The sequence below is a fragment of the Peribacillus psychrosaccharolyticus ATCC 23296 genome (genome assembly GCF_000305495.1).
Lineage (GTDB): Bacteria > Bacillota > Bacilli > Bacillales > DSM-1321 > Peribacillus > Peribacillus psychrosaccharolyticus.
Genome location: NZ_AJTN02000265.1, coordinates 1 through 57,671, shown reverse-complemented (window position 1 = coordinate 57,671; position 57,671 = coordinate 1). Strand labels below are relative to the sequence as shown.

Annotated in this window: 59 protein-coding genes, 10 tRNA genes, 1 rRNA gene and 1 riboswitch (1 of these 71 running past the window's edge); of the genes, 15 read left to right on the top strand and 55 right to left on the bottom strand. The window is 39.3% G+C overall.

What is annotated here, in order from left to right; all coding sequences use genetic code 11:
• From WYK_RS23035 to WYK_RS23005, 7 genes are all read right to left on the bottom strand, one after another.
• On the bottom strand, positions 1 to 447 hold the 5' end (the start) of the coding sequence (locus WYK_RS23035; protein ID WP_051387876.1) for a peptidylprolyl isomerase. The gene continues 465 nt to the left of window position 1, outside the view; only the first 447 of its 912 coding nucleotides appear in the window; it begins with the start codon at positions 445 to 447; its stop codon lies off the left edge, out of view.
• Positions 448 to 581: 134 nt separating this feature from the next.
• Positions 582 to 1,655 (bottom strand): ABC transporter substrate-binding protein, encoded by a 1,074-nt coding sequence (locus WYK_RS23030; protein ID WP_040376762.1) that lies wholly within the window; start codon positions 1,653 to 1,655, stop codon positions 582 to 584.
• On the bottom strand, positions 1,652 to 2,455 hold the full coding sequence (locus WYK_RS23025) for an ABC transporter permease (RefSeq protein ID WP_040376760.1): 804 nt from the start codon (positions 2,453 to 2,455) through the stop codon (positions 1,652 to 1,654). The genes WYK_RS23030 and WYK_RS23025 overlap by 4 nt, the downstream gene beginning before the upstream one ends.
• A 1-nt stretch (position 2,456) precedes the next feature.
• Entirely contained in the window at positions 2,457 to 3,260 is an 804-nt protein-coding gene (locus tag WYK_RS23020; RefSeq protein WP_040376758.1) for an ABC transporter permease, read from the bottom strand.
• Entirely contained in the window at positions 3,250 to 4,359 is a 1,110-nt protein-coding gene (locus tag WYK_RS23015; RefSeq protein ID WP_040376757.1) for an ABC transporter ATP-binding protein, read from the bottom strand. The genes WYK_RS23020 and WYK_RS23015 overlap by 11 nt, the downstream gene beginning before the upstream one ends.
• Before the next feature lie 66 nt (positions 4,360 to 4,425).
• Entirely contained in the window at positions 4,426 to 4,968 is a 543-nt protein-coding gene (locus WYK_RS23010; protein ID WP_040376756.1) for a helix-turn-helix domain-containing protein, read from the bottom strand.
• A 197-nt stretch (positions 4,969 to 5,165) separates the two neighbouring features.
• A complete protein-coding gene (locus WYK_RS23005) occupies positions 5,166 to 6,233 on the bottom strand; it encodes a nitric oxide synthase oxygenase (protein ID WP_040376755.1) in 1,068 nt (355 codons plus the stop codon).
• Between the two features lie 214 nt (positions 6,234 to 6,447).
• On the opposite strand from WYK_RS23005, the gene WYK_RS23000 reads away from it, so the two are divergent.
• Positions 6,448 to 7,077 carry a nitroreductase family protein gene (locus tag WYK_RS23000; protein ID WP_040376753.1) on the top strand — a complete coding sequence of 210 codons (630 nt, stop codon included), beginning with the start codon at positions 6,448 to 6,450 and terminating at the stop codon, positions 7,075 to 7,077.
• A gap of 52 nt (positions 7,078 to 7,129) precedes the next feature.
• On the opposite strand, the gene WYK_RS22995 is transcribed toward WYK_RS23000, so the two are convergent.
• The 4 genes from WYK_RS22995 to WYK_RS22980 form a co-directional block, all read right to left on the bottom strand.
• The gene (locus tag WYK_RS22995; protein ID WP_051387873.1) at positions 7,130 to 7,591 is read right to left on the bottom strand and encodes a histidine phosphatase family protein; all 462 of its coding nucleotides are present in this window, start codon (positions 7,589 to 7,591) and stop codon (positions 7,130 to 7,132) included.
• A 193-nt stretch (positions 7,592 to 7,784) separates the two neighbouring features.
• Complete coding sequence (locus tag WYK_RS22990) at positions 7,785 to 8,570, bottom strand: ABC transporter ATP-binding protein (protein ID WP_040376751.1); 786 nt, start codon at positions 8,568 to 8,570, stop codon at positions 7,785 to 7,787.
• A 15-nt stretch (positions 8,571 to 8,585) separates the two neighbouring features.
• The gene (locus WYK_RS22985) at positions 8,586 to 9,596 is read right to left on the bottom strand and encodes a FecCD family ABC transporter permease (RefSeq protein WP_040376750.1); all 1,011 of its coding nucleotides are present in this window, start codon (positions 9,594 to 9,596) and stop codon (positions 8,586 to 8,588) included.
• Positions 9,593 to 10,627 (bottom strand): FecCD family ABC transporter permease, encoded by a 1,035-nt coding sequence (locus WYK_RS22980; protein ID WP_235782590.1) that lies wholly within the window; start codon positions 10,625 to 10,627, stop codon positions 9,593 to 9,595. Before WYK_RS22980 ends, WYK_RS22985 begins: the two co-directional genes overlap by 4 nt.
• Before the next feature lie 195 nt (positions 10,628 to 10,822).
• On the opposite strand from WYK_RS22980, the gene WYK_RS22975 reads away from it, so the two are divergent.
• Positions 10,823 to 11,773, top strand: a complete 951-nt coding sequence (locus WYK_RS22975; RefSeq protein WP_235782589.1) for an ABC transporter substrate-binding protein — start codon at positions 10,823 to 10,825, stop codon at positions 11,771 to 11,773.
• 50 nt (positions 11,774 to 11,823) lie between these two features.
• Here WYK_RS22975 and WYK_RS22970 read toward each other — a convergent pair whose 3' ends face one another.
• Positions 11,824 to 13,212: a protoporphyrinogen oxidase gene (locus tag WYK_RS22970; protein WP_040376748.1), complete on the bottom strand. Its 1,389-nt coding sequence runs from the start codon at positions 13,210 to 13,212 to the stop codon at positions 11,824 to 11,826.
• 240 nt (positions 13,213 to 13,452) lie between these two features.
• Here WYK_RS22970 and WYK_RS22965 point away from each other — a divergent pair, with 240 nt between their 5' ends.
• Together WYK_RS22965 and WYK_RS22960 are read left to right on the top strand one after the other, a co-directional pair.
• The gene (locus WYK_RS22965; protein WP_040376746.1) at positions 13,453 to 14,970 is read left to right on the top strand and encodes an ATP-binding protein; all 1,518 of its coding nucleotides are present in this window, start codon (positions 13,453 to 13,455) and stop codon (positions 14,968 to 14,970) included.
• 36 nt (positions 14,971 to 15,006) lie between these two features.
• Entirely contained in the window at positions 15,007 to 15,642 is a 636-nt protein-coding gene (locus tag WYK_RS22960) for an RraA family protein (RefSeq protein WP_051387871.1), read from the top strand.
• A gap of 41 nt (positions 15,643 to 15,683) precedes the next feature.
• On the opposite strand, the gene WYK_RS22955 is transcribed toward WYK_RS22960, so the two are convergent.
• The 3 genes from WYK_RS22955 to WYK_RS22945 all read right to left on the bottom strand — a co-directional run bounded on the left by WYK_RS22955 (position 15,684) and on the right by WYK_RS22945 (position 19,931).
• Positions 15,684 to 17,726: a Na+/H+ antiporter gene (locus tag WYK_RS22955; protein WP_040376745.1), complete on the bottom strand. Its 2,043-nt coding sequence runs from the start codon at positions 17,724 to 17,726 to the stop codon at positions 15,684 to 15,686.
• A 206-nt stretch (positions 17,727 to 17,932) separates the two neighbouring features.
• Positions 17,933 to 18,901, bottom strand: a complete 969-nt coding sequence (gene trhO, locus WYK_RS22950; RefSeq protein WP_040376743.1) for an oxygen-dependent tRNA uridine(34) hydroxylase TrhO — start codon at positions 18,899 to 18,901, stop codon at positions 17,933 to 17,935.
• A 145-nt stretch (positions 18,902 to 19,046) separates the two neighbouring features.
• Positions 19,047 to 19,931, bottom strand: coding sequence for a diacylglycerol/lipid kinase family protein (locus WYK_RS22945; RefSeq protein ID WP_040376742.1), 885 nt, complete (start codon positions 19,929 to 19,931; stop codon positions 19,047 to 19,049).
• Between the two features lie 388 nt (positions 19,932 to 20,319).
• Between WYK_RS22945 and WYK_RS22940 the strand changes: the two genes are divergently transcribed.
• From WYK_RS22940 to yhfH (WYK_RS24340), 8 genes are all read left to right on the top strand, one after another.
• Positions 20,320 to 20,763 carry a C40 family peptidase gene (locus tag WYK_RS22940; protein WP_040376740.1) on the top strand — a complete coding sequence of 148 codons (444 nt, stop codon included), beginning with the start codon at positions 20,320 to 20,322 and terminating at the stop codon, positions 20,761 to 20,763.
• A gap of 161 nt (positions 20,764 to 20,924) precedes the next feature.
• Entirely contained in the window at positions 20,925 to 21,446 is a 522-nt protein-coding gene (locus WYK_RS22935) for a copper resistance CopC family protein (protein ID WP_040376738.1), read from the top strand.
• A gap of 37 nt (positions 21,447 to 21,483) precedes the next feature.
• Positions 21,484 to 22,107, top strand: coding sequence for a copper resistance D family protein (locus tag WYK_RS22930; RefSeq protein WP_040376737.1), 624 nt, complete (start codon positions 21,484 to 21,486; stop codon positions 22,105 to 22,107).
• Positions 22,108 to 22,154: 47 nt separating this feature from the next.
• Complete coding sequence (locus WYK_RS22925; protein WP_040376735.1) at positions 22,155 to 22,529, top strand: FixH family protein; 375 nt, start codon at positions 22,155 to 22,157, stop codon at positions 22,527 to 22,529.
• Between the two features lie 19 nt (positions 22,530 to 22,548).
• Positions 22,549 to 23,235 (top strand): YcnI family copper-binding membrane protein, encoded by a 687-nt coding sequence (locus WYK_RS22920; RefSeq protein WP_051387869.1) that lies wholly within the window; start codon positions 22,549 to 22,551, stop codon positions 23,233 to 23,235.
• Between the two features lie 181 nt (positions 23,236 to 23,416).
• Positions 23,417 to 23,554, top strand: coding sequence for a protein YhfH (gene yhfH, locus WYK_RS24350; protein WP_081705021.1), 138 nt, complete (start codon positions 23,417 to 23,419; stop codon positions 23,552 to 23,554).
• A gap of 24 nt (positions 23,555 to 23,578) precedes the next feature.
• Complete coding sequence (gene yhfH, locus WYK_RS24345; RefSeq protein ID WP_081705020.1) at positions 23,579 to 23,716, top strand: protein YhfH; 138 nt, start codon at positions 23,579 to 23,581, stop codon at positions 23,714 to 23,716.
• A gap of 29 nt (positions 23,717 to 23,745) precedes the next feature.
• Positions 23,746 to 23,883: a protein YhfH gene (yhfH, locus tag WYK_RS24340; protein WP_081705019.1), complete on the top strand. Its 138-nt coding sequence runs from the start codon at positions 23,746 to 23,748 to the stop codon at positions 23,881 to 23,883.
• 27 nt (positions 23,884 to 23,910) lie between these two features.
• Here yhfH (WYK_RS24340) and WYK_RS22915 read toward each other — a convergent pair whose 3' ends face one another.
• The 13 genes from WYK_RS22915 to WYK_RS22855 form a co-directional block, all read right to left on the bottom strand.
• Positions 23,911 to 25,242 (bottom strand): LLM class flavin-dependent oxidoreductase, encoded by a 1,332-nt coding sequence (locus WYK_RS22915; RefSeq protein ID WP_040376734.1) that lies wholly within the window; start codon positions 25,240 to 25,242, stop codon positions 23,911 to 23,913.
• 6 nt (positions 25,243 to 25,248) lie between these two features.
• Positions 25,249 to 26,028: an aliphatic sulfonate ABC transporter permease SsuC gene (gene ssuC, locus WYK_RS22910; RefSeq protein WP_174391546.1), complete on the bottom strand. Its 780-nt coding sequence runs from the start codon at positions 26,026 to 26,028 to the stop codon at positions 25,249 to 25,251.
• 22 nt (positions 26,029 to 26,050) lie between these two features.
• On the bottom strand, positions 26,051 to 27,004 hold the full coding sequence (locus tag WYK_RS22905; RefSeq protein ID WP_040376732.1) for an aliphatic sulfonate ABC transporter substrate-binding protein: 954 nt from the start codon (positions 27,002 to 27,004) through the stop codon (positions 26,051 to 26,053).
• Positions 27,005 to 27,027: 23 nt separating this feature from the next.
• A complete protein-coding gene (locus WYK_RS22900) occupies positions 27,028 to 28,149 on the bottom strand; it encodes an LLM class flavin-dependent oxidoreductase (protein ID WP_040376731.1) in 1,122 nt (373 codons plus the stop codon).
• A 23-nt stretch (positions 28,150 to 28,172) separates the two neighbouring features.
• Positions 28,173 to 28,949 (bottom strand): ATP-binding cassette domain-containing protein, encoded by a 777-nt coding sequence (locus WYK_RS22895; protein ID WP_040376729.1) that lies wholly within the window; start codon positions 28,947 to 28,949, stop codon positions 28,173 to 28,175.
• A 12-nt stretch (positions 28,950 to 28,961) separates the two neighbouring features.
• Complete coding sequence (locus WYK_RS22890) at positions 28,962 to 29,324, bottom strand: hypothetical protein (protein ID WP_040376728.1); 363 nt, start codon at positions 29,322 to 29,324, stop codon at positions 28,962 to 28,964.
• 148 nt (positions 29,325 to 29,472) lie between these two features.
• Positions 29,473 to 30,369 (bottom strand): LysR family transcriptional regulator, encoded by an 897-nt coding sequence (locus WYK_RS22885; RefSeq protein ID WP_040376727.1) that lies wholly within the window; start codon positions 30,367 to 30,369, stop codon positions 29,473 to 29,475.
• Positions 30,370 to 30,393: 24 nt separating this feature from the next.
• Positions 30,394 to 31,707 (bottom strand): O-acetylhomoserine aminocarboxypropyltransferase/cysteine synthase family protein, encoded by a 1,314-nt coding sequence (locus WYK_RS22880; protein ID WP_040376726.1) that lies wholly within the window; start codon positions 31,705 to 31,707, stop codon positions 30,394 to 30,396.
• A 95-nt stretch (positions 31,708 to 31,802) separates the two neighbouring features.
• Positions 31,803 to 31,910, bottom strand: a riboswitch (SAM riboswitch).
• 104 nt (positions 31,911 to 32,014) lie between these two features.
• Complete coding sequence (locus WYK_RS22875) at positions 32,015 to 33,298, bottom strand: Nramp family divalent metal transporter (protein WP_051387868.1); 1,284 nt, start codon at positions 33,296 to 33,298, stop codon at positions 32,015 to 32,017.
• Between the two features lie 194 nt (positions 33,299 to 33,492).
• Positions 33,493 to 34,536, bottom strand: coding sequence for an SEC-C metal-binding domain-containing protein (locus WYK_RS22870; protein WP_040376725.1), 1,044 nt, complete (start codon positions 34,534 to 34,536; stop codon positions 33,493 to 33,495).
• A 450-nt stretch (positions 34,537 to 34,986) separates the two neighbouring features.
• Positions 34,987 to 35,277, bottom strand: a complete 291-nt coding sequence (locus WYK_RS22865; RefSeq protein WP_040376724.1) for a HesB/IscA family protein — start codon at positions 35,275 to 35,277, stop codon at positions 34,987 to 34,989.
• Between the two features lie 242 nt (positions 35,278 to 35,519).
• Positions 35,520 to 36,113, bottom strand: a complete 594-nt coding sequence (locus WYK_RS22860; RefSeq protein ID WP_040376723.1) for a histidine phosphatase family protein — start codon at positions 36,111 to 36,113, stop codon at positions 35,520 to 35,522.
• Positions 36,114 to 36,141: 28 nt separating this feature from the next.
• Positions 36,142 to 36,888, bottom strand: a complete 747-nt coding sequence (locus WYK_RS22855) for a class I SAM-dependent DNA methyltransferase (protein WP_040376722.1) — start codon at positions 36,886 to 36,888, stop codon at positions 36,142 to 36,144.
• Between the two features lie 126 nt (positions 36,889 to 37,014).
• Between WYK_RS22855 and WYK_RS22850 the strand changes: the two genes are divergently transcribed.
• Positions 37,015 to 38,316: a polysaccharide deacetylase family protein gene (locus WYK_RS22850; protein WP_040376721.1), complete on the top strand. Its 1,302-nt coding sequence runs from the start codon at positions 37,015 to 37,017 to the stop codon at positions 38,314 to 38,316.
• A gap of 86 nt (positions 38,317 to 38,402) precedes the next feature.
• On the opposite strand, the gene WYK_RS22845 is transcribed toward WYK_RS22850, so the two are convergent.
• Both WYK_RS22845 and WYK_RS22840 read right to left on the bottom strand, forming a co-directional pair.
• Positions 38,403 to 38,735, bottom strand: a complete 333-nt coding sequence (locus WYK_RS22845; protein ID WP_040376720.1) for a zinc ribbon domain-containing protein YjdM — start codon at positions 38,733 to 38,735, stop codon at positions 38,403 to 38,405.
• A 216-nt stretch (positions 38,736 to 38,951) separates the two neighbouring features.
• On the bottom strand, positions 38,952 to 39,362 hold the full coding sequence (locus WYK_RS22840; protein ID WP_040376719.1) for a carboxypeptidase regulatory-like domain-containing protein: 411 nt from the start codon (positions 39,360 to 39,362) through the stop codon (positions 38,952 to 38,954).
• Positions 39,363 to 39,592: 230 nt separating this feature from the next.
• Here WYK_RS22840 and WYK_RS22835 point away from each other — a divergent pair, with 230 nt between their 5' ends.
• A complete protein-coding gene (locus tag WYK_RS22835; RefSeq protein WP_040376718.1) occupies positions 39,593 to 40,354 on the top strand; it encodes a glucose 1-dehydrogenase in 762 nt (253 codons plus the stop codon).
• 293 nt (positions 40,355 to 40,647) lie between these two features.
• Here the strand turns inward: WYK_RS22835 and WYK_RS22830 are convergent, their stop codons facing one another.
• The 13 genes from WYK_RS22830 to sigW all read right to left on the bottom strand — a co-directional run bounded on the left by WYK_RS22830 (position 40,648) and on the right by sigW (position 54,965).
• Entirely contained in the window at positions 40,648 to 40,974 is a 327-nt protein-coding gene (locus tag WYK_RS22830; RefSeq protein ID WP_040376717.1) for an antibiotic biosynthesis monooxygenase family protein, read from the bottom strand.
• 58 nt (positions 40,975 to 41,032) lie between these two features.
• Positions 41,033 to 42,076, bottom strand: coding sequence for a siderophore ABC transporter substrate-binding protein (locus WYK_RS22825; protein WP_040376716.1), 1,044 nt, complete (start codon positions 42,074 to 42,076; stop codon positions 41,033 to 41,035).
• Positions 42,077 to 42,197: 121 nt separating this feature from the next.
• A complete protein-coding gene (locus tag WYK_RS22820) occupies positions 42,198 to 42,962 on the bottom strand; it encodes an iron ABC transporter ATP-binding protein (RefSeq protein ID WP_040376715.1) in 765 nt (254 codons plus the stop codon).
• Complete coding sequence (locus WYK_RS22815) at positions 42,959 to 43,930, bottom strand: iron chelate uptake ABC transporter family permease subunit (protein ID WP_040376714.1); 972 nt, start codon at positions 43,928 to 43,930, stop codon at positions 42,959 to 42,961. Before WYK_RS22815 ends, WYK_RS22820 begins: the two co-directional genes overlap by 4 nt.
• Positions 43,920 to 44,873 carry an ABC transporter permease gene (locus WYK_RS22810; RefSeq protein ID WP_040376713.1) on the bottom strand — a complete coding sequence of 318 codons (954 nt, stop codon included), beginning with the start codon at positions 44,871 to 44,873 and terminating at the stop codon, positions 43,920 to 43,922. The genes WYK_RS22815 and WYK_RS22810 overlap by 11 nt, the downstream gene beginning before the upstream one ends.
• 245 nt (positions 44,874 to 45,118) lie before the next feature.
• Entirely contained in the window at positions 45,119 to 46,519 is a 1,401-nt protein-coding gene (locus WYK_RS22805; protein ID WP_040376712.1) for an MDR family MFS transporter, read from the bottom strand.
• Positions 46,520 to 47,007: 488 nt separating this feature from the next.
• Positions 47,008 to 47,517 (bottom strand): YfiT family bacillithiol transferase, encoded by a 510-nt coding sequence (locus WYK_RS22800; protein ID WP_040376711.1) that lies wholly within the window; start codon positions 47,515 to 47,517, stop codon positions 47,008 to 47,010.
• Positions 47,518 to 47,689: 172 nt separating this feature from the next.
• Positions 47,690 to 49,492 (bottom strand): glutamine--fructose-6-phosphate transaminase (isomerizing), encoded by a 1,803-nt coding sequence (gene glmS, locus WYK_RS22795; protein WP_040376710.1) that lies wholly within the window; start codon positions 49,490 to 49,492, stop codon positions 47,690 to 47,692.
• Positions 49,493 to 49,950: 458 nt separating this feature from the next.
• Positions 49,951 to 51,300, bottom strand: a complete 1,350-nt coding sequence (gene glmM, locus WYK_RS22790) for a phosphoglucosamine mutase (protein ID WP_040376709.1) — start codon at positions 51,298 to 51,300, stop codon at positions 49,951 to 49,953.
• Positions 51,301 to 51,339: 39 nt separating this feature from the next.
• Complete coding sequence (locus tag WYK_RS22785) at positions 51,340 to 52,743, bottom strand: CdaR family protein (RefSeq protein ID WP_040376708.1); 1,404 nt, start codon at positions 52,741 to 52,743, stop codon at positions 51,340 to 51,342.
• Complete coding sequence (gene cdaA, locus WYK_RS22780; RefSeq protein WP_040376707.1) at positions 52,736 to 53,569, bottom strand: diadenylate cyclase CdaA; 834 nt, start codon at positions 53,567 to 53,569, stop codon at positions 52,736 to 52,738. Before cdaA ends, WYK_RS22785 begins: the two co-directional genes overlap by 8 nt.
• 195 nt (positions 53,570 to 53,764) lie before the next feature.
• Positions 53,765 to 54,382 carry an anti-sigma factor family protein gene (locus tag WYK_RS22775; RefSeq protein WP_040376706.1) on the bottom strand — a complete coding sequence of 206 codons (618 nt, stop codon included), beginning with the start codon at positions 54,380 to 54,382 and terminating at the stop codon, positions 53,765 to 53,767.
• 19 nt (positions 54,383 to 54,401) lie between these two features.
• Entirely contained in the window at positions 54,402 to 54,965 is a 564-nt protein-coding gene (sigW, locus tag WYK_RS22770; protein WP_040376705.1) for an RNA polymerase sigma factor SigW, read from the bottom strand.
• 169 nt (positions 54,966 to 55,134) lie between these two features.
• On the opposite strand from sigW, the gene WYK_RS24335 reads away from it, so the two are divergent.
• Positions 55,135 to 55,293, top strand: a complete 159-nt coding sequence (locus tag WYK_RS24335) for an aspartyl-phosphate phosphatase Spo0E family protein (RefSeq protein WP_081705018.1) — start codon at positions 55,135 to 55,137, stop codon at positions 55,291 to 55,293.
• A gap of 56 nt (positions 55,294 to 55,349) precedes the next feature.
• Here the strand turns inward: WYK_RS24335 and rocF are convergent, their stop codons facing one another.
• The 12 genes from rocF to rrf form a co-directional block, all read right to left on the bottom strand.
• On the bottom strand, positions 55,350 to 56,246 hold the full coding sequence (rocF, locus tag WYK_RS22765) for an arginase (protein ID WP_040376773.1): 897 nt from the start codon (positions 56,244 to 56,246) through the stop codon (positions 55,350 to 55,352).
• A gap of 122 nt (positions 56,247 to 56,368) precedes the next feature.
• Positions 56,369 to 56,441, bottom strand: a tRNA-Ala gene (locus WYK_RS22760).
• 26 nt (positions 56,442 to 56,467) lie between these two features.
• Positions 56,468 to 56,542, bottom strand: a tRNA-Gly gene (locus WYK_RS22755).
• 8 nt (positions 56,543 to 56,550) lie between these two features.
• Positions 56,551 to 56,623, bottom strand: a tRNA-Lys gene (locus tag WYK_RS22750).
• 90 nt (positions 56,624 to 56,713) lie between these two features.
• Positions 56,714 to 56,788: transfer RNA gene (locus WYK_RS22745), tRNA-Gln, on the bottom strand.
• Positions 56,789 to 56,879: 91 nt separating this feature from the next.
• Positions 56,880 to 56,963: transfer RNA gene (locus tag WYK_RS22740), tRNA-Tyr, on the bottom strand.
• Between the two features lie 10 nt (positions 56,964 to 56,973).
• A tRNA-Thr gene (locus WYK_RS22735) sits at positions 56,974 to 57,046 on the bottom strand.
• A 17-nt stretch (positions 57,047 to 57,063) separates the two neighbouring features.
• Positions 57,064 to 57,139 (bottom strand) — tRNA-Val (locus WYK_RS22730).
• A gap of 10 nt (positions 57,140 to 57,149) precedes the next feature.
• Positions 57,150 to 57,224, bottom strand: a tRNA-Glu gene (locus WYK_RS22725).
• 36 nt (positions 57,225 to 57,260) lie between these two features.
• Positions 57,261 to 57,333, bottom strand: a tRNA-Thr gene (locus WYK_RS22720).
• Between the two features lies 1 nt (position 57,334).
• Positions 57,335 to 57,409: transfer RNA gene (locus WYK_RS22715), tRNA-Asn, on the bottom strand.
• A 53-nt stretch (positions 57,410 to 57,462) separates the two neighbouring features.
• A 5S ribosomal RNA gene (rrf, locus tag WYK_RS22710) occupies positions 57,463 to 57,578 on the bottom strand.
• Positions 57,579 to 57,671 lie beyond the last annotated feature (93 nt).

Here is a 57,671-nt window from a genome sequence, read left to right as displayed (position 1 = left end):
GTAGGTGTTTATTTCCTCGTCTGATATCTTTATTCGCGGTTCAAGTAATTTGACCGTTTGCAGGTATTTTACGATGTCTTTTTCAAGAGTACTCTTAGTCGCACCTGTAGTCGCTAATTGCTGTTCAAATGTCTCTTCGTCACCATAGGATTCAATTAACGTTTTCATTTCTTTATCGATTTCCTTATCCGTTATCTTAATATCTTCCTTCTTAGCTTCCAAATCAACGATTTTATCGGAAATCATGGTACTTAATGCAGATGCACCATATTGACTAACTAAATTCTCATATAATTCGTCTTTCGTTATTTCTTCCCCATCAATTGTAGCTACTGCTTTTCCTTTTGCACTGCTTGTAAAAGTGATTAACAAAAAGATTAAGGCTCCTACTACAAGGATACCCGCAATCCATACATATGTACTTGGCTTTTTCCAACTGTCCTTCATTAATTTATTCACGTCCCTTTTTTCAATTAACCTAATCTTACTCCCTAATTATGAATAAACTATGAACAGGTAATGAAAGAACCATGAAGTATGTTCACAAAAAAGCACCGTCCAAGATAAGGACGGTGTTTTACTCATTTCGTATGCATTTTAAAGCGTAAGAATAACTCATTATAGTAAGCAAGATTTTTTTTGCCTAAGTTCTCATATACCTCAAGTCTCTCAGTTAGATCTGGCGCAGGATAAAATCGTTCATCATTCACAATTTCTTCAGGCAAGTAGTTCAGTGCCTCTTTATTAGGTGTTGCATAGCTGACATATTCCGTATTCTGAGCGGCAACTTCTGCATCCAGCATAAAGTCAATAAATTGATGAGCTGCTTCAACATTCTTGGCCGTTTTCGGAATAACCATATTATCAAACCATAAATTCGATCCCTCTTTTGGGACCACAAATTCGAGATCTTCGTTTTCTGCCATGATTTCAGAAGCTACCCCGGACCACACTAGACCGATCGATGCTTCTTCATTTTCAAGCAGCATTCTGCTTTCATCACCCACAATTGCTTTTACATTGGGCATTAATGAGTCGAGTTTTTTCTTTGCTTCATTCAGATGATCATGATTCAAATCATTCAACGAATAGCCTAAGCTATTAAGCCCCATTCCCATTACTTCCCTTGCACCGTCAACTAGAAGGATTTCATTTTTTAAACGCGGATCCCATAAATCCGACCAGCTGGTAATTTCGATATCACCAAGCATTTTCGAATTATAGACAATCCCGACGGTTCCCCAAAAATAAGGAATTGAATACTTATTTTTCGGATCAAACGGAAGGTCCATAAATCGTTCGTCAATATTGTTTAGATTTGACAATTTTTTATGATCAAGCGGAAGAAGTAAATCTTCTTGAATCATTTTATCAATCATATATTCAGAAGGAACAGCTATATCATAAGCGGTTCCTCCCTGTTCAATTTTGGTCATCATCGCTTCGTTTGAATCAAAGGTTTCATAGACTACTGTAATGCCCGCTTCCTTTTCAAATTGCTTAATTAAATCGGCGTCAATATAATCTCCCCAATTATAAATAGTCAACTTGTTCTTGCTTGAATAGCCCTGAGACGAATTTAAGCTTGAAATCACAAATAAAAGCACAATAGATACGATTAGAATAGGTACGAATGCTTGGAGAAGCTTCTTCATTTTTTGCCCCCCATTCCGCTTTTACTATATTGTTTTGTAATAAAGTAATAGCCAATAACCAGAAAGATCGTAGCTATAAAGATTAAGGTTGATAAAGCATTAATATTCAAGGAAACTCCACGACGAGCTAATGAATAAATTTCTACAGACAATGTTGAAAAGCCATTCCCCGTAACAAAGAACGTCACGGCAAAATCATCTAACGAATAAGTTAATGCCATAAAAAATCCTGCAAAAATACCAGGAGTAATATATGGAATGATAACCTTTGTTAGCACATTCCAGCGGCTTGCTCCTAAATCGTAAGCTGCATCCAGCAGAGTTGGGCTCATTTCCATAAGTTTTGGCAGTACCATCAGGACAACAATCGGCACACTGAAAGCGATATGCGATAGTAAAACTGAATAGAAACCAAGCTTAACGCCAGCCATAGTGAATAATATTAAAAATGAAGCACCAATGATTACATCAGGACTGACAATTAACACACTGTTTAAAGAAAGCAGGGTGTTTTTAGACCGTCTCCCTTTAACTGATTTAATGGCTATGGCCCCTAACACTCCAATAATTGTAGAAATAAGTGCGGATAGCAAAGCAACAACTACCGTATTCAAAACAATAATCAGTAAGCGTGTATCAGAGAACAGCTCTCTATACCAGTCAAGCGTAAAACTCTCGAAGTTGTACATAGTACCGCCGCTGTTAAACGAATAAAACACTAAAAAGAAAATCGGTGCGTACAAGATGAGAAACACAAGGACAAGGAAAAATGCTGACAACGGAGTTAATTTCTTTTTCAACTTACATACCCCGCTTTCTGCTGCCAGTTAAGGCAACAAACACAAACATAATAATAATTAAGAAAACAGCAATGGTGGAACCCATTCCCCAGTCTTGGGTAACAAGGAACTGTTGTTCAATGGCTGTTCCCAGCGTAATGACCCGATTACCTGATATTAATCTTGTCAGCATGAACAAAGACAATGCTGGGATAAAGACAACCTGACAGCCTGAGCGAACACCATCCAATGTTAAAGGAAAAATAACTCTACGGAAGGTTGTCCAAGCAGAAGCTCCAAGATCGTTGGCTGCATCTAGTAAAGTTGGACTCATTTCATCCAATGCATTAAAGATTGGTAAAATCATAAACGGAATAAAGATATATACCGATACAAAAATAAAACTAAAATCAGTAAACAAAATTTGCTTTGAGCCAATCCCAAGTACTTCAAGTAAGCTGTTCGCTGTACCATATGTACCGAAAATACCAAGAAAAGCATAGGCTTTTAGCAGAAGGTTTATCCAAGAAGGAACAATGATTAAAAGCAGCCATAACTGCTTGTTTTTTGTTTTAGTCAACAAGAAAGCTGTTGGATACGAAATCAATAATGTAAAGGCTGTAATTAAAAACGCATACCAAAAGGAGCTTAATGTCATTTTTAAATAAACGGGTGTGAAGAAGTTTATATAGTTTGTAAGTGATAAATTACCCTCAATGTCAAAAAACGAATAATAAAGCACGAGCACAATAGGTGCAACAACGAAAATTAGAATCCAAAGAGCATAAGGGATGGCGTAAAGATTGCGTGACAGTTTACTCTTCATTCCCGACACCATCTCCATAGGCTTCAAGTCGTTTATCGAATTCTTCTTCCGTTTCGCCAAAACGCATAACGTGAATGGCTTCTGAATCAAAGTACAATCCGATTTCGTCTCCTACGGTTGCCTTTTTAGTTGAATGAACAAGCCACTCATTTCCATCTTTATCATAACTGCTGATTTCATAATGAACCCCTCGGAACAGCTGAGAATCTACTCTAACTTGCAGTTTACCGCGTTCACGGGTAGTGATTTCCAAATCTTCTGGACGAATAACAACTTCCACCGGTTCATCTGGGTTAAGACCCTGATCGACACAGTCAAATTGTTTTCCGACAAACTCGACAAGATGGTCAGCCAGCATTTTACCTTTTACAATATTTGATTCACCAATAAAATCAGCAACAAAACGATTAATTGGCTCATCATAAATATCCGTCGGTGTTCCGCTTTGCTGAATTTTACCGCGATTAATAACAAAGATCTCATCTGACATAGCTAGTGCTTCTTCTTGGTCATGGGTAACAAATATAAAGGTAATACCCAGTCGCTGCTGTAATTCACGCAGTTCATACTGCATTTCGGTACGCAGCTTTAAATCAAGCGCAGATAGTGGTTCATCTAGAAGAATAACTTCTGGCTCATTAATGATGGCACGAGCGATAGCTACACGCTGACGCTGTCCGCCGGACATTTCACGAATCTCTCTATTCTCATATCCCTCAAGGTTTACAAATGCCAGCGCTTCATGAACTTTTTTAGCTACTTCTTCTTTTTTAGTTTTTTTAATGCGCAGTCCAAACGCCACATTTTCAAAAACGTTTAAGTGCGGAAACAAGGCGTAATCCTGAAAGACTGTATTAACTTGACGCTTATTCGCAGGCACGTTATTAATCACATTTCCATTAAAATAGATTTCTCCCTGCGTAGCCTCAGTGAATCCAGCGATTAACCGCAGTATGGTTGTTTTTCCACAGCCTGATGGCCCAAGCAGTGTATAGAACTTGCCGCGTTCAATTTCGAAGCTGACATCATTCAACACAGGTATATCTTGATCGTACTGTTTTGTTACACCTTCAAATCGAATAATAACTTGGTCTGACATTGCGACCTCTCCCTTTTACAGTGTGAAACCTTCGCTTCCTCACTATTTAATGTTCCCAAATACCTTTCAAAGGTATGAATCTGTTACCACCAGCAATAATTCCGAAAGACCTTCATGATCGTTCACTATTTGATGCTCTTCTGATGCATGAAAGTAGATAGACTCTCCTGCTTTTGCTTGGTAAAAATGTCTTCCAAGCCGAACTAGAATTCGTCCTTTTAACACATACCCAAATGTTTCAGAAAGTGAAGGTTCAAATGTTTTATGTTCTCCCTTTTCATTCAGTGTCAGTCGAATAGGTTCCATCTCTTTTTCATTAGATTCCGGAACCAGCCACTGAATTTGGTATCCGCGTTCTTCGTCTTGATAAAAGGTTTGCTCTGCCTCGTCATACACCACTTTTTGTTTTCGTTCTTCCTCATCGAAAAACTGTTTCGGTGTACAGCCAAGAACTTCTATTATGGTAAAAAAGGTTTCTATAGACGGTGAACTGAGGTCCCGTTCAATTTGAGATATATATCCTTTACTTAAATCGGTTCGTTCACCTAGTTCTTCTTGAGTTAGACCCTTTTTTAAACGTAAGTTTTTAATTTTTCGACCAATATTCATACTATTACCTTCATTCAGTTTAAGTATAGTAAACTTACAAGCAATAAAGTTCACTATTGGTAAACTTTAAGTTTAATTTTAACCAAGCTAATTATACAGGTTTTATAATAAACTGCAATATCTTTTTTCAAGAAAGATTTTCTTCCATTTTATATGAATTACACGACTCAAAAACCCCCTTTTAAAAGGGGGCCACTTTACTCATAAGGTAGTTTTTGATAGGTATATACAGGTTGAACCCGCTTATTATCATAGGATTTATGAAAAATGTGTGTAGCTGCCGGTGAGACCGGGGGAATTAACCATGTCCAATCTCCTGTAACGTCTCTATCAGCTGTTGCTTCTTGTTTTTCAAACAGCTTAAATTGCTGCGCTGCAGTATGATGATCGACAATACTAACTCCTGCTTCTTTATAGGAATATAGTACGGCTTGATTCAATTCAACAAGAGCACGATCTTTCCATAGTGAGGAATTCTTTTGAATATCAAGTCCCATTCTCTTTGCTACTGCTGGAAGCATGTTATAGCGGTCTTCATCTGCTAGATTACGTGCTCCAATCTCTGTTCCCATATACCAGCCGTTAAAAGGTGCCGCAGCATAAGAGATCCCCCCTATTTCAAGAGCCATACTCGAAATAATTGGAACCGCATACCATTTCAAATGTAGTTCTTCAAACCAATCAAATTCTGGATGACGCAATGGGACCTCAATAATTATTTCATTTGGTAAGTTAAAGAACTCCGGTGGATTACCGTTCATTTCAATGACAAGTGGAAGCAGGTCGTAGGAACCGCCTTCTCCTTTCCAGCCAAGCTTTTTACATATTTTCGTAAAATGGATTGAATCCGGATCACCAATCGTACCTTCTTCCGATTCATAACCAGCATAACGAATCAACTGATGATTCCAAATCCTTACCTGTTTTTCATTGAAGATGGATATCACTGGTTTAATTCTGCCCTGATTCGTTGCAAAACGAATATGAGTAAATAGAGCTTCTTTTACCTCTTCAATGGTCGTTAACTCTCTTTGGTCAAAAACATGCAAAGACTCCCAAAATAATCTGCCGATACAGCGGTTGCTGTTACGCCAAGCCATTCTCGCCCCATGTTTCAATTCCTCAAACGTATGCTTGTACTCACCGGTTTTTTCTATTAAAAGGCGAACTTCGTTCATACGCCGGTTTATTTCAGTTTCTGTTTTATTCATTTCTATGTAACTGGTACGAATAAATAATTCCGCTTCATGAAGCAGCTCCTGCATATTCTTTGCCTCCTTCGTGACCTAGACTTAGCTGCACAACTAAACTCATTTTCAGTTTTCTCTTCCTAATTTACCATATTCCTAACCCAGCCCCTAAGAACGTGCCTAACGAATCACGCTAATACGCACCAATCTTTTTTCTTGACCAAACGAGCATTTAAGGAGTATTCTGTAAACCTACTTACTTAAAGTAAGTGAATAAGGAGGAAATAACATGACTATGCCCACAGATCAAACCTTATCAACCATTATTAAAGAACGTCATTCTGTAAGAAAATATGATCCATCTTATAAAATTTCAAAAGAAGAATTAGAAGAGATGTTGAATGAAGCCATTCTTGCTCCATCTTCAAGTAATCTTCAGCCTTGGCGCTTCCTTGTTATTGCTGATCAGGAAGTAAAAAAAGAGTTACGCCCAATAGCCAACAACCAAGAAGCCGTTGAAACCTCTTCTGCTGTTATTGCTGTGCTTGGTGATACAGAAATGTTCAAAAATGTTGATAAAATCTATAGCATGAATGTTGATGCTGGTTTCATGGATGAAGGTACACGCGATCGTATTGTTCAAAATACATTGAACTCATACCCTCTTGCTCCCAAAACAGCTTTAGAGAGTATTGCTTCCTTCGATGCTGGCCTTATCTCCATGCAGCTGATGCTCATTGCCCGTTCAAGGGGATATGACACCGTGACAATGGGTGGCTTTAATAAACAGCAATTTAGCGAAAAATTCAAGGTGGAAGATCGTTATGTTCCGATTGTATTGATTGCGATTGGCCAGTCAGCAGGACCCTCTTTCCAATCTTCTCGCCTGCCATTGAACGAAATAGCTAAATTCATCTAACCACAAACACCCCTGCAATAAGCAGGGGTGTTATTTTAGTGTTCACATTCTTTTAATTTCGATCAAATCCTTTTCTCATGATTAAGGTCATGATATTCCCGTGAGTACCAATTACAATCTTTTTCCCCTTATACTGTTCAAGTAAGTGGTGAATTCCATCTATGCCTCTCTGTCTCGCAGTTAGGTTGGACTCACCCCCGCCCCAGTAGAAGAACTCGTTAGACCAGACCTTTCTAAGAGCATTTTCAAAGTTCTCCAGAGGTTCTTCTGAAAGCTTTCTTTCCCGAAAAGCAGGCTGCAGCTCAATATCTTTCCTGATATGGTGTGCGATTCCCTCTACGGTTTGGATCGCTCGTTTATAGGGACTAGATACAACAATATCAATCTGCTCCTTGTTCATTGCATCGCTGACCTTTCTTGCATCCTTTATCCCTTGTTCCGACAGCGGCCGATTCACTTCATCTGGGCTATATACAGAATGAGCATGTCTAACTAAATAAATTGTCGTTACCATGAGGCATCCCCCTGTACTTCTCTTAATCAATCGATTGATTAAAGTCAATATAAGCTTGATCTAGAGCCATTTATGACGTCTATAATCTCTAGTAAACCCAAATACTCACGCAGATAATGCTGACCAATTTTTTATTAATCAATCGATTGATTAAATATAATTAAGCCTGTCCCTTCAAGCTTCCGCCGCACGTTTATTTAATTAAATCATAAGAAATCATTGCAGGTTTTCCAGTACGCGGATCCGTTATAATCTCTGTATCAATATTAAAGACTTGTTTAAGTACATCTGCATTCATCACTTGTTCAGCTGTTCCCTCTTTGATAACTTTCCCTTGCTTCAGAGCAACTAGATGGTCTGCGAATCGTGCAGCGTGATTTAAATCATGAATAACCATGACGATTGTTCGTCCCTCTTCTTCATTCAGCTTTTCTAATAACTTTAGAACCTCAAGCTGATGAGCAGGATCCAAATAGGTTGTAGGTTCATCAAGCATCAGTAAATTTGTTTCTTGAGCGATAGCCATTGCAATCCAAGCCCTTTGACGCTGTCCGCCTGACAGCGTATCTACTGGCTGGTGCTGAATGGAACTCAATCCTGTTACATTAAGGGCCCACTCAATCATTTCACAATCATGTGTCGTTAATCGTGAAAACCCTGACTGATAAGGGGTACGGCCATAAGAAATCAGCTCATATATTGACAGTCCTTCTGGAGCGTCAGGAGATTGTGGTAATATAGCCATTTTCTTTGCTATTTCTTTGGAAGACGTTTTATGAATCAGTTTTCCGTCTAAATAAACTGCCCCGGAATGGCTTGGTTGAAGCCTTGCCATCGTTTTAAGAATCGTGGATTTCCCACAGCCATTCGGACCGATAATCGCAGTAATCTCTCCTGGTGAAAACTTGAGATTTAGACGGTCGACGATTACTTCGTTATCATAAGCAATCGTTAACTCCTCGGCAAATAAGTTTGTCATTATGACTCTCCAATCTTATTTTGTTTTCAACAATAAATAGATAAAATAGGGTGTGCTGATAATAGAAACAACAATCCCTGCTGGAATCTCGACAGGTGCTAATACATTTCTACCAACGGTCTCCGCAATCAGCAAAATAACCGCACCGATCAATACAGCTGCTGGAATCAGTGTTAGATGCTTCGGACCAGTTAGCCTTCGTGCAATATGAGGAGCGATTAACCCTAAGAAAGCAATCCCTCCGCCTGCCGAAACGCCAAGACCTGCAAGGGCAACGGCAAGAATAAGTAAATAGAGACGTTCCCTGTTTGTCCGAATGCCAAGACCATTGGCTACCTGAGTACCCAAATTTAATACGTTTAGGGTATGGGCCTTGTAAAGAGCATAAGGAATAAGAATTAAAAACCAAGGCAATAAAGCATAAACATATGTCCATTGGTTCGCCCATAAATCGCCTGATAACCAAACCATTGCTTTCGTGAAATCAAGCGGATCTAGTCTTAATTGCAGTGCCACCAATATGGCGCTTAAACCTGCATTTATCCCGACTCCCACTAAAACTAAGCGAATCGATTGAAAGCCGCCCTTCCAAGCGATTGCCACGATCAGCCCTGCGGTCAACAGAGCACCTAAGAATGCGCACAGCGGCAAAATAAACGTATGAGCGATGGATAAACTACCGGTTGATGTTTTAAAAAAAGTTATATATAAGACTACAGCCAGACCAGCTCCTGAGTTAATCCCTAGAATTCCAGGGTCTGCTAACTCATTACGGGTAATGCCCTGCAAAATGGTTCCAGAAACCGCCATAAACGCACCAACGAGTACGGCTAAGATCACTGTAGGCATACGAAGATCAAATAAGACCAACTTTTGTTTAGGCGTGCCATTTCCTAGAAACGTTCGCAAGACTTCTCCTGGTGAAATAGAAATAATGCCAAAGTTTAAACTTGCTAGTGCGGCTAGTATGAGAAGAACGACTAGCAGTGATATCTTCCAGATAATATGTTTAGGCACCCGATTCATGATGACCGACTCCCTTCGTTTCTCACTAAGTATAAGAAAAACGGGACACCAATTGCCGCAGTTACGATGCCTACCGTCGTTTCATAGGGAGGATTAATTAATCGAGCACCAACGTCCGCTGTAACAAGCAGTACACTACCGAGTAAAGCAGATACAGGAAGGAGCAATCGATAGTCCGAGCCAACCAGCATCCGGCTGATATGTGGAACAACTAGTCCAATAAAACCAATCGCTCCAGAAACAGCAACTGAACTGCCGGTCAACAACAGCACGGCTAGAACGCCAAGAATCCTTACAATATGGAGATTAATTCCGAGTCCTTTCGTAACATCTACTCCCAATCCGAGCAAAGTAAGCGACCTTGCAAGTAAGGCGACAATGACTACGCCAACCACTCCGGCTGCACTTAGTATTTCCAATGAACTCCAGGTGATATAGGCAAGCCCGCCTGCATACCAGAAACTCATATCCTTGGCTACATTAAAATAGAGTCCTAGGCTTGATGTAAGCGAACTAAGAAACATACCAATTGCTATTCCGGCTAAAGCTAATTTAACAGGAGTAATCCCACCCTTTGCACGGGCGGTAAGCGAGAAAATAAACAGTACAGTTAATCCCGCTCCAGCCATTGCAGCAGCCGTAGTCCCTGCTAGTGAAAGCTTGGGGAAAAAAGCGAGCGTGAGGACAAGAGCAAACGCGGCACCATGTGACACTCCTAGCAAAGACGGCTCTGCCAGCGGGTTTCGGGTTAAAGCTTGCATAATTGCCCCTGATAAGGCAAGAAATGCACCAATTAGAGCTGCCCCTAGTGCTCGTGGAAATCGAATATCCATCACAATTTGATGAGCTGTTATATCTGGATTATAAGTAAAAATGGCTTGAATAATTGTTTCGATTTGAAAAGTTTTAGTACCAAGCCTTAGGGATAAAGCCATTGCTGCGATTAAACCAATCATACCAAGTAATAAAATCCACAAAGTTTTGCGTGCTTTACTACTCGGTCTTACACTTTTTTTGCCTGTAATTTTCAAAGTTCTTCAACCTTCCTGCCATTCGTTCAAAAAAATGAGAACGATTATCAATAAAACTAGTATAAAAGGAACTGAGAGATGTTGCAATGAACTAGAGAACAGATCCTATATTAGGAAAATTCAGCTAGTCCTATTGACATATCAATTGATAATGATTATCATTTAGGTAAAGGTTACTAATAAGGAGGAATTATTTTGACTAAAAAGCATTCATATAAAGCTCTAATGGGCGCGTTTCTGTGTCTATTATTACTTTTAACAGCTTGTGGTAAGGACGACGAAAAATCAGAAAAGAAATCAGAAAGTGAGCCAAAAAAAGAAATTACACTTACTGATGCAATGGGTGAGGTAAAGATTCCTGCAGATCCAAAGCGTATTCTTGCTTCCAATCTTGAGGACTCATTAGTTGCACTAGATGTAACGCCTGCCGCACAATGGGCAATCGGAACATCTGTACATGATTATTTACAGCCATATTTGAAGGATGTCCCAACCATCGAATGGAATATGCCGCTTGAACAAACCATTAATGCTGACCCTGAGTTAATTATCTTTAGCTCCCCTTCCGCGATTGAAGAAGGAAAATATGAAGAATATAAAAAGATCGCCCCTACTTATGTGTTTAAAGATGAAGATGCTGCAGACTGGCGCAAGCAGCTGCAAATAATGGGACAAATCGTTGATAAAGAAGATAAAGCTAAAGAAGTCCTTGCAGATTATGATAAAAAAGCTGAGCAAGCAGCAAAAGAACTTAAAACGTCTATTGGTGATGAATCTGTTGCTGTCATTTGGGTCATTGCTAAACAATACTATTTATTAGAAAGCAACCGCTACGCTGGTAATGTGCTGTACAATGATCTTGGTATTACCCAGCCGAAGATGATTCAAGACCTACCTCCTGCTGAAGCAAGCTGGAATCCAATCGCTTTAGAAGCACTGACTGAACTTGATGCTGACCATATCTTCCTAGCTAGTCTTCCAGGTGAAGATGGACTACAAGCATTGAAGGACAGCTCAGTATGGAAAGGCCTTCCTGCCGTAAAGAATAATCAGGTTTATGATATGGAAGATCCAAGCAACTGGACGATTAATGGGAAAATTGCTAGTGATGTGACCATTGATAACGTACTTAAAGCATTAAAATAAGAAGCTCCGGACTAAAGGCCGCATTACTCATTGAGCAATGCGGCCTTTGTTTATCTTAACTCATCAATAATTCTTTCTGCAGTCTTCTTCCCATTTGCAATACAATCAGGAATACCTACTCCGTAATACGAACAGCCTGCAAGAAAAATCCCTGGGAAAGCTTGATCCAATCTCTGTTCAAGTTTCTCTACAGACTGATGATGTTTAAGGGAATAATTCGGCATATTATCTTGCCACTTTGTTACTTGGCTTGAAACGGGCTCCGATGTAATTCCAAGACTTCGTTCGATATCTGAGAGCGCAACCTTCACTAATTCCTGCTCACTTAGATTCTTTAACTCCTCATAGGCAGGACTGGAACTTTTATAAAATAGTCGGACTAACAGCATATTGTTTTCAGAGGTATGAGACCACTTTCGACTTGTCCACGTACAAGCATTACAAGTGAGGTCACTTTCTTCAGAGGTAATATAACCTGTACCATCCGCGGGAAGTAAAGAATCAGGAATCGTAAAGCCCATATAAATACTTATAAGAGAGCTTGCCTTCAGCTGTTCAAACTCTTTAGCAAGTTCTTCATCCTGCAGTAATTTGTGTGCCGCTGAATGAGGCGTGCTTAGAATCAGATAATCGGTTACTAAATCTTCCTTATCACTGAAAGAAATTCGGTACCGGCCGTCTTCTTTACTAATTTTTTCTGCTTTTGTATTCTTCCATACTTCTGCATACTCTAATTTTTCTTCCAGATTATGGATAATCGTTTCCAGGCCGTTCTTAAAGGAAAGGAATTTCTTATTTCCAGATCCTTGAACCTGCTTTCTATTTTCTTCGATTCCCCTGATAATACTGCCATATTCATCTTTATAATCTAGGAGGTAAGGAAGTGTTGACGCGATCGTTAAGTCTTGTAGCTTACCAGAATAGACACCTGAAAGAACTGGGGCAATTTGTTTTTCAACTAGTTCCTTGCCAAGAAAAGCTTCAAGGAACGCGCCAATTGAATCATCCTTCGTGAAAGAATCATTTACTAGATAGAAGTCTTTAAGGGCCTCTACCTTTGCTTCAGCAGATACTAACTCACTTTTCGCCAGCGATTCTAGACTAGATGGTATCCCAAATACTGCATCGGCTGGAATTTGTTTAAGCACTCCTTCTGTATGGATAAACGACGTGCCTGTAGCATTATAAACGACTTCTTTACCTAAATTTAATTCTGCAAGAAAAGGAGCTACATTTTGTTTACGCGCAACAATTGAATCTGCTCCTGCTTCCATAATAAATTCACCGCTTTTGATGGTTTTAATTTTTCCACCTAACTGTTCGTCCGCTTCTATTAACACTAATTTCATATCAAGGTCTTTTTCTTTTACAGCTTTATCTAAGTAATACATGGCAGATAACCCAGTAATACCTCCGCCAATAACAACAACTGTTTTCACTCATGCCACCTCATTTATTTACTGCTTCTCTATTCACTCAATATATAAATTGTACCATAATGAATCACCTTAATGAATTGGTCGTAATACGAATCGTCACGTGTTAATCATTTGTTAACAAAAACGACAAATTCATAATAACGAACATTTTTAGGTAAATATTTCCTCAAAAAAGAGGTTTTTCTCTCTCCGTGTCTAATCCTAAGGTATATCATCCTATAAGCGAGGAGGAGCTCTGGCATGAACGATCAATTAGAGTACATCGGAAAAAAAATACAAGAGAAAAGCACAGAATTAGCATGGAGAACATGTGAGTTTTCTAAAGCAGATCATGTCTACAGCCTGAACTATACACGGTCAGAGAGCATTCATTCGATGCAGACAAGAACGTTTTACCTCCTTGGCAGCTATTTAGTATCATGTGATGAAGACACGAAGAAAACCTTACTCAGCTTTGCCGATATTTTTGCCCAGAAAGCTATTATCCGACTGTCTACTCTTGATCAAGTAATGCGCTTCGTTTATCTCTCTAGGACCATTATTTTTGATTTTCTAGAAGAGGAATTAAAACAAGGTCTCATTCAAACGGATACCGTCTTCCAAACGATGAAAATTATCGACCCTATATGTCTAAGTATTTCCAACACTTTTATCAATCATTATAACGATAAACTTTCGTCTACCAAGTTTGCTCTTGATGAATCAAATGAAGATTTAAGAATTACGCTTAAAGAGCTGACTGAATTAAAAAATGCATTAAACGAGGCAACTATTTTTTCCATTTGTGATCTACACCATCAATTTACATATGTAAATGATAAATTTTGCACTGCCTCTCAGTATTCAAAAGAAGAATTACTTGGGCAGCCTCACTCAATATTAGATTCCGCATTCCATCCCTCATTTTTTTTCGAGCAAATTGATAAAATACTTCTAAATGGACACGTTTGGAAGGGAGAAGTATTAAAGCAAGCCAAAGATGGCAGTCACTATTGGGTCGATACGACCATTGTGCCGCTTCTTGACCAATCAGGCACACCCTATCAGTTCATTTCGATTCAATACGATATTACCGAAAAAAAACGGGCGGAAGAAATGCTGCAAAAAACGGAAAAGCTTTCGATGGTTGGTGAGCTCGCTGCAGGTATCGCTCATGAAATTCGCAATCCTCTAACCACAATAAAAGGATTTGTCCAGTTGATGGGGGAATCGAAACAAGAAGATTATTTCACAGAAACCATATTGGGCGAAATTGAACGGATCAATTTTATTGTTAATGAATTTATGGTGTTTGCTAAACCTCATGATGTTCTCTTCAGTGAATGTAATCTGAGTGTACTGCTGCAAGATTTGATTAGTTTTCTCAAACCAGAGGCGCTTTTAAAAAACGTTACCATTTCTCAACACTTGCCGAAAGAGCATGTCACCATTTCTGGAGAGAAACATCAGCTTAAACAAGTCTTTTTAAATCTCATTAAAAACGCCATTGAGGCTTTACCGAACGGCGGAAATGTAACCTTAACCATGGAAACGACAAGGGAAGAAGTGATCATCTCTATTATCGATAATGGAATTGGCCTTTCATCAGACCAGCTTCAAAGAATAGGAGAACCATTTTTCACAACAAAAGCCAGTGGAAATGGACTTGGGCTCATGGTCAGCTACAAAATTATCCAAAACCATTCTGGACACATAACTGTAAAAAGTGAACCTAACAAAGGTACTACATTTAGTGTCAAATTTTCACGAGTTACCTAACCGAACCTGCTGAATAAAAAAGGAGTGAAAGTGGAAATGATCGATTTATTTAAGGATTTGTCAACCACCTGCCTTTCTGATGCAATGGAAGGAATGAATAATTTAGATTCTGCAATTAAACCCTTAAAGACTACCTACCGCTTTGCAGGCAGAGCAGTTACGATAAAAGTGCCTGTAGGTGATAATCTCTCTGTATTAGAAGGAATCCGTAAAGCTAAGCATGGAGATGTATTAATAATCGATGCCAAAGGAGATACTTACCGAGCAATAGCCGGTGATTTTGTGATTGGCATGATGCAAACAAAGGGAATCGCAGCTCTTGTGGTTGATGGAGTCATTCGTGATGTTATGCCGGTTAAAGCACTTGATTTCCCAGTATTCTGTAAAGGAACCACGGTGGCAGCTGGTGGTAAAGCAGGAGTTGGTGAAGTCAATATTCCTATTTCCTGCGGTGGAACAGCAGTAAACCCAGGAGACATTATTGTTGGGGATGCTGATGGCGTAGTGGTCATCCCCCAGGCACTAAGTGAAGTGATCCTGAAAAAAGCGCTTGAAAAGAAAAAAAGTGACGAAATCCGAGAAGAGAAAGTTTCTGGAAACCACGAAGAAATCAATAAATACTTAGACAACATGCTTCAGAATAATCTCCGTGGCCTGCCAACTAAAGAATAATGAAAAAACGTGCTAAAGGATTACTCCCCTAGCACGATTTTTTAAGATTGGTACGTTTTTTCTTCAATTAGAAATGCCTCTCGGAGGTTAATTTGCTGGCGAATTTTTTGAGCGAGTTCCCGTGTAAGTTTACCTTGCTCGTACATAGCTTGTACCTCGTCTCGTTCAGCTTGAAATGCCTTATAATGCAGCTCTTTTTCAAGCTTAAGCAATTTATCATTTGAACTTTTCAACATGTTCTCACGGTTCAGCTTCGAAATTAACCTGCGATATTCTCTAATCACGAGTAATGATGGTCCTCTATTTATTGGAGTCATATCAGCTTTAATCGCAGCAATGGCTGCCTTTGCTGTTTGTATCTTTAAATTACGTACCGCCACAACGGTTTGTATCGAAAGCTTGACCCTTTTTTCATTCTCCGGTGAAATGGATTTGAGCATTTTAAATGATGTTCGTTTCATAAAGACAACAGAGGTCATTAATCGGTACTTCATTTTATTGGTAACAGCTACTTCCATCCGATGGATAAACTGTTGTCCGATATAGGCGGTTTCACGATCCACCTTTTCTTCCTTAATTAATTCATTAATGCACCGCTTTTCCGCTACTAAGGCTTTGAACCGAATCTTTTCTTCCATATATTGATTATTAGCTGTATCCTCTGGGAGTTCCGGCAATTTCAGTCGTTCAATCAACTGCGTATATTTAGCTATGACAGCTAGTGATGCAGCCCTATTTTCCTCATTCAGTTCCGCTTCAATGCTTTGAATAGCAGCTTCCTTTACATGAATGATGGCTTTCCTTTCGAGCTCATCTTTATCTTCTTTTATCGATGGCTCTTCAGATTTAGATAGAATTGGTAAGCAAATACTCGCTACAATCAGTGTTAGTAAGATGACCCCTGCAGCAATAAAAATAAATAATGACCGTTCTGGAAAAGGACTACCATCATTCAAAACGTAAGGGATAGAAAAAGCACCTGCTAAAGTAACCGCTCCTCTTACCCCTGATACAGTTGTAATGAGTGCTGTCCTTTGTTTGAGCTTAAACAATTCCATTTTTCTCATCTTCCCTCCCAGCCACCACGATAGATTGAGCCAGATATATCGAAGAGCAAGAAGCGCACCCGTAATAATGACAATGTACCAAATAACTTGAGAATTATTGAATTCTGGATTTGAGAAAATGGTTTTGGACACACTTGGTAATTGTAAACCCAACAAAACAAAGACTAGGCCATTTAAAATATAGAGGATAACGGACCAAGTACTTGTCGACACAATTTTGAGCTTCATTGTCGGTGATTCTTCTCGGTCCCTTTCTATTGCATGTACAATACCAGCAGCCACTACGGCTAAGATCCCAGAAACACCAAAATGTTCAGCAATCAAAAAGATGATAAATGGAGTTAATAGTTGGATAAGCATATGGATTGTGACATCTTCCATCCCCCAACGCCTAATCAACATGCGCAGTCTAATTATGATATAAGAGAGAATAACACCTGCAATCATACCGCCTAAGGCAATCAAGACAAAACTGATCGTTGCTTGTCCTAACGAGAATACACCCGTTACAGTTGCCGCTACTGCAAACTTAAAAGCAACGAGTCCGGAGGCATCATTCATCAGCCCTTCCCCTTCAAGGAGATGCTTAATTCCTGAAGGCAATTTAGATCGACTGGAAATAGCACTCACTGCCACCACATCTGTTGGTGAGAGAATCGCCGCAAGTGCAAATGCAGCAGGCAATGGAATCGAGGGAATTAACCAATGTATTAAATAACCAATAACAAAAACGGTTACGAACACTAAACCTAATGCAAGCAATAAAATCGGCTTACGTAATTCCCAAAGAGCACTTCTCGGAACATTTTTCCCATCATGGAATAATAAAGGTGCAATAAATAAGACGAGAAAAAGCTCTGTTTCCATAGGCACATGAAAACCCAATGGTAGTAAAGCCAACAGTGCTCCAAGGGCTATTTGGATTAAAGGTACTGGAATAAAAGGGATAAAGTGATTAACCATATTAGAAATCCCAATTAATAACAACAAAACAAGGACAATAAGAAACATTTCCATACACGTAAGATCCTCCGATATATTTTACAAAGTTATCTGTTAGGGTACCATAATATCTTCTTCCCCATTACATTTCTATTGAGAGGATGATTAATAAGAGGAAGTATGTACTGATATTAATGGATTCTCTTCTCCCGTTTCCTTCAACTGCCAAAAAATTAGTATAAAAAACATCTTGAGCAGGCTGCTCAAGATGTGTTAATTATTTATTCAGCAGTAACGGTTTCTTCAATAACTTTGAGTCTTTCTGCTACTTCTGCTTCGGACAGATTTTGTTCTTTGACATATAAGTTCCGAGGGGTTACTCGACACTCATGTGTACAACCACGTAAGTACTTATGTTCACTTTCTTCCGTCGCAATAATTTGCTTATTACATTCTGGATTTGCACAATTTACATAGCGTTCACAAGGTTCCCCTGTGAAATAATCACGGGCAACAATCACATGCTCTTTACGATTGACAGGAACGGTAATACGCTCGTCAAAAACATAAAGCTGTCCATCCCAAAGCTCGCCTTGAACTTCAGAATCTTTCCCGTAAGTAGCAATCCCGCCATGCAGCTGTGATACATCTTCAAACCCTTCTTTAACAAGCCAGCCTGAAAACTTCTCACAACGAATACCGCCTGTACAATAAGTTAGGATTTTCTTTCCTTCAAGCATTTCCTTATTTTCACGAACCCATTCTGGAAGTTCACGGAAGGATTTAATATCCGGCTTAATTGAATTACGGAAATGTCCTACTTCATATTCATAATCATTTCTAGCATCTAGAATGACTGTGTCGTCATCTTGCATTTTTTCATAAAATTCTTTCGGGCTTAAATAACGGCCAGTTAGTTCGTTCGGATTAATATCATCCTCTAAACGAAGAGTAACAAGCTCATTACGTGGACGAACATGCATTTTCTTAAACGCATGATGGTCAGCCTCATCTATTTTGAATACCATTTCACTAAATTTTGGATCAGCGTTCATCATTTCCATGTACATATCCGTTTGTTCTATGGTACCCGAAACAGTACCATTAATCCCTTCAGCTGCTACAAGGATACGGCCTTTAAGTCCAATTTCCTTACAATAAGCTAGATGCTTTTTGGCAAACACCTCAGGATTTTCAATTGGTACATACATATAGTACAGCAACACTCTGTACGGCTTACTTTCAGACATTCTTGTTACCACCTATCAAGTTATATTTGCAAGATATAGTATAGGGATGGTGATCCTGTTCTCTTACAGTCATTTATTATACCAAATTTCGAAGAGAAATAGCAGGGGTTTTTCTGTAAACTCCAATTATGCTCATGCATGAATTCTACTTTGGAACAATAACATTTAGATGCTGGTTAAGAATTCGGGCTCTAAAAGGGAGTGGTACCCCTTCATCACCATCAATATTTACAGCTAGTTCTTCATCAGAACTAACGTCTAATAAGGAAGTCTGAAAATATTCTACTTGGTCATGCTTTTTTAGTTCGCCCCAAAGCAGACTCGGAATAATTTTCATAATATTAGGAAGCGAGAGATCCTTGATTATGAGTACATGTATCTTTCCATCATTTATCTGTGCATCAGGTGCTACTGCATTAAATCCGCCTACTGAATTCGTTAAAGCAGCCACCATTAGATAGGCTTCTCCCTGCCATTTCCCCAAATCGTGGTTTACCGTTAGCTTAAAAGGCGTCTTCTTAACAAGTGCTTTGCCGCCCTCTATTAAATAAGCCAATGGCCCGAGAAGCGTCTTTTGCTTGACGCTCACATTATAAGTTGCTTCAGCTACTGCCCCCACAGCTAAAACATTCATAAAAAACCGGTTGTTTATTTTCCCGATATCAGCTGCCTTCGTACGTTGTGATGACAACACGCTCGCTGCTTCTTCCGGATCAAGGGGAATAGAAAGCGCTCTGGCAAAATCATTGACAGTCCCAAGCGGAATTAGCCCAAATACCGGACGATGATGCTGTTCTGCTAATCCGTTTATGGTTTCACTGACCGTTCCATCTCCCCCCATAGAAATAACAGCATCATATTGTTGGTCACACGCATCATGAGCAAAAGTAACAGCATCCCCTTCTTGTTTTGTTTCCCGTACATACACTTCATCGTAGACTTCTTTCAGATTAGAAATCGCCCTTGGCAGGAGGTCTCTTGCTTTTTCCTTACCAGCAGACGGATTACAGATTATCATCGCTTTTGTCATCTTATCCTCCAGAGATTTCCGGCATTCTTTCCTATTTAAAAGATACCTCGGTTTCCCTTGTACTAAACCCCCTCCTTATGAGTTAGAATTTATTTCTCCACCAAGGAAAAAGGCACAGGTCTCGGACTCACCGTATGTTTTAAAATCATGAAGTACAACCATGGATCACTCAACTTTTAACAGTAAAAAAATTTAGGAACGGTTTTAGACCTGAATCTTCTATCTTTAAAATAATAAAGATAGATATTTTAATAGTTTAAAACCCTTATATATCAAGGTTCCAGTTAGTACCTATTTTTTGTAATAATATTGTAATCTTCCTGTTACTAATATGTTACCCCTTTTGGTTTATAGTAGGTTTAGCATTCACATCAGGGGGAATAAATATATGTTAAAGAAAATGATCGCTGCCTTGTCTATTGCCGCTATTTTCAGCTTTATTGCACCATCTATGAGTGAGGCTGCTACTTATCATAAACAAGCCATTTCAACAGCTAAGAAAAATATAGGCGTTAAATATACATACGGAGGCCTTTCACCAAAAGGCTTTGATTGTTCAGGACTAGTCAAATATTCATATAAAAAAGCCGGCAAAACATTACCTCGTACTGCAGCGGATATGTACAAAAAGGGTAAAAAAGTAAGCAAGAGCAAACTAACAACAGGTGATTTGCTATTCTTTGCACCAAATAAAGCAACTAGACCTACACATGTAGCCATCTATATGGGCTCTAGCAAAATGATTCACGCCGCTTCTTCTAAAGGCGTATCCATTGCAAGCACAAACAATAGTTATTGGAAACCAAAATATATTGGTGCAAAACGCATCTAACGATAGAGATAAAGAAAGGAGCCTCCTAGCAGGCTCTTTTTTTTGATTTAAAATGATCAGTCTTTTTTCACTGTTATTTCACAATTATTGTTTATACTAGTTAATAGTTAACTATCTACTGTCCAAACCTATCCTATTTGCTCACTAAGGGGGCTTGAATTATGAAACGGATGATTTGGCTGATGGTCTGTTTAATCGGCCTGATGTCACTACCGGAAATGACGTCTGCCCATGCCTATCTTAAACAGTCAAATCCTTCAGTAAATACAGAGCTTGAAACATCACCCAAGAATATCAGCTTAGTATTCAGTGAACCGATACAACCAGCTTTTCATCATATTGAAATTTTCGGTGAGGATGGAAATGCTGAATTACATGAAAGCTTTATTCCAGAGGACGATGAAACAAAGCTGATTGCTAAGTTGAAACAAGACCTTGGTAAAGGTACCTATACTATAAAATGGCGTGTGATTTCTAGTGACGGACACCCAATTGAAGGCACCATCCCCTTCACAATTGGCCAAGAGGCAGTTACTAAAGCTGCTGCAGAAGATCATTCTTCTGTTTATTTTCCTGGACTTGATAAAATACTTATACAAGGCATGCAATATCTTAGTTTTTCTTTACTAATTGGTTTTTATTTTCCATTTATGGCTGTTTCCTCGAAAAAAAACGTTCTATAGCTCTCAATTTTCGGGCATTATTTGGATAGCTTTTACGTTGCTGGCACTTAGTATATTGCTTAGCCTCCCGCTTCAGACAACTACTGATGCTGCCGTAGGCTGGAACAGTGTGTTCAAGGTTTCCTTATTAAAACAAACCGTCTTTCATACAACCTTCGGAACGATTTGGATGATAGAAATGGCTTTACTTGTCATTCTTTTTAGTAGTCTTCTACTAACTAAAAAAGTATTCCCTGCTGCCTATGGATCATTTCTACTTATTGCTGCATTAATGCTATGCAAGGCATCTATCGGTCATACAGCTGCAGTCAATAACCAAGTGCTCGCTGTGATTATGGATTTTTTCCATTTGTTAGGGATGTCCTTATGGCTGGGCAATTTATTGGCCTTGGTGCTTCTGCTGCCAGGAGAATCTAAAAAAGAAAAAGACAACTCAATCTATTGGCAAACCATACAGCGTTTTTCAACGTTTGCCATTGTTTTTGTCCTTATACTGCTAGTTACTGGTATCTATGCAAGTGTTCAGCATGTTTCCTCCATACAGTCATTAGTAAACACACTGTATGGAAAGGTACTCATTGGTAAAGTACTGTTAATGCTGATTATGATTGGAATGGGAGCTTACCATTTCTTTAGAGGTAAATTTAAAGAAAAAAATTAGGACCAAGTGTCCTGATTGAATTTTCAATAGGCCTGATTATTATTATCTTGGCAGCACTTCTGACAAACCTGCCACCTGCCGATTCTCATGAAATAGATAACTCACAAGTAATAACCATAGAAAACTACCAGGTTTCCCTTGAACTAACGCCATCTCAAACAGGCTTAAACGAATTGATGGTCCAAGTGTCAGAGAAAAATGGGACTATACCTGATATTGAACAAATCACTGGCACCCTTGTGTCATTGGATATGAACATGGGTGAAGGGAATGTAGTGCTTAAGAAAAAAGAGTCTGGAACCTATACCGCCGCACCTATTATCTCTATGGACGGTTCTTGGAAACTTTCCATTCATGTGCTAACCAAAGAATATGAATCCGTTGATGCAGACTTCCCCATCACAATCAGCAAGCCAAAATAAACACTAGGAGATAACAAGAATGAAAAAAATAGTCAGCACTTTTTCAAAAGTGATCATTGCCTCATTTACAGGAATGTTTTTATTTGCAGGAGCAGCAAGTGCCCACGTTTCCATTCAGCCAGCTGTATCAACACCTTCCGCCTGGGAAACTTACACCTTAAAGGTACCGGTTGAAAAAGACGTTCCAACGACCAAAGTCGTTGTAAAAATACCCGATGGTGTAACGTTCGTCAATTACCAGAAAGTGCCAGAATGGAAGGTAACGCTGGATAAAGGTCCATCAAACAATGTCCAAACAGTTTCTTGGACCGCAACAGGTGAAGGAATCCTAGCTGGGCAATTTCAACAATTTACATTCGTAGCGAAAAATCCAGAGAGTGAAACTGATATTGCCTGGGATGCTTTTCAGTATTACAAAGATGGCAGCATTGTTGAGTGGAATGGAAAAGAAGGTTCGGCAACACCTCACTCAGTAACAAAGGTAAGTACGGCCAGTACGGCGCCCGAACAACAGGATAGTCACCATGAACACGATGCTGTAGAAACAGAACAGGCGGCACCTGACAAAGGGACAGGGACAGACTCAAACAAAGCCGGTGAGGAAGATACTAATCCTCCAAGCCAGACTGCCCCTCTCATCCTTTCCATTGCCTCGTTGATTCTTTCTATTGCCGCCATTATTCTTGCCATTCGGAAGAAAAAATAAAAAGTAAAAAACAAAAAGGGCTTGCCTCACGGCAAGTCCTTTTACATACTTATAAATTATCTGATTTTTTTAATTTTTTTCTTATAAAAACCTATACATTTCCAAATAACGGGTATATACTGTATTATAACAAGAAACATAAATTATAAACTGTACTATAAAAAAGGGAGGGAAACTTACCATGCAAACTAAAAACCCAATGGAATTTTTCAGAAACTTACCGTCTAAACAATGTCCGGAATGCGGTGATGTGGTCCATGAACAAGCCGAATCCTACCTAATGGAATGTGACCGTTGCTTAGCAAAAAAAGAAGATTAATCGTCTATCGAGGAGGAAACTACTATGCAAACAATTAAACCTATGGAGTTCTTCAGAAATCTTCCGCCTAAACAATGTCCCGAATGTGGTATTGAAATTAGTGAGCAAGCTGAATCTTACTTAATGGAATGCGATCACTGTTTGTCTAAACGCGAAGATTGAAACGAACCCATACTAAGGAGGAATAAAAAATGCAAATCATTAAACCTAAAGAATTCTTTAGAAACCTGCCGTCCAAACAATGCCCCGAATGCGGAACTCATATCAATGAACAGGTTGAATCCTATCTAATGGAATGTGATCACTGTTTATCTAAACGAGACGAATAAAAAACAACCCCTGGTTTCAGGGGTTGTTTAATGTTGCACATATTTTTTTGAATAGCTTGATTCTGGCTTAGATAACCCTAAATATTCACGCAGTGTCGACCCCTGGTAATCTTTCCTGAATACTCCTCGTTCCTGAAGTATCGGTACGACCAGATCAACGAAGTCCTCTAATGCATCCGGGAAGGTAGGCATCATTAAGTTAAAGCCATCCGCTCCCCCTTTGTCTATCCACTCTTCCAATTGGTCAGCAATTTGCTCAGGATTCCCAAAGATGATTCGATGACCTCTTGATCCTGCTACCTTTTGATATAACTGCCTAATAGTTAGTTTTTCTCTTCTTGCTAAATCAATAATCAATTGTCTGCGGCTTTGGTTGCCATTTGTTTCAGGAATATATTCTGGAAGCCTATCATCAAGAGAATAATTGGAAAAATCAAGTCCCCCTAAATAATCACTCAAAAAGGCGAGACCTATTTCTGGAACAATCAACTCCTGCAGCTGTTGATACTTTTCTCTGGCTTCTTTTTCCGTACGCCCTACAATTGGAGATACTCCAGGCATTATTTTAATTTGATCTGGCAATCTCCCATATTCTATTGCTTTATTTTTTACCATTGCATAAAAGGCTTGAGCTTCTTCAAGTGTTTGCTGTGCCGTAAAAATCACATCCGCAGTTTTGGCAGCAAGGGAAGTTCCCGCATCTGAAGATCCAGCTTGGATAATGACCGGTCTCCCCTGGGGTGAACGAGAGGAATTCAGCGGCCCTTCGACTGAAAAATAGTTCCCCTTATGGTTTAAAGCATGCAATTTTTCATTATCAAAATAAACACCTGTTTCTTTATTACGGACAAGGGCATCTTCCTCCCAAGAGTCCCATAAACCCTTTACGACTTCAACAAATTCAAAGGCTTTATCATAGCGAACCGAATGATCCAAATGGTTATCTCGATTAAAATTACCAGCCTCTGATTCATAATAAGATGTCACTACATTCCAAGCAGTCCGGCCATCATTCAAATGGTCAAGCGAGGAAAATTTCCTTGCAATGTGGAAAGGCTCATTATAGGTTGTTGAAGCCGTCGCAGCTAGACCAATTTGGGTTGTCACTGCCGACAAATAGCCAAGTAAAGTAAACGGTTCGAATCGGACCAATTCTGCTGGATGTGATAATCCGTTAAACGACAATCCATCACTTAAAAACAGCATATCAAACTTGCCTCTTTCAGCGATGCTTGCTAAATTTTGAAAAAACCGAATGTCTTCACTGCCGTCTGCAGGGACATTCTTATGCCGCCAAGATGCAATATGATGACCCGTTCCCATTAGAAACAATCCTAAACTCATTTGTTTCCCCATCATCAATCCTCATTTCTTTTGATAGACCGGATTCCATTTTAATAAAAGTTGTTCAAGCAGTTTTGCCAGAGAATCCGCGAGTTTACCAAGCAAGGCATATAGTATGATTGCCAGAACAACAATGTCCAATTGCATGAACTCCCTTGCATTCATCGCCATATATCCGATTCCTGAACTCGCAGCTACCGTCTCAGCGACTATCAGTGTTAGCCACATCATACCTAAAGCGTAGCGAAGCCCGACCAGAATTGAAGAAAGAGCCCCAGGGAACACAATATTCGTAAACAATTTCCACTTTGACAACCCATACACCTTGCCCATTTCAATTAAGTCACTATCAACCGAACGTATTCCATGATACGTATTAATATAGATTGGAAAAAAGACACCGATAATAACCAAGAATATTTTTGCCTCCTCACCCACTCCAAACCATAAAATCACAATTGGGATTAAAGCTAGATGAGGAATGTTTCGCAGCATTTGAATGGTTGAATCTAAGTACTTTTCAGCATTCTTTGAAATACCATTCACTAAGCCGAATAGTAAGCCTAAACCACCGCCGATTAGAAAACCGCTGAAGGCACGCGTAAAACTAACACCAATATGGGTGAATAACTCGCCACTTTGAACTAAAACAATTCCAGCTTTTATTACATCTACTGGTGAGGGCAGCACCTTCCCTGAAATCCAGCCAAATTGGGAGAACAATTGCCAAAAGGTTAGCAGCAAAATGGGGATGAACCAAGGAGCGGCTTGATCATAAACCTTTCTCTTTCTAATGTTCATCAAGAATCACCTCTTCGAATGATTATTTGCTTTTCGGCTCCCAGACATGATCCTTTATAGTAACTGCCTTATTAATAAGCCCAATATCGAGCAAATCATCAGCTTCTGCTTGAAGATCATTTATCGCTTCATCCTCAATAAATGAAACATCTGACTTTTTCCGTCCAAGCACTTTGCTCCAAATATCCTTAGCAATATTCGTTTCCTTTTGTAATAGGTCAGCTGCTTCAGCTGGATCTTCATCGATTGATCCTCCAACCTTTGAGACATTCTTAACATACGATTCAACTATTTCAGGGTGTTCATCCGCAAACTTCGAGGTACTAAAGTAGAAAGATCGAAAAGGAACAATTCCCTCAGCATCCCGCAAGACAATATTCCCTTTACTCTCAGCTACCGTCATATAAGGATCCCATACGACCCAAGCATCTACATCCCCCTTTTCAAAGGCTATGCTTGCATCAGGAGGATTCAAAAAAACCGGTTCTACATCATCAATGGTTAAACCTACTGATTTAAGAGCCTGGGTAAGCAAATACTGAGAAATAGATGCTTTATTAAAGGCAATTTTCTTTCCCTTTAGTTCTTCAAGAGACTTAATCCCAGATTCTTTACTTACCAGAATCCCCTCAGCATTTGTGGCAGATGCTTCACCAGCAATGTACACAAAATCCATCCCCTTAGAAAGCGCCATTATCGACGGTGCATCTCCACCATTAGCTATGTCGATGCTTCCAGCATTCAGTGCTTCTAAAATAGAGCTCGCAGTACTGAATTCAGACCATTTTATTGAATAGCCGCCTTCTCCAAGCTCCTTTTCCAATACTTTCTTTGCTTTAAGCGTCAGTGTAGTTCCATTTTTTTGATAGCCTATGTTGATGTCTTCCTTTTTACCTGCCCCTCCATTGTCTCCGCAGGCAGTTAGTAAGAAGAGCATCAAAAACAAGGGAAGTACACGTATTTTCTTACCATTCATTCTTAAGCCTCCCAGTCTAACATTCATTTATAAATCACTTGTTTGGCGAGCTTAGCTTTTACTCTTGGAATAACAGAAGCTCCTATTTGTTTAATTGTTTCTAAATGTGGAAATCCCCTGAGCAGTACCTTATCAAAACCGAGCTCCACAAATTCAACCACGCGATCCGCTACTTGTTCAGGTGTACCAACAAGGGCAATTGAATTTCCTGATAATACTTGTGTTAACCCTGCCCATAAATTAGGCCCAATTCGGAAATTATTCTCTTTGCCGTTTTCCATCAATTGATGTAGCCGCTTCACCCCATCCGAATCACCTTTAGCGGTAAGCTCGCCTTTCTTTTCTAGAAGATTAGCTCCTGATTTACTAAGAAGTCGATTCGCGTTATCCCATGCTTCTTCCTCTGTATCACCGAGAACAACTTGAAAGGATACGCTGTAACTTAATTCACGATTTTTATCTGCTGCTCTTTTTTTCATTTCGTCGATTCGCAGCTTTATATTCTCGAGCGTTTCCCCCCACATCATGTAAACGTCTGAAACATCAGCGGCAACTTCCTTTCCAACTTCAGATGCACCACCAAAATAAATAGCCGGAACAGAAGCAGGTTTCGGAAATAGTTCCGCATTCTTCAACGTATAAAACTCTCCTTCATAATCGAAAGTCTCTCCCTCGAATAATTTCTTTAGAACAGTGATGAACTCATGTGTTCGACGATATCGAGTATCGTGGTCTAAAAAGTCACCGTCTTTTGCTAGTTCGACCGGCGAACCGCCTGTCACAATATTAATAAGCGCCCGACCATTCGACCAATAATCAATCGTGGCAAATTGCTTTGCAAAGGTCGCAGGAGCAGTGAAACCAGGACGAACGGCAAATAAAAATTTTAAGGTTTCCGTATAGCTTGTGAGCATAGCTGCAACTGTCACTGAATCAAGGCATCCCGTCCCAGTCGGCAACAAAAGGGATGAAAAACCACCTTCTTCTGCTGCCTGTGCAATAGCTTTAATATAGTCCAGTGTCGGGAGACGTTCCGCACTTTCATCCGTTCCTGTCCAGCTCTCCACCGGCTTAGAGTTTGGGTTAGGAACACCTACGAACTCACCATCTCCTGAAGTTGGAGCCATTGTAATAAATTCGACCATTATTCATTCCTCCTCAACTATTTTTATGAAACGCTCGCAGCTGCTTTCAATTTAGTACGTTTGGATTCCTGTTTTCCAAGGACTTGATTCAGCACTTTACTCTCTAATTCATTAAAGATAGGATTTTCCCTGCTGCGCGGCCGCTCTAACGGTATCTGAAGATCCAGTTTGATTTCACCTTCCTCGATCAGGATCACTCGATCAGCCAGCATAATGGCTTCACTGACATCATGGGTGACCAAAAGAACGGTAAAGGATTGCTGCTGCCATAGTTTCTCGATAAGCGCCTGCATCTCGATTCTTGTCAAAGCATCAAGTGCCCCAAGAGGCTCATCAAGTAATAATAGTTGAGGCTGTGCGGCGAGTGCCCTGGCAAGAGCCACCCTTTGCTTTTGCCCGCCTGAAAGGACAGATGGCCATTCACCTTCGCGATCCTGCAGGCTGACTTGTTCAAGCGCCCATGCAGCGCGATTCTTCCAGTCATTCTTTAAGCCGATGCCAATCCCCACATTTTCAAGGACTGATTTCCATGGCAGCAGACGAGCATCTTGGAACATTACACGTGCTTTCCTATTCAAGCCGACAATCGGCTTTTTATCCTGTATAATCTCACCCTCCGTTGCCTCTTCAAGCCCGGCTAAGTGTCGGAGTAAAGTACTTTTACCACAACCGCTTTTTCCTACTATCGCTACAAATTCCCCTTGGCGTATCTTCAAATTAACTCCTCGAAGTACCTGGAGACTGCCAAATGATTTCTTCAAGTGATTAATACCTAACTCCACACCACTACTCATGTTCATCACCTCTTCATTTCATTTGCTCGGAACAACAACTTCAGCAGGTAGCTCTTTTTGGGTACGAACACTCTGTGTTTTAACAAGCTCTTGAAATTCTTTAAAGGGTAACTCTCTTTCAAGTTGAAAAAATAGCACCTGATCATACTGGGCCTTTTGATAAGACAATTCACAGAATGTCTGTGGCGGCGATGCGAATACGGTTGCTCCTTTTTCTTCAGCAAAACGTAAAGCTGCACCGCGTCTGCCTTCCTTTAGGTCTGCTGCTGGATTAGGATAATCCTTGAATTGATTTGCTTCTGTGTCGAATATACGAATAGAACTTCCTTCAATGATTGGCAAGATGATTTCATTTTCATCAATAACAGCAGCTACTAGCATGCATAATCCTCCTCTTCTACCTATCCACATGTTTTAATCCTGACTAAAACGGTGTGATTAGTAAGTAAAACCACTATATCGCAGTTCAGAGTATTTGCATAATTGAAAAAATTGAAGAGAAGATTCAAGATTATTGAAGTGTAGTTAACTAATAACTAATCGTTTTATGATTGGAGAGATTATCTCGAATAAGTTCTAGTAGATATTCCACGGATCCATGGTTGAATCGTTCTGCTCTGCGAACAATGCCGACTGTTAACCCTCTCTCGAAATCAGAGATTGGTCGGATAACCAGGCCGGATGGCGGCGGGGTGACGGTAACTAGAGGTACTACAGCAATTCCAAATCCTGCTTGAACATAATATTTTGCAGCTAGCATATTACTTACTTCCATTTCATACCGGGGATTAATTCCTGCTTCAAGCATCTGTCGTTCAAGATTATTTCGAAAAGGACAAAAGCTGCTCGTTGCTATTAGTGACTCGTTCTGTAAATCCCTTATAGAAACCTTCTCTTTATGGGAAATCGGATGGTTAATGGGCAGTAACAAAACGACCTCCTCAGAAAAAAGCGGCTCGAATACCATCCCGGATGCTGTATCCGGGGCGGCACACAAAGCCAAATCAATCTCATCCTGAGTAATCATGTCACTAATTGCTTTGCTGCTATGAATTTGAACACTTAATTGAACCTTTGGATACTTAACCGTAAAAGGAACAAGGAGTTCTGGGAATCGGTAGCTCGCTGTCGGCTCCATAACACCGATGCGAATCATACCTGATTCACCTTGAACTAAGTCTGACATTGCATTTTCCAGATTTTCAAAGCCTTTTAGAAGCAAATCTCCTTTTTCATTTAATAATCTCCCTGCCTCAGTTAGCTGCAGTTTTTTTCCACGTTCTAATAAAATAACGCCCAGATCTGCTTCAAGATTTTTTATATGGGTGGTAATTGTCGATTGAGCATACATCAATTCCTCAGCTGCTTTTTGAAAACTGCCGCATTTCACAATGGTTTTAAATGTTTTGATTGTCCTCAAATCCATAGAAGAGTCCCTCCCTCTCCTTCATTACTTGCTCGCTTCACTATATTTAACAGCAGCTTCAAGTGCTTGGTCAATATCATTAATAATGTCCTCAATATCCTCAAGACCAATGGACAGTCTGATTTGTTCAGGTGTAACCCCCGCTTCAACTTGTTCTTCTGGAAGCAGCCTCGAATGAGTTGTACTCGCCGGATGGATGACCAATGTCTTGGAATCACCCACATTGGCAACATGTGAAAGTAGGTTAACCGAATTAATGAACCTCTTCCCTGCTTCTAGTCCGCCCTTTATTCCGAAGGTGAAAATGGAACCTGCCCCCTTCGGCAGATAGGTTTTAGCAAGCTCGTATTGTGGATTGTCTTTTAGGGTCGGATAATTAACCCATGCCACGTGCTCATTGGCAGCAAGAAAAGCAGCCACTTTTTCCGCATTGCTCACATGCTGGCGAACTCTGAGTGATAATGACTCGAGTCCCTGAATGAATAACCAGCCGTTAAATGGCGAAAGTGAAGCTCCCAAATCATGCCCCAACTCAAAACGTGCCTTTACAATCAATGCATTCGAACCGCCCACTTCCAAATATGAACGATTATTAAGACTCGGCTTTTTCACTGTAAATTCAGGATACTTACCGTTATCCCATGGGAACTTTCCAGAATCAATGATAGCTCCCCCAATTGAAGTCCCATGACCGCCGACAAACTTTGTAATAGAATGAACAACGATATCTGCCCCGAATTCAAGCGGTTTTTGAAGGTATGGAGTGGTAAATGTACTGTCAACGACCAGCGGAATTCCTTGTTCATGGGCAATTTCTGAAAGAACCTTTAAATCAGCAATTTGAAGTCCCGGATTACCAATCGTTTCAGTAAATACGGCTTTTGTCTTATCCGTAATAGCTGAGGCAACAGCGGCTGGATCTCTTCCATCAACAAATTTCACCTTAACCCCAAACCGTGGAAAGGTAACCGAAAATAAATTATATGTACCTCCATACAGCGCATTTGTAGCTACAATTTCATCACCTGCCTTAGCAAGGGTTAATAGTGCTATAGAAATGGCCGCCTGGCCCGAGGATACGGCAAAGGCTCCATTTCCCCCTTCAAGCTGGGCAAGCCTTTTTTCCAGTACCGCATTTGTCGGGTTCGCATTACGCGAATAGACGTAACCTTCCTTCTCCATTTTGAAGAGTGAAGCCGCATGCTCTGTATCCTCAAAACCATAAGACGTTGTTTGATACAATGGTACAGCCCTTGAACGTGTTACCGAATCCATCACTTGGCCGCCATGTAAAGCGATTGTGTCAAAATTTAATGTCGTCTCTTCTTTTTTTGTCATTTTTATGTCTCCTTTTATTTGGACTTGAAAACAAAAAAACTCTTCTTACCAATAGATAAGAAGAGTTTTGTACATAAATAGACTACAAGGGTCTCTTCTTATCTCTCGAACAATTTCGCGTTCGCTGGAATTGGCACAGTACTCATAAAGAGCCTTTTGCCGAGACTTCACAGGACCAGTTCCTCCATCTCTCTTGATAAGAATTTCATTATTTAATTGTAAAGCGTACTTATTCGATGTGGATTAATCATACTTATTATTCAGAATATTGTCAATTATATTTACTAGTGAATCTTTACTAATTTCTCTACATGAATGTTTTATATAACAAGAAGGCATTCAGTACAATCACAATCCCTGCAATAATCCAAGCAAGTATAGTCGTCAGCTTTCGATTAACCAGACTCCCCATTAGTGACTTATTACTTGTGAAGATAATAAGAGGAACTAAAGCGAAGGCAATACCGAACGAAAGAATAACTTGGCTTGCTACAAGTGCTTTCGTTGCATTAATTCCACCGATAATAATAATGAGCGGTGGAAGCATCGTAATCGCCCTGCGAAGATATAAATTAATTCGTTTATTAATAAATCCTTGCATTACTACATCTCCCGCCATCGTTCCCACAGATGAACTAGAAAGACCTGCAATTAAAAGGCCAAGGCCAAAACAAAGAGCTGCAGCTGGGCCTAAATAGACGCCAAACATTTCATAAGCAACACTTAGATCATCGGTAACCATATCTTTCTTGAAAAAAAGTGCTGCTGATACAATGAGCATCGCCATATTAATAGCCCCCGCAAAAATCATAGCAACCACAATATCAATACGCTCATATTTGTATATTTTTTGTTTCTGTAAATCATTCACACCAACAATTCGATTCTGAGTCAAAGAAGAATGAAGATAAATAGCATGCGGCATCACGGTCGCTCCGAGTATCCCTGCAGCCAGCAAAATACTATCTGTCCCCTCAAATCGTGGAATGAACATACCACTTACAACTTCTGCAGCATCCGGCTTCGCTAGGAAAGTTTGAACGGCGAAAGCCAAGACAACCATCAATACCATTCCGGTGATAACCGTCTCAAAAGTTCGGTACCCTCTTCTTTGTAATTCGAGAATCGCAAATGAGCAAACTGCTGTGATCAACGCAGCAGGCAGCATAGGGATACCAAAAATCAAATATAACCCAAGAGCTGCACCGATAAACTCAGCAAGATCAGTGGCGATGATGACGAGCTCACTCTGAATCCATAAAAGAACGGAAGCAGGCTTTGAAAAGCGGTCGCGTGCTACCTCTGGCAAGTTTTTTCCTGTCGCGATTCCTAACTTTGCTGACAAGGATTGAATCAACACGGCCATGATATTAGCTACAACAATCACCCATAGCAGCAAATATCCATACGTCGAGCCCGCTGTTATATTCGTCGCGAAATTCCCTGGGTCAATATACGCTACTGCAGCAATAAAGGCAGGTCCCATAAACGGCAGAATTCTTTTCCAGCCTTTTACCTTTCCATCTAAAACTGCTTGAGCTGCTTTACTATTTTCTTTAAGTGGAATTAATGGTGGTTTTGTTTCTTTCATCTCGATGTTCCCTCCTAACAAAACAAAGTCTTACAACAAAAAAAGTTTACCTTGCGAAACTTTTTGAATGGTTATAGTGTATGCCTATCCGCACAATTTGTAAACCAATTGAGCTCGATGAAATCTGAAAAGAAACTACAAAAAAACTGTCGAGAGATTCTCGACAGTTTGACTAAACAGGACCTGCTTTTCACTTAGCGTGCAGGAGTAAGTTCTTCACTAAGTACGGTCTCAATTTCTTTGAAACGCTTAGAAATAGTGGATGCTCCTACGCCATATTTCTCGGCAAGCTTCCCTTGAGAAAGACCAAATTCACCAGATGAAATCTGTTTAACAGCATATTCCATAGCAGCTGCAAATGCTTCCGGCTTACGAATGACAGGTGATTCTTGCAGACAGAATGTGTTCCAAAGTTTCTGAGTTAGCTCGATAAGCTCCTCTGGATACTCCTCCTGCTCCATTCCCTTTTGCAGAATACGTGCAGTTTCTTCTTGCTTCTCATTTCCCCAATCCAGCCCAGCAGATTCAGAAAGTTCATTTCCTTTAACTACTGCAAACAGTGCATTCAAGACCTCAGGGAATTGTTTTACCATAAACTCTTCAGCTTGTCCGTTAAAAGCAGACAATTGCTCTTTCATTGCTTCAAGAATTTTTTTGGTATGCTGCATTTCAATACTAATAAATGGTGTAAAGAAGCTCATGACTTCTTCCATTTCAACAGGATAGCCAAGAATTAAGCTATCGCCATCCATATTCTGTTCCCGATAGCCATCCATCGGAAGCAAATAGGCTTTCTTCGTAACAATATCCTCTAGAGACAATACGTCCTCATTGATTCCTTGGATCATTAGCAATGAAGGAGCCGTATTTAACCATGACTCAACGATTTCTTTCGTTTTTGTCCGGATGATTGAGTCACCCTGTTCAATTAAATACTCTTCTAGTATCGTGTGGCCATTGACAAGTGGTTGAGACAGCATGCCCCACATTCTAAAGTTAAATAAATATAAATCTTGTGTTTCCTCATCCAAAGTAGAATAAATCGGCTGTTTTTCCGCAAGTTTGACAATCTCATCTTGATACTGTTTTTCCGTATAATCGATAAGATCTTTCTGGATTTGTCTAGCTTCCTCGTAGTTAATCATTACAGGAATCTCCGTTACCTTACGTTCACAGCATTTCTTATACTTTTTCCCGCTTCCGCATGGACAAGGATCATTTCTATTTGCTTTAATCATGTTGTTAGTAACCTCCAAAATAGTGCTATACACCATTGTACCAGAAATACAGCAATTAGATAAGAACGGAAGAATCCGGAAGCCGCTGGAAATTCACTTAAAAGAGGCAGTTCACGGTATTCTTACACTCTATTCATTGCTTATACCTGCTTAACATGGTTGTATAAAGTTATTTACTGTTTTCGAAATAAATAAGGCACAGAGTCTTTTAATAAACTTAAAACCCCTCCAGGATGATAGGGCATGAGCTGATTCGCCGCTTTTACCTTTACCCACTTGACCTCAGAAATTTCCGTCATATTTTGTATACCTAAAACAAACATACGTTCTTATTTATATATCCATCTTATACAATTCCACTTGTACTTTCAACTTTTAACTAAAAAAGATAGTCATCTATCATAATAGACTGACTATCCTATAATAAAGAGGTCTCTATTGCAGCAACACCTATTTTAAGGGAGACACTATGGGATTCGGGTTATTAATCCAAAAGCCATTTTCCTGATAATCAATTTCTGTCTGATTAATATAACGAGTATCGGCAGTATGAATCAGCACATGAATATCGTTAATGATTAGGAGTTCTTCTTGATCAGATTTATCTCTTGCCAGGGTTAAGGAATAGTGCATTTCGTTACAGCACTCACTTCTTACTCCAAATCGTAAAAACCTGCTTTCCTCATCGTTCTCCTGAATTTCTCTAATTTTTTCTTTCGCTCTATCTGTAATTTTAATCATTCTCCACACTCCTTGCCCGTTTTGAACTAATAAACCTACTTTAGCACGTTATACTTATTTATAGGTACGAACTAGTTTTAAAGAAACTGTTAACCATTCAAATTTAATTAAACGATTGATTAATAAATTTCTATCTGCTTGCTATAAGTACAAAAACAAAGAGGACCCTTTGCTATAAACGGTCCTCTGTTCTCTCTCTATCAAGCTTTACAGCATTTAATCAATCGATTGATTAATAAAATTCATTCCTCTTCGAGAACCACTTCCAGATGATGCGTGCAATTAAACAGTTCACAATCCCATTGATCCGCTGTCAATAGAATTTTCGTAACCGAGGTATTGTTTAGTGGTCCATGACCCTCATTAACGGGAACCAGCTTATTCAACAGATGCCGATTAAAGGCGCCATGACTGACGAGTAAGATATTCTGACCAGGATGTTTTTTGAGCATTTCTTCAATTGCAGGCAGACCACGGGCTTCAACACTTTCTTTAGTTTCCCTTTTTAAATCAAGATTTCGCCAATCACTGCCCCACTTTTCTATTCGTTCGGCTTCCGTTGTTCCTTCCATTAACCCTCCGCCAGCCTCCCGCAAACGCTCATCAAAGAAGATGGGTATATCTCCTAGTTTTTTATGAACGGCTTCAGCTGTTTGTCTAGCCCTTGTTAAATCACTTGAATAAATAACGTCCCACTGCTCTTTACTTAAACGCTCTGCAAGCTTCTGTGCCTGGTTCACACCCTCCTCATCCAGCGGGATATTCGTGTGCCCCTGTGCCCTTCCTGCCTTATTCCAAGCCGTACTGCCATGTCTGATAAATCCGATTCTAGTCATACTCACTCTCCCATTCACTAAACTTATTTTATCTCTTCCTGCAGACATACACCATATTTGTTGCATCTTTAGTCAATGCTGTTTTACGCCAATCCTGATATCTATGGACGACAGAGAACCCGTGACTTGCTAATAGCCTGTCCATTTCTGCTGGATAGACATACCGTAATGAAATCTTAGATTCTGTCTTCAAGATACTGCCATCACTCTCTTGAAATCTTCGAATAGTCACATAGGACTGAACCTGTGTTACTGCCTGATAAACCGCTATTGTCGATACATCAACCTTTCTGCCGAGATGATCTGTAAAGGAACGCCAATATTCCTCTGTCTCCGGCTGCAGAAGTTCCTCTTTAGAGGGAAAACGCGTATCAAAGATGAACACGCCCTTTGCATTCAAATGGGCATGAACACTCTGTAAAAGCTGATCTTGATCTTCATTTGTCAGGAAATGCTGAAATGAATTTCCAACCATATATATAAATTGGCTGGTGACATCCAGCTTTAACTTTTTTAAATCTTGTTTGATCCAGCTAATCATAGAGTTTTTCGTCTTCTTTTCTGCTCGAGTCAGCATCCCTTCATGGTTATCCACCCCAATCATCCTATAGCCTTTTTCAGCAAAAGGAATGGTGACCCTGCCAGTACCGCAGGCTAAATCAATATTAAGCCCATTCGAATCTGCGTATTCTTCAAGTAGTGCAAGATCGTGTAAGGAATCATTTTCTACATCATAAAGCTCAGGTATGTTATATTCTCGCGAGTTATCTTCCATTAATTTCATAACCTCCATTATATTTCCTACCCTCATTATTAATATATTGGTAGAAATAGGATTCTATCAAGTATATTATTAAATTATTACTACGTAACATCTAAGAATCTCTAAGGCGGAGGCATCATGAAACCAAATTATAAACGTATTTTTATTTTAGTATTTTGTTTAGTACTACTAGGAGCTACTGCAACAATAGCGATTAAGAGCAATAAGAAAAAACAATATGACACAAGGTATCCAGATGTAGTCGTTAAAACACTTACTAATAAAACAGATGGTTTTACAGTAAACTACCCTTCTCTGGACATCCCTAAGATTGATGTCATTCTTTCATCCTATGCAGCAGGAAAATTAGCTGATCATATTACTAAACACCCATCCAAACCAAACTCACAAAAAATTTCCTATGAGATTAAGCATTTCAGTGAACAGACTGTTTCTATTCTTTTTAAAGAAGACAACACGACTGCTTTTCAACTCCTTACCTTTGATATTCCGTCACAAAAGATGATGACAATCAATGATTTATTCATAAAAGAGACTGATTACCTTGAAACCCTCTCGAATATTGCAAACGGAGAACACATCCAAACAAGGGGTAAACAAACGGATTTCAATCAATTTATAGTGCTGGGTGATACCTTACTTTTTTATATGCAAGCAGAGCAAAATTCATCTAGAAAACCAAAAGTAATGGCCATAAAAAAAAGTCTGTTTAATGACAGTCTTGTACATACATACAAAGAAAAGAACGTGAATAAAGATCAACTACTAGACAAAGTTCCAACGCGCGTCATCAGCAAGCTTCCGGACCAGATGAAAGTCGACCCAAAGTCCAGAGTAATTGCCTTAACGTTTGATGATGGTCCCTCTGTGGAATCAACTAATATAATTTTGGAATCATTAAAGAAGTTTAATGCTCATGCAACATTTTTTGTGCTGGGAAGCAGGGTTGAATCTCACCCTGAAATCGTCAAAAAGATGACCGCATTAGGAAATGAAGTTGGAAACCACTCTTGGGATCATTCACAATTAACTAAGCTAAGCCCTAAAAAAATAGCCGTACAAGTAAACAAAACCCAACAGATCATTAAAGACTCTAGTAATTATGAGCCTACGCTCCTCCGCCCACCTTATGGAGCCTTTGATCATAAAGTCATTGCTTCATGTAAAAGTATGGACATTGCTCTTTGGGACATCGATCCCGAGGATTGGAAGATTCGAAATAAAGAAAAGATTATCCATAAGGTAATGAGTAAAGCGGATGATGGTAAAGTTATTCTCCTGCATGATATCTATCGAACAAGTGCCGAAGCAGCTGAAGAGATTATCCGATTACTCAGTGAACAACACTATCAACTCGTGACCGTGTCCGAACTGAAAGAAGTGCAGAAACAACGAAACCATTCAGTCGCGTCATCCTAAACAAAAGGCTTTCTTTAGGAGCCTTTTTTGTTGCCTAAAAGACAAAAAAGCCATTTCAGGAAAATGGCTTTGCTGCACTTACACATTTATATCTTTTTAACAAATTCAGATTTTAATTTCATTGCGCCAAAGCCATCAATCTTACAATCAATATTATGATCGCCCTCTACTAAACGAATACTCTTTACTTTAGTACCCATTTTTAAAACGGATGAGCTTCCTTTTACCTTAAGATCTTTAATGATTGTCACGGCATCACCATCATTTAGTTTGTTTCCGTTAGTATCCTTGATTATTGCTTGTTCTTCCGTCTCTGTACCTATTTTCCACTCATGGCTGCATTCTGGGCAAACCAATAGAGATCCATCTTCATATGTATATTCTGAACTACACTTCGGGCATTCCGGCAATTCCGCCATCAGGTTTCCTTCCTCCATTACAAATTACAATTTTAAAAACCAACGTCCATATATGCCTATACTGCCACGTCCCTCTCCTATTGACAAACTACTTTCACCTTTTTCTAGTGCTTGCCTCAAGTAATTTCAATGCATAAAAAACTATCGTTTGAATAAAGACCAAACGATAGCTTTCTTTTAAAAGTTTTAGAGTTCCTTATTCTACGAACTCACCAGTTAGTTCTTGAAAACAATTTGAAGCTTTCCTTTTACTTTGCCAGAAGAATATCCATCTTTCACATCAACATAGTATTTACCTATTTTCATACCTGTAAATAATGCCTTTCCATCCGCTAAACTATGATAGCCTGTGGACTTTCCAGTACGAGCATTGACAAGACGAACGCTTACGTTACTATAATTAGTCAATTTCTTACTTCCAGAAGAAGTCTTTAAATAAATGGGAGAAACTAGTTCTACCTCTAAGTCACTATGTTTGTTAGGATTACCAATTTCGCCATCCCATTTTCCATCTTCTGTTTGAAAAGAGTACTGAGGAACACTTGCTTGAGCAGAAGAAGTACCTGCTGCCAATCCGCATGCCAGAACTAACACAAAGGTACTAAAGAATAAAAATAAATTTTTCATGTTATTTCCTCCTCCATTCTTTATACATCATAATAACAGAATATACTGAATATCAAAGTGGAAATAAATGGATTGTGTTCGTTTTAATCTATTTAAATGTGAAAAATACCACAGAAAAACTTAGTGCTTATTCAACTAAATATCCCGTTAGTGCCCTTGATTATTTTATAAAAAAGGTAATTTTCAGGTTATACTAATAATCACACTTATTATTTGGGAGGGAACTTGAAATGACACGATTACAAGATAAGGTAGCCATTATTACAGGTAGTGCAAATGGAATCGGTAAAGCAATTGCCGTTCGCTATGCACAAGAAGGGGCAAAAATAGTCATTGCGGATTTCAATGAAGAGGCATTAAATAGTACGGTCGATATGTTAAAAGGCCAAGGTGTACAAGCTGTTGGAGTGAAAGTAAATGTAGCAGTTGAAGAAGACATTCAGAGAATGATCGATGATTCTGTCGCAGCTTTCGGGCGGATTGATATTTTAGTGAATTGTGCGGGTGTGTTAGATAAAATGCAGGCTGCTCATAATGTAGAGGATGATGTTTGGCAGCGTGTTATGGACATCAATGTTGGCGGGGTTATGCGCAGCACACGTAAAATCTTACCACTATTTCAAGCACAAGGAAGCGGTGTGATCGTTAACCTTTCATCTATTGCTGGTTTAACTGGGGGACGTGGAGGCTTCACGTATACAGCCGCTAAACATGCAGTAACGGGTATGACAAAAAACATAGCTTCGCATTATGGTCCGCAAGGAATTCGTTGTAACGCAATCGCTCCAGCACAAGTAGAAACAGGGTTAGTAGCTTCAATGGAAGGCATGGACATGGAAGGTATAAAGTATGCAACACGTGGGGTAAACATGATGCCGCGTGCCGGCCAACCTGAAGAAATTGCAGATATTGCTCTATTCTTAGCTAGTAACGAATCCTCCTACGTTAACGGCGTAGTTATGGCTGCCGATGCTGGATGGTCCGCTTACTAAACACATATTGTTTAGAAATGAATCCATTTTTAAAATGGATTCTTTCTTATTTATTCCCCAATTGGTTTTGAGGATTATTCGAATAAGCGCTTCTATTTTGAAAAATCCAGTACAGCTCTTCAAAACAGAAATTCCGTATAATCATATGAATGAATAGGCTGCGTAGCAACGAGTAGACGGTGAAGGCACCTAACCTTTTGCATTGATGACCTTGAATGCCAGCCTGCTTTATATAAGAAAAAACACCTCCATTGGAGGTGTTTTTTCCGATATCCTACGTCAACATACTTCGCTTATTGTACGTAATAGCCGCCGCCCTCAGAGGAAATAACATAATCTGGTTTTGGTGGTTTGCCGCCATGTTCAGCGATTTTCTTTTTGTGGCCTTCAATATGCTCTGGGCTCTTTTCCCAAGCTTTCCAAGCCTCTTCTGATTCCCAGCGAATCAATACGATTACTTCTTCATCGCCACGACGTGTTTTTTTCACTAACACTTCGCGATCAATATAGCCTTCACGTTGTTCAACTTTCGATGGTCTTTCTGGATTTTTCTTAAAACGCTCAACAACCTTATGTGCATTACCTTCTGTTACTACAGTCCGACGCATTTGAACAAACATAAACATACTCCTTTTATAAAAAAAGCATGCCCTAATTGAGACATGCTCCTTATGTGAATTATTTTAATTCATCTAGAATTTCTTGCATTTTTTCTACTTCAGTAGTGATACCGTTAGAAGAGAAGTACCAATTTGTTCCATCAAGATAGACGATTTTGTCTTCTTTGTAAGCACGTGTTTTCTTAATGATATCATTTTCAATTTGGCCCTTAAGTACGTCAACCGATTCAACACCACGATCAATTACTAATAATACTTCTGGATCAACTTTCAAGATTGACTCATAAGAGAAGTCAGAACCGTGCGATCCAGTTTCGATATTAGTTGTTGCTGGTTTGAAGCCGAAATCATTGTATACATAAGCGAAACGAGACTCTTTCCCATCATCAAAACCAGAAATTGCCTTATCGTTATACATCGCTACTAATGCGTTTCCGTAACCAGCAGCTTTTTCTTTAACTTCAGCTACTTTAGCTGATAAGTTATCATTCAATGCTTTAGCTTCATCTTCTTTGTCAAAGATTTTAGCAGCTAAATCAACTGATTCCTTAACACCACCGATGTAGTCCGTGTTATCAGAACCGATAAAAACTACATTTGGTGTGATTTCTTTTAACTCTTCATAGTATGAAGTTTGACGACCAGAAATGAAAATGGCATCTGGCTCAGCTGCGGCTATTGCTTCTAAATTTAGTTCTTTTAAAGATCCAACGTCAGTAACGTCATCATTTATGTATTTTTCTTTTAAATGTTCAGGCATATTCCCTTTACCACCATTAGCAGCAATTCCAACGATCCCTTCAACCCCTAAAGCGTCAAGGGTATCTAAGAAACCGTAATCTAATGTTACGATGCGTTTAGGTTGTTCTTTGAAAGTGACATCTTCAAATACAGTTGAGCTTCCTGATTCACGATCTTCACTACTTGCCGTTAATGATTCAACTGTCATTGGGAATGCTGCATTTGATTCAGCTGAAGTTTCTTTATCAGTTGAAGTCTGCTCTGTTTTACCTGAAGATTTTTCCTTAGTCTCGTCCGTACCACAAGCACCCAACATTAAAGTCAACGCTGCAGTTGCAGCCAAAATACCCCACTTTTTCATTTTCAAATTCTCCTCCTAGAAATTTACACCATTTGTAATTGAGAGTGATTATCTTTATCAATTAGATACCTCAATCTTAGCTGACTTTCTTTCCCATTGTCAATACAATTTTCCCAGAAAATTATTGTGACTGGAAATAAACACAGATTCGGCATCCATCTTGCTCTTGAACCGGGATGTGCATATCATACACGTCACGAAGCGATTCCGAGTTAATGATTTCACTCGTTAAGCCGTCTTTTATGAGACGACCATCTTTAAGCGCAACGATGCGATCTGAATAAACAGAGGCAAAGTTAATATCGTGCAATACAATAACAACCGTCTTACCTAACTCATCAACGAGCTTACGTAATATTTTCATGATTTGAACAGAGTGCTTCATATCTAGATTATTCAACGGTTCATCCAATAGAATATATTCGGTATCTTGCGCAATCACCATTGAAATAAACGCACGTTGCTTTTGTCCACCAGATAATTCATCTAAAAATTTATCCTGCATATCGATTAAATTCATATACGATAAAGCTTCGTCTACTTTAGCATTATCTTCTTTTGTTAAACGTCCCTTTGAATAAGGGTAACGACCAAATGCCACAAGTTCACGAATCGTTAGACGCACGTTAATAAAGTTTGATTGCTTCAAGATTGCCACACGTTTTGCGAAATCTTGAGACTTCATCTTTTTCACATTGTTATTGTCTAATAACACTTCACCAGTATCTGAATCTAGTAAGCGACTAACCATTGATAATAATGTCGATTTACCAGCACCATTTGGCCCGATAAATGACGTGATTTTCCCCGTTTCAATCTTCACTGACACATCTTCTACAACAGGTTTTTTACCAAAAAACTTTGTTAATCCTTTAATTTCAATCATCCTGCTGCCCTACTTTCTTTAAGTAATAAGTAAATGAAGTATAGTCCACCGATAAAGTTGATAATAACACTAAGTGTCGTATTTAAATGGAATACGTGCTGTACAAGGAACTGACCACCAACAAGTGCAATGATACTAATTAAACTTGCTCCCAGGATTAGAACAGAATGCTTGTATGTAACTAAAAATTGATAAGCCAGGTTCGATACGATTAGTCCTAAGAAGGTAATCGGACCCACTAGGGCTGTTGATGTTGCCAGTAAAATCGATGCCAAAACAAGTACATTCAACACGATTTTATCGTAATTCACACCTAAGTTAATCGCAGTTTCACGACCTAAATTCATAACATCTAAATCACGCATCATTCGACTACCATAAATGAAGCAAGCAAGTAAAATAATTGCGGAAATCCCAACAAGTTCAGATTTCACATTGGTAAAGCTTGCAAATAAACGACTTTGAAGACTTAAATATTCTATTGGATCGATGATGACTTGTAAAAATGTCACTAAGCTTCCTAGCAATGTACCGATAATCATCCCAGCCAATAGCAGAAGGAAAATTGGATACTTATCTGCACGGAATAAAAAACGATACAATAGTAATGCGAAGATAACCATCACCACTATTGCTGTACCAAAGTTTACATAACGGTCAACAACGAATACTGATGCTGATCCTAAGAAGAAATAAAGCACCGTTTGGACTACTTCATACATCGAATCTACACCAATAATGGATGGTGTTAAAATTCGGTTACGTGTTACCGTTTGAAACATAACTGTCGCATAAGCAATCGCAACTCCTGTAATAACCATCGCACAAACTCGTACTACACGTTTCGGAAAGGCATAGCTAAAGCCGCCTTGAATGTTGTAAAACAAGAAGCCAATAATTGAAAGAATCGCAATAACTGCTAAAATTAAGATTTTTATTGTATTATGCTTCTTCACACTACTTTGCATATGCTTTCCCCCTAAGTAACATGATTAAGAAGATTGCACTACCGATAACCGCTACCGTTGTATTAACCGGAATTTCATATGGAGCTACAACAATACGGCTCAGAATATCACACACAAGGAGGAATACGGCACCAAGCACAATAGTATGAGGAATTGTTTTACGTAAATTATCCCCTAGATACAGCGACACGATATTAGGAACAATCAATCCTAAGAATGGGATAACGCCTACTGTTAAAACAACTGTCGTTGAAATAACTGCGATTAAAACGAGGCCGATATTCAATACCGTTTTATAACTCAAACCTAGGTTCTTCGCAAAATCCTCGCCCATCCCTGCAACCATGAACTTATTTGCAAAAATATAAGCAAGAATGATTGCTGGTACTGCTACATAAAGTAACTCATAGCGCCCTGAAACAACTAACGTGAAGCTGCCTAGGAAGAATGCACTCACGTTTTGTAATATATCTGCTTCATAGCCTAAGAAGGTTGTCACTGATGAAATGATATTTCCGTACATAATACCGATTAGTGGTACGAAAATAACATCTTTGAATTTAATGCGTTCTAATAGACGCATAAAGATAAACGTTCCGATTAAGGCAAAAGCAAAACCAAAAATAATTTTCTGCATGTACGTTACATTCGTGAAAAAAATCATTGCAATAACAATACCTAATTTTGCCGCATCTAACGTACCTGCTGTTGTAGGAGATACAAATTTATTGCGGCTCAACGATTGCATAATCAAACCGGCAATACTCATACCTGCACCAGCTAAGATAATAGCCATTAATCGTGGTAAACGACTTACCAGAAAAATTTGAACTTCATCTGATTGGAAATCCAATAAATCAGTTGGCTTAATATCTATGGCTCCTATAAACAGTGAGACGAAAGATAAGATAACAGCGGCAACCACTAACATCCATAATCTCATTTCGTAATCCCCATTTATTCTATTTTCTATATTTATAATGATTCTCTTATTGAAAATGATTATCATTACATACAAGATTCATTATATACTGACTCTTTCTGTATTTCCAACCCGATTATCCAATTAAGGATATTATTATCTAAATTAAAGTAATCTTCTATTAGGGGCGTGTCTCACAGTTCTTTTAGTTTAGACATCAAAAAGACTCCAGAACATGTGTACATGTTTTGGAGTCTCTTTGATGCTTAGTTTGGTTGTTTTCCTTGCTCTGTACCGACACGCTTTAAGAAAAGTGACACGATAAAAGCGATAATTGAGATAATCAATCCAAATAAAATTGAATTTTGTACCCCTTCAACTAACCCAACAACAGGATTGTCATAGCCTTTTTGTGTAATGGACATAATGGTAACCGCCACCGCTGTACCAATTGCACCGGCTACTTGTTGTAAGGTATTCATAACCGCTGAACCATCTGTATATAACTCACGTGGTAACTCATTTAACCCGTTCGTTTGAGCAGGCATCATAATAAATGAAATTCCAATCAGCAAAATAACATGCATGATTATAATATAGATACTTGATGTATTCAGATCAACCATACGTAAAAAGAGTAAACTGATAATGGCCAGCAGCATTCCGCTTAATACCATCCATTTTGGCCCGAATTTATCAAATAAATTTCCAGCCACAACGGACATTAAGGCATTGACCACACCACCTGGAAGCAAAAGTAAGCCAGCGGCCATTGGAGCCAGTATCAGCGCATTTTGCAAATAAATTGGCAGTAACACCATGACAGACAATAACGTCATCATAACCGCCAAGATGATGACAACACCTAAAGTGAACATAGGATATTTAAAGACACGGACATTTAACATTGGTGTTTCCAATTTAAGTTGACGAATGATAAAGATTATAAGTGCGGCAAGACCAATCCCTACAGCAATATATACTTCTGTTGTTAAAAATGTCCCTCGTTCACCTGAAATACTGAAGCCGTACACGACGCCGCCAAAACCAATTGACGAAAGTAAAAAAGAGATGACATCAAGCTTGGTCGGACGTACTTCACTCACGTTTTCAATAAAACGCATACCAACGAATAAGGCAATCATCAGGAATGGTACAGTCACCCAAAAGATAAAGTGCCATGAAAGCTGCTCTAAAATAATTCCCGAAAGTGTTGGCCCTATCGCTGGTGCAAATACAATAACTAAACCGATTTTCCCCATTGCAGCTCCTCGTTTTGCAGCGGGATAAACGAGTAAAACAACGGTTGTCATGAGAGGTAAAACAATAGCAGTACCAAGTGCCTGCACAACCCGGGCAATCATCAATACAGAAAAGTTTGGTGCAATAGCTGCAATAAACGTTCCAATCACTGATAAGGTTAGGGAAGCTGCGAATAACTGGCGTGTTGTAAAGCGCTGCATTAAGAAAGACGAAACGGGAACAAAAATACCCAGTACTAATAAATAGCCAGTTGTAAGCCATTGTACGGTTGATGGTTCAATTCCAAAGTCTTTAGCAATCTCAACAAACGCCATATTTAAAGCTGTTTCATTAAATAGACCGAAAAAAGCCGCGATTAAAAATGGAAGCACAATTTGATTGCGCTTTTCATATAAATTACTCATAAATCCTCCATCAATTCTGTTTCTATAGTAGTATTTACTCTCTTTCCCCTATGCGTGTAAAAGACCTTTATTTATACAAGCTTTATGCATGATCTTGTGAACTTGGTTTCAATATTAGTAACTTAATGTAACAACCTCCCAAAATAATAGTTTCTATAATATAACAATTAGCTACTTATATTAACACTTTATTCCTTTATCTTCAACAATAGCAAGCCTTAATGTATTCAATGATTCTCTTACACTTAAACATTTCTCATTTACACTAAAAAAGACAATAAGTGAAAGCCTATTGTCATTCTCCATTATTAACGTCTGCCGATTGTACGATACTTGAGGCCTATCGTACTTTCTTGTTTCAAAATGATATTGAACGTAACAGAGTTATCAATTAGTTTATGTTCCTGTAGTTAAGTACTATTCCTCTTTTTATTCCTTACGTTTAAAAATGGTCTATCCAATTTCGATAGGCCACTACATGCATATTATTAGTTTGATAATGCGATTTTTATATGAGCTAAGTGATGCTCTTCGTGCCAAGCTAATTTCGCAAATTTTTTTGCAACTGTTACTTCGCCATTTACCTGATGAGTAAAAGTTCGCTCTAATTGCGCTTCAGTTAAACTGTATCCTAAAGCAACAATACGCTCATTTAAACCTTCCAGCATTTTAATAGAACTTTCTATTGGAAGTTTTGTATCCGGTTGAACAGCCCACTTTTCTTCGTCAAAAGCTGGTACGGTAGGATTCTCGTCAGTTAAAGCTAGCTTCAACCGTTGATACATGTTCAGCTGAGAATCTGCAATATGATGAACAAGCTGACGAACTGTCCAGCTGCCTTCACGATATGTTTTGCTTAATTCCTCATCACTTAGTGAATTAACCGTTTCCCTTAATTTAATTACGTAAGATTCAATTTCCTGTAGCCATCCTTGAATACTTTCTACTGTAACATTTTCAGGAACTTGTAAACTCCCAATTGGAAACCGTACATCCATTATCATTCACCTTTTCCCTATTTTTTTCTTTCATCTCTTTATAGTTTAACATACATAATCCCACTCCTTTATTACGTATTATTCAAGAAAATGGAACTTTTAGATATAAGAAAAACCGAAATCCCCTACTTAATAGAATAGGAAATTCCGGTTGTTCTCTTTTATATAGTTCTTACTCGACAGTTACACTCTTTGCCAGGTTACGCGGCTTATCAACGTCACATTCGCGTTGCAGGGCTGCATAATAAGCAATCAATTGAAGCGGTATTACTGAGACAAGAGGTGATAAGAGTTCATGAACTTCTGGAATGACAAAACGATCGTCTTCTTCTTCCAGACCTTTCATGGTAATAATACATGGATTCGCACCACGAGCTACGACTTCTTTTACGTTGCCTCGTATGCTAAGGTTTACCTCGTTTTGAGTGGATAGTGCAATAATTGGAGTTCCTTCTTCAATCAGCGCAATTGTACCATGTTTGAGTTCTCCACCAGCAAATCCTTCTGCTTGGATGTACGAGATCTCTTTAAGCTTTAGTGCCCCTTCTAAGCCAACATAATAATCAAGAGAGCGGCCGATAAAGAAACAGTTCCGTGTTACAGCAAGATACTCACGAGCAATTTCCTCAAACTGTTCCTTTGAATCACATAGCGCTTCCATAACCGTAGCGATAATCCCTAGTTCTTTGACTAAATCAAAATCAACTTGTTGCTCACGGAATTCTGCAACTACGTTAGCAAGGATACCAAGTACAGCAATTTGAGCTGTATATGCTTTTGTAGATGCTACAGCTATTTCTGGACCTGCATGCAGCAGCATTGTAAAGTCTGCTTCTCGAGAAAGCGTAGAACCCTGTACGTTCGTAATTGTTAATGATTTATAACCAAGTTCTTTAATCGCTACAAGCACGGCACGGCTGTCTGCAGTTTCTCCACTTTGAGAAATAAAGATGAACAGCGGCTTTTCCGAAAGTATCGGCATGTTGTAAACAAATTCAGATGCCACATGAACCTCAACTGGAATCTTAGCCATTTTTTCAATGAACTGCTTACCGATTAAACCAGCATGGTAACTAGTTCCGCACGCAACAATATACACGCGGTCAGCTTCACTAACAGCTTCTGAAATATTATAATCAATAGTCAGCTTGCCTTCCTCATTTTGATACGCTTGAACAATTTTACGAATAACCAGCGGCTGTTCGTCAATTTCTTTCAACATATAATGCGGATATGTGCCTTTTTCGATATCACTAGCATCGATTTCAGCTGTATATGGTGCACGGAGAATTTCTTCCCCTTCTAGGTTTTTAATTGTTACCTTTTCTTTTGAAACGAAAACCATTTCTTTATCCATGATTTCCAGATACTGATCAGTCACTTGTATCATTGCCATCGCATCGGAAGCTACTACGTTAAAATCAGAACCGACACCTACTAATAATGGACTCTTATTCTTAGCAACGAAGATGACATCTTCATTTTGATTATCCAATAAAGCGAGTGCATAGGATCCTTTTAACAGCATTAACGTTTTACGGAAAGCCGCTTCAACTTCAAGGCCGTCATTAACAAACTTCTCAATTAGCTGAACGATGATTTCAGTATCTGTATCACTAACGAACGTAACGTCCTCTAAATACTCACGTTTAAGACCTAAATAGTTTTCGATTACACCATTATGCACCAACGTCAAACGACCTGATGTACTCTGATGCGGATGTGCATTGTTATGGCTTGGCACACCATGAGTTGCCCATCTAGTATGGCCAATTCCCGTGTGAGCTAGAACCGTTTCATCTACAACACTGCGAAGATCAGCAATCCGGCCTTTTTCCTTAAATACTTGAACACCAGATTCAGTTACAACTGCTATTCCTGCAGAATCGTATCCTCTATATTCTAGCTTTTCCAATCCTTTTAACAAAATTTCCTTTGCATCCGTATTACCGATATATCCAACAATTCCACACATAAATCCGTTCCTCCGTCTAAGCAAGGGAACAGGAATGCACGGGGGCACTCCTGCCCCCTTGTCTCTTATATTTTTTATATGTGTATCCCTCACCCTTTGTGCAGCACGTTGCCACGCTGTTTTAAGGTCAAGGTTCCTGCGGCTGTACACGTTCAGCCGGGAGGTATCCGCCGAAATATCGATAAACCTCCTCCTCGTCAACTAAGCTTATAACACCGTACGCTTAGTTCAGGCGCTTTGAATGAATCTACTACTTGCCCTTCCTTTCTATTTAAATACCCATTTCTTGAAAAAATGGGTGTTAAAACAGAATTATCATAACCCATAATGTTCTTTCCGTCAATTTAATATTCCTTTATTATATCAAATCAGTAAAAACTGATCTGGTTATAAAAATATGCAAAAGAGGAAAAAAGCGTTCCTCTTTTGCATATTTGTTTTTTATATCAGGTCTTTTTTTACTCAGCTAAACCCATTTCTTCTTTTACAACAGAAGCAATACGCTCAACATATGTCTCACATTGCTCGGCAGTTGGAGCTTCTGCCATCACTCGTACTAATGGTTCTGTTCCTGAAGGACGAACCAAAATTCGGCCATTTCCATTCATTTCAGCTTCCACCTCACTGATAATCGCATGAACCTTTTCGTTTTCAGTTACACCATGTTTATCTGTGACACGAATATTCACAAGCTTTTGCGGGAATTTTTTCATTTCGCTTGCAAGCTCTGATAATGATTTTTTCGTCATATTCATGATATTCACCAACTGTAAACCAGTTAACAGACCGTCACCAGTAGTGATGTGATCAAGGAAAATAATATGGCCTGATTGCTCGCCGCCTAGATTATATCCGCCTTTTTTCATTTCTTCTACTACATAACGATCACCGACTGCAGTTTGGATACTCTTAATTCCATGCTCCTCAGTTCCCTTATAGAAGCCAAGGTTACTCATTACAGTTGATACGACCGTTCCATGCTTAAGAAGGTTATGATCGTTCATATAACGTGCACAGATGTACATGATTTGGTCACCATCTACAATTTGTCCTTTTTCATCAATCGCAATTAACCGGTCGCCATCACCATCAAATGCTAAACCGATACTGGCCCCTTTTTCTAGTAAAAAGGCTGCCAGTGCTTCAGGATGTGTTGACCCGACGCCTTTATTGATGTTCAATCCATTTGGAGATGCTCCCATGGTTGAGATATCTGCATCCAAGTCAGCAAATAAATGTGTTGCCAAGGATGAAGTTGCTCCGTGTGCACAATCAAGAGCTATATGTATACCTGTGAAGTCCTCATCAACTGTTTGTTTTAGATATTGCAAATATTTCTGGCCGCCTTCAAAATAATCATTTACGTGGCCAAGGTTTTCTCCCACTGGTCTTGGAAGTGTATCATCTGATAAATCCATTAACGCTTCAATTTCATTCTCTTGTGCATCTGACAACTTGAAGCCGTCTGGACCAAAGAATTTAATCCCATTATCTTCAACTGGATTATGCGATGCTGAAATCATAACACCCGCTTCGGAACTTAGCGCCTTAGTAAGATAAGCAACACCTGGTGTAGAAATAACACCTAAGCGCATGACTTCTGCTCCGATTGATAAAAGACCAGCAACAAGGGCTCCTTCAAGCATATGACCGGAAATTCGGGTATCCCTGCCAATTAAAACTTTAGGACGCTGTGTATCCTTTGTTAGTACGTAACCGCCGAAACGTCCTAGTTTAAAAGCCAATTCTGGTGTCAACTCGCTGTTGGCAACCCCTCTTACCCCGTCAGTACCAAAATATTTACCCATTTTCATAATCGCTCCTTTTTCGAATTGTTCCGTTAAACGTTAGGAAGTCTCTTCCTCATTATCAGTAATAGAAATTGTGACCATTCTTGAATCAAGTTCCCAATTTGTGTTATCCGGCGCCTTAACTTGCACAGCGACATCATGAGTCCCTGCTTCCAACTGATTTACATTAACAGATAACTGTATATTCGCCTCTTTAAGTTTATTCAACTCGGCTCTAGTGCCCTTAAACGTAATACCCATAGAACCCATTGAAGGATTTACAAACTTCATCGAACGGTCTTTGTCCAGTCCAACCGTTTGAATCTTAAGATTGGAGAATTTCTTGGTTTGAATGCTTACATCTTCATCTTTATCGGTATCTTTATCCTCTGTCGGTTTATCTACAGGTTTATCTGTATCGTTTGTATCTTCAGGTAAAGAAGCCTCAGAATCGGGATCTGTATCGTTATCCGTATCGGTGTCAGCCTCCGAATCAGGATCCGCTTTTTCTGTCTTAATGTTCACCTTCACAGTATCCTTCGAAACTTTTTTTACATCATCTGGAACACTAATCGGAAGTTCGTACACAGCATCCCCTGTAATATTAGAAATGTTGACTGGGACAGTAACTTCGTTGATGTTCTCAAGAATTGCTTCTTTTCCATAAATCGTTACTTCTTTATCATCCGTGGTCAAACTTTTTATCTTTAATCCGCTCTTTAGCTTGCCTGACTGTATTGGCCTAATCGGAACTGTTTTAGAAGGAATATTCACTTTTAATGAGACATTCACCACTGCTGGTTCAATCGTCACGTTCAGCTTATTCAAGTCTCGATCCAGCGCTTTAACGGTTGCTTCACGATTGACTGATTCATCCATTCCTTTTGTTAAACCAAGTGTCGCTTTTACAAAAGAAATTTGATCAATGACATCTTTGGCTCCTGTGATCTTAACCGTTTGAGGATTACTCGTTGGATTTTCAGCTGTGTATCCCTCTTCTAATAACGAACGATTGTAATCAACATCTACTGAAAAATCTTTTGTCACCTTTTCCTGAACCATAACGGTTGCATACGCAGGTGAGAGGGTAGCTGTTAATTTTTCATTAAGATTACGGATTTTTAACGGCACCTTTTTCTCTCCCAATGTAATTTCAGGATCAGAAAGGTCAATATAGACTTGAAATTCTCTTTGAGTTTTAGCCGGGAGTAACAAACTTTTAACCCCTTCAAGGGTAATCTTCACTGTTTCCGGGGCACCTGTAACGACCAAGTTTTCTTGATCATAATCTATTTCAACTGGAACATCTTCTATTACTTCTTGAGAAACCTTACCAGGCGTATTAAAACCCAAGGAACCATTTTCATTTTTGGATTCGAAATTAACAGATGTAAATAGAAGAGCAGCTATTGCCAAAGCAACCAACCTTGAAAACCAGACGCTATTTGTATATTTATCCATTTTTCTTCCCCCTCCAATTCCAGAGTGTCGAGGAAGCTTGTTTGTTATCTAAGATTAGTTCTTTTGATAACATACTCTTAAATGTTTCTAGATCCAAATCACGATAAAGCTCGCTGTTTTTCGTCAGGGATATACTCCCTGTTTCCTCCGATACAATAATCGTTAGACAATCAGTCGCCTCACTAACCCCCATAGCAGCTCTATGTCTAGTACCAAGTTCTTTTGAAATAAACGGACTTTCCGATAACGGCAAATAACACGCAGCTGCAGCTATCTGATTATTTCGAAGAATAACTGCTCCATCATGAAGCGGTGTATTTGGTATAAAAATATTGATCAATAGTTCTGAGGAAATGTGTGATTCAATAGGTATGCCTGTTTCTATGTAATCACTTAAATCTGTTTCCTTTTCAATTGAGATTAAAGCGCCAATTCTACGCTTAGCCATATAAGATGTTGCTTTCACTATACTTTCAACTAACCTATCCTGCTCATCTTCTTCCTGTCCAACGGTTGTCCTCGTGAACAACTGCCCTCTTCCTAACTGTTCAAGAGCACGGCGTAATTCAGGCTGGAAGATGATAATAACAGCGAGGACTCCCCAGTTCATTACTTGCTGCATTAGCCAGCCCAGTGTATTAAAGCCGATTAAGCTGCTTAGACTCCGGACAATCACAATTACGAAAATCCCCTTTAATAGTTGAATGGCTTTTGTACCTCGTATAATGACGAGCAATTTATATAAAACAAACCATACAAGGAGGATATCTATTAAATTGATTACATAATCAATGAATGGAAGATTGGATAATGTGGATAATGACATGGTTTTTCCTCCAATCAGTAAAACGTTTACGCTAAATCGTAACTTAACCATTATACCACTAATGTTCTTATTCTTCTAAAGTTAGTATACCTAGTAAGCATGAAAAAAACACAATCCTTTTGTATTTGCAAACCAAACAAGCCTGCACCCATAGGGCAAAGGCTCTCCTTCATTATACAAGTAAAAGTCTGATATTTATTCGTTCTCATCTCCCTTAAATAAAGCTTTACCTGTACTTTTCACTTTAAACCAGAGCCATTCAAACATTTCATCAATCACAACAATTTGTCCCGTTACCTTACCGGCATAAGCCATATACTGCTCCCCATTTATAACCGTTACATCGCCATTTACTTCACCTTCAATACGTATATCGCCGTTCTTAACTACTACGTCCCCCTTAACCACTTTCCCGGCAGGTATAATGACCATTTCATTTTCAACTACAATGTTTTCTTGCTTTGACACTGCAAAATTTTGTTCTTCACCCCAAGTTGAGAAAATTGACCCTCCCATTAAGACAATAAATAATGAAGCTGCTGTTAACAGAGGGTGATTTCTCAAATAGCGTTTCATCCCTATATTTTTCTTTTCTTTCGGAATACTTGCCATCACTCGTGCTGTAAAATCATCTGGTGCTTTAATTCTAGCCGTACTCTGCACTAGAGCTATTGCCTTTTTCATATCATGAAAATAGGAACGACACTCTGCACAACTATGCAAATGTTCTCGCAAACGTTCTTTGTTTTCTTCTGTTATCGATTCATCTAAATAATCATGCATATAGTCAACGATATCCTCGTGGCAACTCATCGTTTTATTCACCTTCTTTTTAAAAATTACTCAACTGTTTTCTCAATGCTTCACGGCCTCTGTGAATTCTCGTTTTGACCGTTCCGATTGGCAGATCCAGAATATCACTTATTTCTTTTAGGGATAATTCCTCAATGTATTTTAAGACAATCACCGATCGGTATTTCTCTGGCAGCTTTAGAATCTCGTCTTGTATGGTCTCCTGAAGCTCTAATGACTCTACCTCATCTTCTGGTAAAGCACTGTCATCAGCAATTAATGAATACATATTTAAACCTTCTGTCCCAGCTACTTCAGCATCCAAGAAGTAATCTGGCTTCTTTTTACGGATTCGGTCAATACATAAATTTGTTGCAATTCGGTATAACCACGTAGAAAACTTCATTTGAATATTAAAACGGTGAATATTAACATATGCACGAACGAATGCCTCTTGTGCCATATCTTCGGCCTCATGACGGTTTCCAAGCATTCTAAAGCACAATTGAAAAACCTTATCCTTATACAATTCAACAATTTCCCCAAACGCATTTTGGTCTCCCTTTAAGACCTGATTAATCCTCTGTTTAATGATGACTTCCATTTTGTGTATTACCCCCGCTCATGCGGCTATACGATACTTACGAATCGCACGCTAAAAGGTTTCAAAAATAATTACTTTAATTTTATCAAATTTTAACATTTTTTGTTTAATTAAATTAATATTGGGTAAATTGTTTAAAAATACAAAATAAAGCGAGGATGTCTTTACTATGATAGCAGAACAACTGTTAACCAGAATAGAAGAATATAGAGAAAGAATGATTCATTTGGCAGGGCATTCCTCGATGAGAGATAGTCGCGTAGTAGAGGTCAGCGCAGAGCTGGATACTTTAATCATTCAATATATCCATCTAACCAAAAAACAGTAACGGGGGAGGTTACTGTTTTAATTGTCTTTCATTATGTAAAAGCAGCGTAACTTACTTTACACTAGCTTCTCACCAAACAAAGAACCCATTAAGGCAACAGCAACCGTCGCTGTTTTATTCTTATCATCTAGGATAGGATTCACTTCTACAAACTCAGCAGAAGTCACAATACCTGACTCTGAAAGCATTTCCATCGCCAGATGACTTTCTCTGTAAGTAATCCCCCCTAACACTGGTGTTCCAACTCCTGGAGCATCAATAGGATCTAACGCATCCATATCTACTGATAAATGGACACCGTCTGTTTTTTCATTAAAGAAAGCAATCGTTTCTTCTATTACTGCTGCCATCCCGCGTCTATCAATTTCATGCATAGAAAATACTTTAATCTCTTTCGCTGTTATTAATTTTCTTTCCCCTTCATCTAAAGAACGCGCACCAATAATGACCACATTTTCAGGTTTAATTTTAGGTGAATATCCATGGATGTTTACAAGTTCATCGTTTCCCAGCCCTAGACTAACGGCTAGCGACATCCCATGAATATTACCAGAAGGTGTCGTCTCATCTGTATTTAGATCGCCATGAGCATCAAACCAAATCACACCCAGATTCTCATAATGTTTTGACGCTCCTGCTAATGTTCCGATGGCAATTGAATGATCGCCCCCTAATACAAGTGGAAATGAGTTCTTACCAAGAATAGCGTCGACTTTTTCTGCCAGTAGCCTGCTCCCGATAGTGACCTCTTTCAAGTTATTCAGCTTCGTTTCTGAAGTGTCCAACTGTGCGGGCCTTCCAATCATAATGTCTCCTGAATCCTCAACATCAAACCCTAAACTATCAAGTCTCTCTACTACCTCAGCGTACCTGATTGCGCTTGGTCCCATATCTACCCCACGTCTATTTTGACCGAGATCCATAGGAAGACCAATGATTGTTATTTTCTCTATCTTCAAATCCTCATCCCCTTTAAACCATTTTATACCAATATAGGTACCTGGTTCAACAAAGCAAAAGGTTGTATAAAGATACAAAAAAACCTTAAACCATAGAATGGCTTAAGGTTTCAGTATGGAGCCTAGCGGGATCGAACCGCTGACCTCCTGCGTGCAAGGCAGGCGCTCTCCCAGCTGAGCTAAGGCCCCTCTTGTACAGTAATGTACGATTAAGCTGGAGCGGAAGACGGGGTTCGAACCCGCGACCCCAACCTTGGCAAGGTTGTATTCTACCGCTGAACTACTTCCGCAAAAAAAGTGAGCCATGTAGGATTCGAACCTACGACCCTCTGATTAAAAGTCAGATGCTCTACCAACTGAGCTAATGGCTCATATTAATTAACAAAATAAAAAGTCAGATGTTTATGTTTACTAGTTCAAACGTAAACTCACAACTGAGCACTTAATACTTTATAATAATATGGCTGGGCTAGCAGGATTTGAACCTACGCATGACGGAGTCAAAGTCCGTTGCCTTACCGCTTGGCTATAGCCCAATATATTGTATACCTGACAAAAAAATAGGTGGTAATCATATATTTCCCTTAAAGAGAAAATATATAACTGTCCACTAATTGATTTTATAAATGGTGGAGGGGGGCAGATTCGAACTGCCGAACCCTAAGGAGCGGATTTACAGTCCGCCGCGTTTAGCCACTTCGCTACCCCTCCAGAAAAACAGTGCCGGCAAGAGGACTTGAACCCCCAACCTACTGATTACAAGTCAGTTGCTCTACCAGTTGAGCTACACCGGCAAGTGTAAAATAAAACATGGTGGAGGATGACGGGATCGAACCGCCGACCCTCTGCTTGTAAGGCAGATGCTCTCCCAGCTGAGCTAATCCTCCATATATAAAGTGGTGACCCCTACGGGATTCGAACCCGTGTTACCGCCGTGAAAGGGCGGTGTCTTAACCGCTTGACCAAGGGGCCTAACTAATTTTCATTTCAATTCCAAGTAAACTAGTAAGCTCCCAAGCGGATTCGAACCGCTGACCTCTTCCTTACCATGGAAGTGCTCTACCTACTGAGCTATGGAAGCATGGCTCCGCAGGTAGGACTCGAACCTACGACCGTTCGGTTAACAGCCGAATGCTCTACCACTGAGCTACTGCGGAATGGTATAATGTTTCCTAAAACTCTTCGATAGAAAAAAATTAAAAGTGAATCTGCCTGGCAATGTCCTACTCTCACAGGGGGAGACCCCCAACTACCATCGGCGCTGAAGAGCTTAACTTCCGTGTTCGGAATGGGAACGGGTGTGGCCTCTTCGCCATCATTACCAGACATTATTCATTTATCAAAGACATTTATTATTATAATATCTTTTTATGGATTTTTCAAGAACAAATTTCTTGTTCCTTCAAAACTAGATAATAA

Coding starts and splice junctions, on each gene's coding strand:
- WYK_RS23005 (WP_040376755.1), bottom strand. CDS start 6,233: ATGCAGGAGCTGCTTCATGAAGCGGAATTATTTATTCGTACCAGTTAC.
- yhfH (WP_081705019.1), top strand. CDS start 23,746: ATGCAAATCATTAAACCTAAAGAATTCTTTAGAAACCTGCCGTCCAAA.
- cdaA (WP_040376707.1), bottom strand. CDS start 53,569: ATGTCATTATCCACATTATCCAATCTTCCATTCATTGATTATGTAATC.
- WYK_RS22990 (WP_040376751.1), bottom strand. CDS start 8,570: ATGACAAACTTATTTGCCGAGGAGTTAACGATTGCTTATGATAACGAA.
- WYK_RS22895 (WP_040376729.1), bottom strand. CDS start 28,949: ATGAACATGAGTAGTGGTGTGGAGTTAGGTATTAATCACTTGAAGAAA.
- WYK_RS22945 (WP_040376742.1), bottom strand. CDS start 19,931: ATGACAAAAGCGATGATAATCTGTAATCCGTCTGCTGGTAAGGAAAAA.
- glmM (WP_040376709.1), bottom strand. CDS start 51,300: ATGGGTAAATATTTTGGTACTGACGGGGTAAGAGGGGTTGCCAACAGC.
- WYK_RS22915 (WP_040376734.1), bottom strand. CDS start 25,242: ATGATGGGGAAACAAATGAGTTTAGGATTGTTTCTAATGGGAACGGGT.
- WYK_RS22775 (WP_040376706.1), bottom strand. CDS start 54,382: ATGAGTTGCCACGAGGATATCGTTGACTATATGCATGATTATTTAGAT.
- WYK_RS22810 (WP_040376713.1), bottom strand. CDS start 44,873: ATGAGATTATGGATGTTAGTGGTTGCCGCTGTTATCTTATCTTTCGTC.
- glmS (WP_040376710.1), bottom strand. CDS start 49,492: ATGTGTGGAATTGTTGGATATATCGGTAATACGGATGCAAAGGAAATT.
- WYK_RS22820 (WP_040376715.1), bottom strand. CDS start 42,962: ATGATTGAAATTAAAGGATTAACAAAGTTTTTTGGTAAAAAACCTGTT.
- WYK_RS22850 (WP_040376721.1), top strand. CDS start 37,015: ATGAAACCAAATTATAAACGTATTTTTATTTTAGTATTTTGTTTAGTA.
- WYK_RS23010 (WP_040376756.1), bottom strand. CDS start 4,968: ATGAATATTGGTCGAAAAATTAAAAACTTACGTTTAAAAAAGGGTCTA.
- WYK_RS22935 (WP_040376738.1), top strand. CDS start 20,925: ATGAAACGGATGATTTGGCTGATGGTCTGTTTAATCGGCCTGATGTCA.
- WYK_RS23000 (WP_040376753.1), top strand. CDS start 6,448: ATGACTATGCCCACAGATCAAACCTTATCAACCATTATTAAAGAACGT.
- WYK_RS22830 (WP_040376717.1), bottom strand. CDS start 40,974: ATGTTTGTTCAAATGCGTCGGACTGTAGTAACAGAAGGTAATGCACAT.
- WYK_RS22885 (WP_040376727.1), bottom strand. CDS start 30,369: ATGGATTTGAGGACAATCAAAACATTTAAAACCATTGTGAAATGCGGC.
- WYK_RS23015 (WP_040376757.1), bottom strand. CDS start 4,359: ATGTCAGACCAAGTTATTATTCGATTTGAAGGTGTAACAAAACAGTAC.
- WYK_RS22840 (WP_040376719.1), bottom strand. CDS start 39,362: ATGAAAAATTTATTTTTATTCTTTAGTACCTTTGTGTTAGTTCTGGCA.
- WYK_RS23030 (WP_040376762.1), bottom strand. CDS start 1,655: ATGAAGAAGCTTCTCCAAGCATTCGTACCTATTCTAATCGTATCTATT.
- WYK_RS22835 (WP_040376718.1), top strand. CDS start 39,593: ATGACACGATTACAAGATAAGGTAGCCATTATTACAGGTAGTGCAAAT.
- WYK_RS22785 (WP_040376708.1), bottom strand. CDS start 52,743: ATGGATAAATATACAAATAGCGTCTGGTTTTCAAGGTTGGTTGCTTTG.
- WYK_RS22940 (WP_040376740.1), top strand. CDS start 20,320: ATGTTAAAGAAAATGATCGCTGCCTTGTCTATTGCCGCTATTTTCAGC.
- WYK_RS22875 (WP_051387868.1), bottom strand. CDS start 33,298: ATGAAAGAAACAAAACCACCATTAATTCCACTTAAAGAAAATAGTAAA.
- WYK_RS22815 (WP_040376714.1), bottom strand. CDS start 43,930: ATGCAAAGTAGTGTGAAGAAGCATAATACAATAAAAATCTTAATTTTA.
- WYK_RS22860 (WP_040376723.1), bottom strand. CDS start 36,113: ATGACTAGAATCGGATTTATCAGACATGGCAGTACGGCTTGGAATAAG.
- WYK_RS22845 (WP_040376720.1), bottom strand. CDS start 38,735: ATGGCGGAATTGCCGGAATGCCCGAAGTGTAGTTCAGAATATACATAT.
- WYK_RS22805 (WP_040376712.1), bottom strand. CDS start 46,519: ATGAGTAATTTATATGAAAAGCGCAATCAAATTGTGCTTCCATTTTTA.
- ssuC (WP_174391546.1), bottom strand. CDS start 26,028: ATGAACATTAGAAAGAGAAAGGTTTATGATCAAGCCGCTCCTTGGTTC.
- WYK_RS22965 (WP_040376746.1), top strand. CDS start 13,453: ATGAACGATCAATTAGAGTACATCGGAAAAAAAATACAAGAGAAAAGC.
- WYK_RS22865 (WP_040376724.1), bottom strand. CDS start 35,277: ATGATTAAAATTACAGATAGAGCGAAAGAAAAAATTAGAGAAATTCAG.
- trhO (WP_040376743.1), bottom strand. CDS start 18,901: ATGTCTGAAAGTAAGCCGTACAGAGTGTTGCTGTACTATATGTATGTA.
- WYK_RS22985 (WP_040376750.1), bottom strand. CDS start 9,596: ATGAATCGGGTGCCTAAACATATTATCTGGAAGATATCACTGCTAGTC.
- WYK_RS22960 (WP_051387871.1), top strand. CDS start 15,007: ATGATCGATTTATTTAAGGATTTGTCAACCACCTGCCTTTCTGATGCA.
- WYK_RS22825 (WP_040376716.1), bottom strand. CDS start 42,076: ATGAAAAAGTGGGGTATTTTGGCTGCAACTGCAGCGTTGACTTTAATG.
- WYK_RS22900 (WP_040376731.1), bottom strand. CDS start 28,149: ATGGTCGAATTTATTACAATGGCTCCAACTTCAGGAGATGGTGAGTTC.
- WYK_RS22905 (WP_040376732.1), bottom strand. CDS start 27,004: ATGAATGGTAAGAAAATACGTGTACTTCCCTTGTTTTTGATGCTCTTC.
- WYK_RS22890 (WP_040376728.1), bottom strand. CDS start 29,324: ATGCTAGTAGCTGCTGTTATTGATGAAAATGAAATCATCTTGCCAATC.
- WYK_RS24335 (WP_081705018.1), top strand. CDS start 55,135: ATGATAGCAGAACAACTGTTAACCAGAATAGAAGAATATAGAGAAAGA.
- sigW (WP_040376705.1), bottom strand. CDS start 54,965: ATGGAAGTCATCATTAAACAGAGGATTAATCAGGTCTTAAAGGGAGAC.
- yhfH (WP_081705021.1), top strand. CDS start 23,417: ATGCAAACTAAAAACCCAATGGAATTTTTCAGAAACTTACCGTCTAAA.
- WYK_RS22955 (WP_040376745.1), bottom strand. CDS start 17,726: ATGGAAATGTTTCTTATTGTCCTTGTTTTGTTGTTATTAATTGGGATT.
- WYK_RS22870 (WP_040376725.1), bottom strand. CDS start 34,536: ATGATTAAAGCAAATAGAAATGATCCTTGTCCATGCGGAAGCGGGAAA.
- WYK_RS22880 (WP_040376726.1), bottom strand. CDS start 31,707: ATGACAAAAAAAGAAGAGACGACATTAAATTTTGACACAATCGCTTTA.
- WYK_RS23020 (WP_040376758.1), bottom strand. CDS start 3,260: ATGAAGAGTAAACTGTCACGCAATCTTTACGCCATCCCTTATGCTCTT.
- WYK_RS22800 (WP_040376711.1), bottom strand. CDS start 47,517: ATGGATGTACGGTTTCCAATTGGGAGTTTACAAGTTCCTGAAAATGTT.
- WYK_RS22920 (WP_051387869.1), top strand. CDS start 22,549: ATGAAAAAAATAGTCAGCACTTTTTCAAAAGTGATCATTGCCTCATTT.
- WYK_RS22995 (WP_051387873.1), bottom strand. CDS start 7,591: ATGGTAACGACAATTTATTTAGTTAGACATGCTCATTCTGTATATAGC.
- yhfH (WP_081705020.1), top strand. CDS start 23,579: ATGCAAACAATTAAACCTATGGAGTTCTTCAGAAATCTTCCGCCTAAA.
- WYK_RS22855 (WP_040376722.1), bottom strand. CDS start 36,888: ATGGAAGATAACTCGCGAGAATATAACATACCTGAGCTTTATGATGTA.